Source organism: Paraburkholderia steynii, from assembly GCF_900100565.1.
Lineage (GTDB): Bacteria > Pseudomonadota > Gammaproteobacteria > Burkholderiales > Burkholderiaceae > Paraburkholderia > Paraburkholderia terrae.
The window spans coordinates 57,672-115,167 of the sequence record NZ_FNDI01000016.1 but is presented as its reverse complement, the minus strand read 5'-3'; the positions used below and the strand labels follow the sequence as shown (position 1 = coordinate 115,167).

Below are 57,496 nucleotides of genomic sequence, written 5' to 3'. Positions count from 1 at the left end.
CATCTGCGCGACGAGCTCGGGCTCGCCGCAAAAATGGCCGGCGCGCAGCGTATCCTCGAAATGCAGTTGCGGACTGTCGTCGTCGCCGACGGCCGCCTGGATTCCGCCTTCGGCCATCACGGTGTTGCTGTCGCCCAGCCGCAACTTGCCGGCGACGATCACCCGGGCGCCTTGCTTCGCTGCGGTGAGCGCAGCGGCGCATCCGGCGCCGCCGCCGCCGATGATCAGCACATCCGTGCTGACGAGCTGCGCACCGGCGATGTCGACGTCGTCGATCAGCGCATTGGCCTGCAGATGGCGCGCGAGATCGGGCTGACAGGGTTCTCCCCGATTCACGCCGACGCTCAGCGCAACCCGCGCATTGACGCCATGATCAGGGTGATAGCCCTTGAGGAGCTCATCGACAGAGCCGGGATCGCTGCGTAGCGTCGGCGCTACGCCTGGTCGGTAGCGCTGACGCGCATTGTCGTAAGTGATGCCGCCGGCCATGATCGTGTACTCCCGTCAAAGCGGCGGCCGCGCGGCCGGCGCGTTGAAATCAATCTTCATTTCGCCGCTCTCGATCTGCTGCAGCCGCCGGATCAGGTTGGCAGGACGCAGCGAGTGCGACGAGATCATCCGTCGCACGAACAGGCCAAGATGATTGGGGCGGATATGTTCCGGGCAAGCGAGCGTGCAGAGGTTGCACATCACGCATTCATCGAAGACCTGGCTCGATTCGGCGAGCTTGCCCTCCACGGCAAGGTTGACGCCGCGCTGGACGTCGAGACCCTTCGGGCAGGCGCGATCACAGCCGTTGCAGTGACGGCAATGAGAGGCCTCGGGGAATATGTCGGAAATCGTGCGCAACGCCTGCCAGCTATCGCCGAGATCTTCCATGCGATATACGTGCCGCGTCTGCGTCGTAAAGTAATCGATGAAGGCGACTTGCATGCCGTCTTCGATCAGCGTCTCGCACGCAAGCAGGGTTTTCACTTCCTGTTCGCCGCTGCGCCGGACCATGATGCGGCAGGAACCGCACACACCCTGGCCCATGCAGCCGACCCCTTCGACGAGCGTCTGGCCCGCATGCAAAAAGGCTTGCAGGATCGAGCAGTTGGCCGGCGCCTCGATCTCGCGCCCTTCGATGCTCAGGCGAACCATGCTTGGTCTCCTTGCGAGGTGTCGTCGCCAACTGGCGAACCTGCGGAAAACGACATATAAACCATAGCACAATGAAGGTTATAGCCAAGGGGATGTCACATGAAAGCCTGGTGGAAGGCCCTCGCACCTGTCATCGTGCCCGTCGTGATCGCGCTCATCCCCGCCCCGGCAGGGCTCGAGCAGCATACTTGGTACTACTTCGCGATCTTTATGGGCGTGATCGTCGGTCTGATGCTCGAACCCATTCCGGGTGCGGCAATCGGGCTCATCGCCGTGACTATCGTCGCCGTGTTCTCCGAATGGGTGTTTTTCAGCCCTGAGCAACTGGCGAAGCCGGGCTTCAATGTGGCAAACGCGAGCCTTGGCTGGGCGCTTTCCGGCTTCTCCAATGGCACCGTGTGGCTGATTTTTGGCGCCTTCATGTTCGCTTTGGGCTATGAGAAGACGGGCCTCGGTCGACGTATCGCGCTGCTGCTCGTGCGTGCGATGGGCCGCAAGACGCTGACGCTGGGCTATGCGGTGATGGTGGCCGACGCGGTGCTGGCGCCCTTTACGCCGTCCAATACCGCACGCAGCGGCGGAACCATCTTCCCGGTGATCCGGAATTTGCCGCCGCTATACGACTCGAAGCCCAACGATCCGTCGGCGCGCCGGATCGGCTCGTACATCATGTGGACGGCTATTGCCACGACCTGCGTGACGAGTTCGATGTTTCTGACCGCACTTGCGCCCAATCTGCTTGCCGCAGAACTCATCAGGAAAACCGTCAAGGTCGATCTGAGCTGGATGCAATGGTTCACGGCCATCGCCCCTGCGGGGATTGTGCTGTTGCTGGCCGTTCCGCTTCTCACTTATGTGCTTTATCCACCCGAAGTGAAGCAGGGGACGGAAGTGCCCGCCTGGGCTGCGGATGAATTGCGAAAGATGGGGCCACTCAGCAGGCGGGAATGGGTGCTAGGCGTGCTGGTTCTTGTCGCACTGGCACTGTGGATCTTTGCTGATGACTACGTCAACCCCACGACTGCAGCACTGATGGTGATTGCCCTGATGCTCGTCACGCGGGTTGTCAGTTGGGACGACATGCTCGCGAACAAGCAGGCATGGAATACGTTCGCGTGGTTCGCGACGCTCGTCTCGCTGGCTGACGGACTCAGCAAGACCGGCTTCGTCAAATGGTTCGCCGACATGATGTCGCATCACATGAGCGGTTTTTCCCCGACGTTGGCGGCGGTGATTTTGGTGCTCATTTTTTTCTTCACGCACTATATGTTCGCCAGCGTCACCGCGCATACGACGGCGATGCTCCCCGTCATGCTGACCGTGGGCTCGACTATCCCCGGTATGCCAATGGAGGCGTTCGCACTGCTGCTGGCATTGACGCTGGGCATCATGGGCATCCTCACACCGTATGGAACGGGCCCGAGCCCGGTTTATTTCGGCAGCGGCTATCTGCCAGCCGCCGATTATTGGCGACTCGGGGCGATCTTCGGGATCGTCTATATCGTCGTGTTTCTTGTGATCAGCGTGCCGCTGCTGCTGTGAGGGGACGCTGGGAAAGATCAGAGAGGGCAAGGGCAGCGTTAGTCCAGGCAGGCAGCGGACATCCACTCGCCATCCATCGCGTTGGGTCATCGGCCATTTTCGCTTGTGTTCGTCACCTCCCTGGCTAGAGTGAAAAGTACCGTAGGTGCCTGCTTGAGGGCAGTCGGCCGACGGGCGCGCAAGTTGCGCCAACCAGGAGATAACATGAACCGCTTCATTGCGAGGCTCGGAATGAGCCTTACCCCGCCGCTGACGCGGGGCACCGCGGCAGGCGCGGTTCTGCTGGTGTCCTCCGTCCTGTTCACGTCAGCGTATGCTCAGCCCGTTACCACGGGTCCACTCAGCATCACCGGGTCGGCCGTCGTCCGTGGGCCGTTGACCGTCGATGGCTCGCTGACAGTGGCCGGTGACATCTATGCTCGCGGGCCGATCACGGCCGGCTGGATTGAACGGATTCCGCCCAACGATCCCGCCGTACGCAGGCGCCACGGAGAAAACATGTTCAATGGCCCGCTCACTGTACACGGCCCGCTGATCGTACACGGCGATCTGGAAGTGGATGGCCCGATCACCGTCGGCGGCCCCGCCGGTGCTGTCGGGCGCGTGGATGCAGAGGGGCCGATTACCGAGCGCCGTTGAATGTGCGTCGGGCGAGATGTCTGGAGGTCAGGCGTGATCGCGGCGCTTGCGACGCTCAATCCGGTAAATCGATCACATAGAAGCGCAGCGGGCCACCATCGATCTCAACCTCTTTCTTTTCAGGCGCGACGTTGTCCCATCCTCTGACGGTCTCCTCGGTCTTCACGGTTGCATCTTTGGTTTTTTCGAACTTGTATACGGTCATCGGCTGGGTTCCCATCCCGGTTACTTTCTTGAAAACTCCGCTGAAATCCGGGTTGGCAGAGGCGTGAATCGTAAAGCCCCCCACTTTTGTCGCGCAGTTTGAAGCGTTGTTCGGCACTTCGGCTGAAGCAATGACGTGCAAGTCCAGATCGGCGGCTTGCATATGTTCTTTCAGCATCCCCAGGCTGTGGTCGAGGCACACCTCGAAGCCGACCTTTAGCTTGCCTATCGCCGTAAAGCCGTCTTCCCTTCCAGGCACATAGATGCCTTTCTCCGAATCCTCGAAATAGTCGCCCATGTTGGATTTCTTTCCGTAACTGAAAATCCTTTGACGGTCGAAGAACACATAGGTCCGATTGTTGATGAGGAGCGAATGCTTCATACCCCCCGACCCCGAGATGATCTTGTTCTTTTCAAAGAGGCTCAGTTCTTCCAGGCTTTGCTCGTAGTGGGCTTTCGACGCGGTCGTCGTCTTGTCCGAGGCTTCATATGTCATGTAAGGTTTGATCGGGATGTTCCTCGACTTCACCCCTGCAACGGCCGTTCGCACGGGGCTAATCGCCTGCTGCACGCTTTTGATCGCCTCGGCGACCGTTTCACTCGTGATGCGTTCCTTGAAGACAATCGTGCCGGGAATCAGGAGCATGCCGGGGCAAGTGCTTGCCATCGACTTGATTTTCTCGAGAATCCAGTCGCGCCTGAGTGTCGTCATGGCGGTCGTACCGGTGTTGTCTTTGCGAGGCTGCGTGAACAGAAACTCGGGCGCAACAAAGATGCTTGAGAGTAGGCCGTCGGCGGTTTTTGAACCTAGCGTGGCTGCCATCTCCTTCGTTGCAGAAACGGCCTTCCCCAGAGGGATCAGCGTCTCGTAAGAAAAATTCCGCTTTGCGTGCGTGTCTCGCGACCACAATCCCACCAGGACTTTGCCCATCACTTTGGCCCTAACTTAAGCGTCCGTTGTTTCCGGGATCACCGCATCCACGGAGACCCGTCGCCTGAGCATGCAACCTCAGCCCGCGCGCTGCCCGGCCAATCTGGACGGGGATGCGCCAACAAGCCCAAATACGTTATAGAGGAGCGCCTACTGCGCGGCAAGGTCCGTCGCAAACGCCTATCGTCCGTCATCAGCGGCGGTGGTATTCCCAGCCCCTGTGCCAGCCACCGCCCTGCCCATTGCCATAGCCATAGCCGACGGGTGGCGCTCTATACACGACTGGCGGAGGATTGGACCGATAGACATAGGTACCCGGCGCCCCATAGGCACCCGGTGGTGCATAGTGGGATTGGTAGACTACCGGCGGCGGTGGTGCAGGAATCGGCATGTAATAGCCACCCGCATTGGCTTGAGCCAAAGCTGAGGCGGGTGCGCAGACGGCCACCGCGATTGCCAGCAGTGAGATTGCGTGCTTCATGATGTGACTCCCCTCGGTTCGCCAATTCGCCCCGACTGTGAGATCGCCGTTTGAAGCATAGTCGCTCGACGCACCAGCAATGAAACCGTCCGCGCTCATCTGTAACGGTGGGTAACGCGCTTGTGTCCTCGTCGGCAAGCAAGGCACGGGAGGCCATCAATGACCGCGACGGTCATGGTCAGCCAAGGTCGGTCATGCGTGGCTTCGGCCAGGCACTTTGCATCGTCGTTAGCCGTTTAATGGTTCCGGATGTCAAGCGATCGTGAGCGGCGGTGAGGGTCGATTAAGCCCGTTGCAAGAATTCGGCGCTCGAAACGATTCATCAGGCCGGACCGGGCGACGCACTGCAGACGGGGTCCCAATTACTGGTCACCCCGAAAATCGAAATTCACCCTTGCGAATAATGCGCTTAATTATTAGCGACAGCGTTCCTAAACTTGTTGTCGGCTGCCACGGGCTCGGCCTCATTGGCTAGCGCATGAAGTGATTGAGGCATACAGGGCACCGTGCGTCTAAACGAAGTGCCGATCATCTGCGAGGGTCTTAGCGGACGTAGATCCTTCCGGGAACTGGCTTATACGTTTCGTTGATAGCGCTGAGCGTAGATCTGCAGTCGGCAACACGTGTGCCACTGCAAACGATCGCGTGAGATCGGTCGCCACACGCCGTGGCATACAACGAACGCCATGGAGAAATACCAATGGACCATTGCGTCTAATTTTCAGTCCCATCAGGAGGAACAGATCATGAACAAGACAAGCAGCACTTTGCTCGCGGCCGTCGCTGCACTCACGCTGTCGGGCGGCGCTTATGCGCAGAGCAACAACACGCTGGCGACCCCGAGCACCGTGTCGCCAGCCGCCAAGACAACGAGCGACTATGGCACACCTGGCGGCACCAACTCGGACAGCGGCACGGGCACCCGTTCGCCGAACTCGAGGGCGCAGAGCACGAACAGTAGTTCGACGCCCGCCACTAGCGCTTACGGGGTCAACAACACGCTAGCGACTCCGAGCACCGCTTCGCCCGTTAAATAGCAGCAATCAAGACCGACAACCCGGCGCAACCAAACGCAAAGCTGACAGACGCTTCAATTGCGCAGAGCGCGATTGTCAGTGTGGCTACGCCGTCGCTATGTGCGGTTCGTTCGCCATACGCCAGTCAGGCGAACGGCCGCTACAGCGACATGTAGGGGTGCCGCTCCGGGGTCGACACCGGTCTGTCTGCCATGGTGATGTAGCCCTCGCCGCGACAAACAGGCAGATCACTTCGAGTGCGACCAGGCATGTGGGCTCGAGCGCGCCGAGCGGTTCGGATAGTCGCGGCTGACGACTTCTACGGTTCCAGACGAGCGGCACGCTAGGGTCAGTGATCCGCTTGCCGCGCTGTATCACGGTCCTGACTTTGGCTGCGTGAGTGCAGGTTGAAGACATCAAAGTGGGAAAGTGGTTCGAGATCGCTGATGGCGTTGACCTTGTCGCGCTCGCGCTACCTGGCGATGCCGCCCCCGAGTCGTTGCTCATGATGGTCTGGCAATTCGTGAGCGACTCCTTGGACTCGCTCTCACACCGCCGAACAAAGCCAGAGCGTGCCGGCAAGATAGTCGAACACCAGCAACAGTGAGAACAAATAAAGCCATCAGAGCTCCGTGGACGAATCCGCCACAGAGGTCGAGCCGATTGGGAGCGTCGATAACGAACCCAGTACGGCTATGAACTGAGCTCTCGTCACTCCGCCTGGTCCTTGATACAAGATGTCGTCTCGCCTGATCTGTTCATCGGTTGATGCACAACCAGCCAGCGTGCATGCGAGAGCGAGCGAGAGAGTCATCGTGATTCGCTTGCCTTTCATATCCTTACTCCGCCTCACTACGCGTAGCCACCCCTGTGGGTAAATTGTGGATCGGCGGAAACAGTCCGCTGCAAATGGTCAGTTGCAACGCACCGCGCGTCGGACTAAAAGACGTAATTCGCGAAGGCACCGTACGTCGTCTGCGTTTTTTTCTCGACAATTGGGCTGTTGCCCACAGCACCCGGTAGCCTCGATGCCGTCACTCTCGCACCCAGACTCCAGTGCTTGTTCAGCAAGTAGTTGGCAGCAGCGGTGATGCGAACTGCCGCGACGCCTGACCCCGGCGCATATGCAGGCAATCCGGATCGAACGCTATCCTCAGCGTTGATACCAAAGAACGTCTGATTGTATTGGGCGCTGCCCCATGTGACGCCCGGCCCGGCTGTCAACGTCAACTTGCCGATTGGGCTGTATTTGCCCAGCACGTCCAGCGAAGCAGTCCCTCCTTCATGTTTGCCAGCAACGTCTTGAGAAACTGCGCCAACGACGGAGAGCCATTCGATGTTGTAGCTCGCGAACAGGGTTGCGTGCGCTGTACGGTCGATATCGGGTAATCCGCGCAGATGGTCGTCATCGGATGTCTCCCGTGGGTTGACCAGATCGTAGGAGAGCGCCACTCCCACGCGAACGTTTTCACCGCGGTAGAGATATGCACCTAGCCCAAAAGGCACATTTGCGTCCGGGACAGATCCGAAAAAGAAGCGACCATAGCTAACACCAACGAGTGGTGCAGGCTGGAATCGGGATGCACTTGCTCCTGGATACCTGGGTGTTACGAACGCGCCTAAGCCGAGTGAGTACCGCCAGCCGTCGTCCGTCACGTCCCTGCTCATAGAGGCTACTGCGGCGGGTGCCGTAGCGGTCTGTGCGAACACCGGCAACGCAGAAAACATAGTGGTAAAAGCGACAAGACGTCCCACGCGATCGGGACGTTTCATAAAGGGCATGTAATTCTCCTGGGCTGCGCTGAACACGTAGACGTAAAGGCGCCAATCCGGTAGTGGTTTTCGGACGTCCCTCTTGGTCGGAAGAGACGGCGTTGCTCTGCCGGGTCACGTCCGTATTTCGAAGGTCTACGGATTGAACATCGTTGCGACGCCAGGCAATTCCGATGAGAAACGACCGGTCGAGGAGCGACAGATTACGCAGGAAAATTATCGGTATGATGTGCGGTTTGTTTCGGCACAGACTCTTTGTGTCTGCGCTGAAATATTCGTGAAATGTGCTGAAATCAGGGGCCGCGCCGCTCCGGTTAGCATTGGAAAATGACTTATATGCCGCACATTCTGGTGGTTGACGACGAAGAGGACATCAGGTCCTTGCTGACGGGGTTTTTTCGCAAACATGGCCACGAGGTTAGCGTTGCGACGAATGGAGAAACCCTGTTCGCCACACTCGAGCAACACGCCATTGACCTCGTCATCCTGGACGTCATGCTGCAGGGAGAGGATGGTTTCAGTCTCTGCCGGCAGTTGCGCGCGACATCGAAAATACCGGTCATCATGCTGACCGCAGTTGACGACCATGTGGACCGGGTGGTCGGACTGGAAATCGGTGCCGATGATTATCTGGTGAAGCCGTTCGACGCAAGAGAGCTTTTGGCGCGGGTGAAAGCGGTATTGCGACGGACCACACAAATGGACGCAGTGGCAATCGGAACGCCAACAAGACCTGTACTCTCGTTTGCCGGATGGCGGCTCGACATCGCAAGGCGCGAACTCCGATCCGCAGACAACACGCTGACCATACTGTCCAGTGGAGAATTCGATCTTCTGCTTGTGTTTGCGGAGCATCCGCAACGGGTGCTGACCCGAGACCAGTTGCTCGATCTGGCTCGAGGTTCGGCGCGCGAAGTCTACGATCGAAGCATCGACGTTCAGGTGGCCCGACTTCGCCGCAAACTTGATATGGACACGGATGCCGAATCTGTCATTCGAACCGTGCGAGGAGGGGGATATATGTTCACGCCACTGGTTCGCCGCGGATGAGTATCAAGCTCCGGGTACCAGACACAATCGCATGGCGTATAGCACTCACCGTTGGTGCCGCGATTGTTAGTGTGCTTGTCTTCAGTGTGCTGTTTGACCGCTTTCTAGGTCCGTCACCGGCAGAGAATGCCGGACTGGATAGAGCCGACGATGCTATCCGGATGATCGAAGTAGCCCCGCCGAACTACCGCCAGCAATTGGCTGACACGATTACATTTGCGGACAAGACGTATTGGTATCAACCTGGCGCCCCAATTGCCCAACGGTTGGCGGCAGCAGATCCGCACCGTCGGTATCCAGACGCGATGGCCCGGTTCTGGGACAACGGACACGAGCGTCACACGATGATTTTTACCTCGACGGATCAGTTGTCCACAGGGATGGATTTTGATCGGGTTGCGCATCCCAATGCCTATTTCATGGCTGTTCAGCTACGCGACAGCAGTTGGATACTATTCATCAAGAACCGTCGTCCGTGGGAGAACCCTTTACCCACCAACCTGGCGCCAACGCTTGTGTCCGTTGCGTTGCTGATTCTCGCAGCGTCTATGCTTGCCACCTACTTTCTGGCAAGACCGATCAGGCAATTTGCAAACGAGCTTCGTCAGATAGGGGGCGACCCTCGAGCTGGCCCGATCAACGAAGCCGGTCCAAAAGAGTTGCGTTCAGCGATCGAGGCATTCAATGCACTCCAGGCGCAGCTCCGAAAATTTGTTGATGACCGCACGTTGATGCTGGCAGCGATATCACACGATCTGCGGACGCCTCTTACAAAGATCCGCCTGCGGGGAGAATTCATCGAAGACGAGGAACAGAGGGTGCGTCTCTTCCGTGACGTAGACGATTTGCAGGCAATGGCAGACTCTGCTTTGTCGTTTTTCAGGGACGACTACAAGGACGAAGAAGCGACGCTTTTTGACTTCGCTGGACTGCTACGAACCATCGCAGACGACTATAGCGATCAAGGAGCACCCGTTCGGTACGCCGGACCAGCCCGTTTCGCGTTAAACGGACGACCATTTTCGTTGCGACGCGCATGCATGAACCTCGTCGACAACGCCGTGAAATGGGGAGGAGGCGCCGATCTGGAATTGACCTGCGACCCGACAGGCGTAACGCTGCTCGTCAGTGATCGAGGCCCCGGCATTCCCGCTGAGGCGCTGGAGCAGGTGTTCAGTCCGTTCTTCCGGGTCGAGCAATCCCGAAACCGTTCAACAGGCGGGATGGGGCTTGGTCTGACTTCAGCGTTGGCCGTAATACGCGCCCATGGAGGCGATATCAAGCTTGCCAACCGGCCAGGCAATGGTCTGGAAGTGTGCGTGACACTCCCAGTAGCATCGATGATTTCGGGAATTCGTCAAACCTCAAAAACGTAGGTATGGGCGATCAGGAGATGCATTGCGTACGGTCGATTTGTCAGATAGCTCGACGTCGTGAGGTTTGTGAACGCTTTCCGTTTCCTGTCAGATCTTTTTTGCAGTGAGACAGGCACGGTCCATCAAGCTTGCCAGACGGGCTCATCGTGCCGAGAGCATGTCCGGCAGGATCGTCGCAATCTCCCCGGTCCGCGCAGATCGTGCCGCGGCCTCCGCACAGGCGAGTGCCGCGATGCCATCTTCAAGCGTGACGGGCATAGCGGAGTCGTCTTTGACTGCCTGGACAAAAGCGGCCCATTCCGCTTCGTAAGCCCGCATGTACCGCTCCAGAAAGAAGTACACCGGCTTCGCAGTTAGCGTGCCTTCGCTCGTGATTTTTTCGACGGTATTTTCGAGGACGTTCCTGGCAGACAACAGACCCTGCGAACCCAGCAGCTCAATGCGCTGATCGTATCCATATCCGGCGCGGCGAGAGTTTTTGATGACGGCAATGCGCCCGTCTTTCCAGGTCAGCGTGACCACGGCCGTGTCCACATCGCCGGCCGCGCCGATTTCTGGATCCACGAGCGATGAGCCTGCCGCTACGACTTTCGTCGGCGCTCCACCCATCATCCAGCAGGCGATATCGAAATCGTGAATCATCATGTCGCGGAATAATCCGCCTGATCCTTTGAGATAGGAAACGGGCGGCGGAGCCGGATCGAAAGATGTGATGGACAGCAGTTCGGGCTTGCCAATTTCTCCAGCGTCGAGCGCATGCTTGAGCGCCGCGAAATTCGGATCGAAACGGCGATTGAAGCCGATCATGACGCGCTTGCCTGTATTCGCGACCCTGACCTGGCATTGGAGCGCGCGCTCCAGCGAGAGGTCGACGGGTTTCTCACACAGGACCCACTTGCCCGCGGCCGTGGCTCGCTCGATGAGGTCAGAATGGGTGTCCGTCGATGTCGCGATGAGCACGGCGTCGATCGCGGAATCGCCAAGGATAGCGTCGACAGAACGCGCCTCCGCGCCATATCGACTGGCAAGCGTGTGTGCCGCATCGGCGACGACGTCGGACACCGCGACGAGCTTGCAGTCGCGATTCGCAAAGATGGACTTGGCATGCACCTGGCCGATCCGGCCGGCGCCCAGCAGGGCAACGTTTAGCATTAAAGATCGTTCCATTCAAGGAAGGTTAGCGATGGGCCGTGATGTTTCGAGAGGTCCGGTTTCACGGCTATTGACTTCGTAAGGTCAGATCGAAAAGGCGTCCCGGAACCGTTGCAATGCAAGCTCATCGTCGCCACTGGCCCATGCCTCCATCGCGACCGTGCCACGGTATCCGGCTTGTGACAGTGCCCGAGCAATTGCCGGGTAATTGATTTCTCCCGTGCCCGGCTCGCAACGTCCCGGAACATCGGCGACCTGGATTTCACCAATGAAGGGCAATGCACTTCGGACGAGTTCGATGAGATTGCCCTCGCCAATCTGCGCGTGATAAAGATCGAGGTTGAGGCGCAGATGCGGACTGTCGACTGCCTTCACGAGAGCAAGCGTGTCGGCGGCTCTGGCGAACGGTACACCCGGATGATCGACGGCCGTGTTGAGGTTCTCAAGGCAGAACACCACTTCTGCGCGGCGCCCGAGTTCCGCCATGCGAGTCAGCGTACGCGCGGCGGCGAGCCACATCGGTCCCGTCACAGATGAAGTCGGCTTCACGGGCAATCCTTGACTATCTAATCCCGTACCATGCAGATTCAAACGAGGACAGCGCAGGCGCCTCGCTGCCTCGATGGATTGCTCAGCCGTTTCGACTAGCCGCTGAGCCCCGCTTTCCGTAATCAGGTCGCTTTCGATATATCCCGTCATCGAAGAGAACCTTGCGCCTGTCTGCTGTAATTCGGCAAGATCATGTCGGGTCCAGTCCCAGATCTCCACATGGAACCCGAGTTCGGCAATCTTTCTCACGCGCTGAGCGAACGGGAGATCGCGAAAAACCATTTCCGCGCATACGGCCAGTTGAAACATGGTGACCCTCTCAATGATTGGCGCTGTGAACCGGGACCTATGCGTGACACGCCGGCCCGCACGGCAGTGGTGTATTCAACGGTACTGTCCTGCGTATTTGTCGACGAGACCGACGTTCTCTTGCGTGACGAAGCCGGGTCCCGTATCGATACCGCTCGCCTGGAAGCGCGGCGTGAGTCCATAGGTGCGGATACGTTGCTGAAATTTCGGATTGGCTTGCAGGGTGGCGATTGCCTTCTGGATATCGTGCGTGTGCTCCTGCTTCATCAGCGCGAGCAACGCAATGGGGATGTAGCCCTGAAGGTAAGGTTGCTGGTCGATCGCGAATTTCACCGCACCCGCCTTGATCCCTTTATCGACTTCCGACGTCATGTCGAACGTGGCGAACCAGATCTTGCCGGTGAGGCCAAGCTTCTGAATGGCGCGCATCGCGGGCACCGCCGATGTCGGGCCGAGTGCCAACACCGCCTGCGTGTCCGGCTGCTTGTGCAGCGCTGCAAATACCTTGTTCTCGACCTCGATGGGATCATTCCCGGAGTCGAGCGTCGAGGTCTTGAAGTCGGCGCCGATTGCTTCCGCGAAGCCACGGCAGCGCTCGAATGAATCGGGATTGGTCGCGTTGTTGTTGACGCACAGGAAGCGCTTGATACCGGCAGCTTTCGCGCGTTCCCCAGCCTCCTTTCCCGCGAGATATTCCGGCTGGCCCACGTGCAGCAGGCCGCCTAGTTGCTGGTTCTGTTTCGCGGTGCCGGAGTTGAACGTGACGACGGGTATGCCTTTCGCGACGATCGTCTTCACGGGGCCACGCACGACATCGAAGTCGGCGATCGTGGTGGCGACGCCGTCGTAGTTGCGCGCGGCCGCCTGGTCGAGCAGATGAACCATGTCAGCGAGATCGCCGTTCGGCGGGTTGCGATAGTCGACGGAAACGTCGAAATCCTTTCCGGCATCGGCAATGCCATTCTTGACCACGTTCCAGAACGGGTCCGCATCGGGCGCGTGGGACACGACGACAAACCTCGCGCCCGCCGCCAGTGCGCTAGCACTGAATGCCAACGCCGCGAACGCGGCGATCAGCTTTGCTGTTCGTTTCATGCTCGTCTCCTGTTTCGATTCGTCCATCGCCGGTTGGGTTTCGGTCTGTGATGAATCGTAGGGCAGGAGCAGCACGCGAACGCCGCAATAAAATCGCCAAAATGGTTATTGTCATGTTTATCATTGGCTTACGAACACTCTTCCGGACGGAGACACGCTATGCATGCCCATGACCGGCTCGCGGCCATCGCCGTGCTCGACCGGGCGGGAGAGATATTGCGCAGTGAACTCGGCGATGAGGCGCAGGCCGTCTGGCCCGTTCTGTCAGCGCTCTTGCAGAGCCATCTGCAAGATCAGCCGGTGAGCATCACCACACTTGCCGATCTGTCCGGACTGCCGCGGACCAGCGCGCGCCGGATCATATTTGCCTTGAAAGCGAAAGGCTGGCTCGAGTTTCGCGCGACATCGGGCCTGGGTAGCCGGGCGACCATCGTCCCGTCGGCATGGTTGCTCGATCGCGTGGACAGAATCACCGAGCAGACGGTGCGGATGATCGTTGGCGCGACGGCTGATGGCACGCTTGATCGCTTTGACGCCGTCAACCTCAGTCGCGCAGGTGATGCTGGCGTTGCATGGCCGCATCCTGCGAGTGCCGGGTTCAACGATATCGTGGAGTTGACGCTCGTCGCTTACGAAGACCCCGTATTCGACATCCTCAAGCGCAACCGGCCGGATATCGAACGCTTCGTCGGTCATAGCGTGCGGATACTGACGTTTCCGCAGGTCGACTACCGCGCCAGGCTCGATCAGGTGCTCACGGACAAATCCACGCGGGATGAAACGAAGCCCTTGCTCATCGCGATTCCGTTCCCTTGGCTCGCGGAATTGTCGAAGGACGGACATCTGCTTGAACTCGAGAACCTGCAGGCCGAAAGCAATTTTTCTGGAGCGGACTTCTACGAAGCTATTTGGGCGGCAAGCTGGTTCGACAAAAAGCTATACGCCATTCCGTTGCAGCCTACCGTGGACTTTCTATGGTACAGGCAGGACTTGCTGGAGGCGGAAGGACTCGACCCGCCTCGCAGTTTCGACGATGTGCTTCGTATCGCAGAGCGGATGCATCGGCCGCGCCTCGGGCGTGCGGGCATTACGTGGAGTGCAGCGCCGGGGTTGCCGATCGCGGAAACGTTCCTGCAAATTCTCGGCGCGCAAGGCGCAGCAGAATTCGATGATGGCGTCCTGCAGGTCGATACGGAGATGGGGCGACACGTCATTGAATACCTCCGCGCGCTGGTTCCATTTTCTCCTTCTCGTGTGAGTAGTCTGGACTGGGCGCGCAATGCGCGGTTGTTCGGTGCAGGGAAGGCGGCTATGTGCTACCACTGGTCGAACCGCTACGGCGTGCTCGATAGTCACGCGTTGCTGCAACAGGGCGGGCGCGTGGGACTGCAGCTTCATCCGACTTACGCATCGGACATGGTGCCCCTGTCGCCGCTCGGCGGTGCATTGCTCGCGATTCCAGCGAGCAATCCGGAATCTGCTGCGAGGTGGGCATGGCGGGCCATCGAGACACTGACGTCGTCCGAGCTCACGAAATACTTCGTGCTACACGGGGCTGCGGGAAGTGCGCGCCAAAGCGTTGCGGAAGACCGTTACGTCAAGCAACGCAACCGCGTCATTGCAATGATCGATCGACTCGCGAATGACCGGCAGATCCAGACAATCCCGTCGCCGGCTCTCGCGAACTATCGTGATATGACGCAAACCTTGAGTGACCATCTCGAACTTCTTTTGTTCGACGGCGTTCAGGACATACGCAAAGGACTTGGGGCGCTTCAGCGCGCGCTGGCAAGCGGACGCAGGCGGAAGCGATAGGGTGCAGGAGCGTCTTAGGGAAGCCTGTAAAGCAGGTCGGGACACTGTCACGTATGCTCAAGCTATAGTCACTATGCTCGACAAGTCGTCTGTAACAGCGTCAAATTGCACATGAAACGGCTTTCAATTCCACCCGGTCGGCAAGGACCGGCGGCCCTCATCGCGTACTCGACTCTCAACGACAACATGAAAAAGATCATCGTGAACGCCGGCCCGTTCCGCTTCGTCGGCCGGCTGGAAGAAGAAAAGGCACCGCGCACCTGCCAGCGGTTCATTGAATTGCTGCCGTTCAGGAACAAAGTGATTCATTCCCGCTGGAGCGGCGAAGCCGTATGGATCCCGTTGGGCGACTTCGATACCGGCCTCGCGTTTGAAAATCACACCAGCCACGCATCACGCGGCGATATCCTTCTGTATCCCGGCGGATTCAGCGAAACTGAATTCCTGTTCGTCTACGGCAGCTCGATCTTTGCGAGCAAAATGGGTCAGCTTGCCGGCAACCACTTCTTTACGTTGCTCGAAGGCCATGAGCATCTTGAGGCGTTCGGCAAACTCGTGCTGTGGGAAGGCGCGCAGGACATCGAGTTTTCTCTGGCGGACAAATAGCGGTTCATCGATGAAGCCGTGAGCGCCTCCCATGACGATCGACTGTGGTCCGGCAAGGAGGCTGCGTTAACAAGAAATGGCCTGATCGTCTGTCGACGATCAGGCCGGTCCATGCTGATGGCAGATCGCTCGCGGCGTGCTACAGCCGAAGAAAGCTCATAGCAGGCCGGTGTTGTTGGCTGGCTTACTGTCCGCCAAAGTAGATCTGGCGCATTTCGTCTCCGGAGGCCGGATGGGTCGTTGCCCGAGATCCGGACGAGGACGAGACAGAAGCGGTTCCTCCATATCCAGTCGTGCTGTTGGCTGCCGACACACGCGCTTCAGCAGCCTGAATATCTGCAGGGTAATTGGGGTTTTCGCCTTTCGCGGGATCATAGCCTGCCTGTTCCAATTGCTGCAGTTCTGCACGTACCTGCGCTCGCGTTGCCGTGGCATCGGTCTGCGAGAAGGCGGCGATCGGCATTGCCAACGCTGAGGCTGCCGCGATTGTGAAAACGAACGATTTCATGATCAGCTCCTTCTGGTCGTCGGCACCCTGCAAAGGAATGTGATCCCGTGAAGCCACCGACGCTCAATCTGGCAAAACTCTGAACTATGCACGCGCATACGAATGTCACCGTACGCCCCATGCACACGGCCGATGAACACATCGACACCAACAAGACGATTGATACAGCCTGCAACGCAATATCTGCGACAGGCGTGTGATGAAGAACATCTTGTACGGGGTGTCAATTCAGTGCCTTGGCCGCACGCGTAACGGCACAAGGCGACGATACTCACCGATCTGAGGCTTTCATTGCCTTTCGCCTTCGAAAGGCGCAGCGCGGATAGATGCAATACGCCAATCAGCGAAAAACGGCGTGCAACTAACCGTCAGCCGCTTCTCCATTTTCGCTTAGCTTTCGCCAGAAAGCGGCTTATAGAAGCGGGGCGCAGGTCCGCACGCGTCATCCAGAAGTCGACGCGCTTTCCACGATAAACTTCCGCTCACGACACCGTCGCGTGAACCTCGTAGTTGCTTTCTACCTCATACCTGCGTTAGGGTGACGCCAGCCCGCATTCAGCGGAAGTTTTTTTAGGGAGAACACATATGAACAAACAGGAACTCATCGACGCCGTCGCCGCGAGCACGGGTGAAAGCAAGGCTAGTACGGGCGGCGCGATTGATGCCATCCTCGAGGTCGTGACGGCAGCAGTGACGCGTGGCGATACCGTCCAGCTGATTGGTTTCGGCTCGTTTTCGACGGGCGCTCGCGCCGAACGCACGGGTCGCAACCCGTCGACGGGCGAGGCCATCACGATCCCGGCAGCGAAGACCGTCAAGTTCACAGCAGGCAAGGGGTTCAAGGACGCTGTGAATGCGGGGTGAGATGCGCCGCATCTGATGACATGACGGGCGCTTAAAACTGAACATAGCACCTGTTCGTTTACGGGCGCATGGACTGCCATGTCGCCAGACTCAATGCAATATTCGATTGTTCCAGAAGTTGCAGGTTATCCCTGACTTTTGGTGCGAATTAATGCCCACCGGCCGTACCTGGCGGTGGGTATTTTTTTGTGGCAAGGAATCTGCAGAGAACGTGGATGACCCGGCAATCGCGCGGGACGTGTTTCAGGTTGATGCGCACCCACGCCGCACGCCAGTTCGATTCGTGCAATGCGGACAACGAAATCGACGCATCCGCCGTCTTACTGGATAAGAGCGCCGGGGCGGTTGACGTCTACCGAAGCGTGGCGTGGTTGGCGTCGATCACCGTCCGGTCCGTATCGCACAACAATGTCTCGCATGACGCCGAAGTTTTCGGCCGGCACCCGTTATAGGCGGACTGCGCAGTTCGGCGTGCGGCGCTCAATAACCGCCATCTGAGGAATTGGTTGTGCTGCCAGATGCGCCGTTGCCGCCTTGATTCTTGTCGCCCGCAGCCGCGGATCCCGAAACCACGATCATTCCGAGGCAAACGAGACACGCAAGAATCATTCGAAGTCGCTTCATGGTCATTTCTCTTGGCGAAGCTCGCAGGAAGTCCCGCGGAGGGATATCCAGCGAGGTATTAACCGCGCTATTAACGAAGATGCCAAGCATGCCGATGCATCGCGGACGCGTCGCGCGGTTCATCGCGAACGCAGGCATCGACATACTCGTAAACGTGGCGCGACGACGCCTTATTCCACACGCCGATTTTATCCCGGAGCCCGGATGAGGGATATTTGCCTGTCCGGCTGGTCTTACGCGTGCGCCGGTCCTTCCACGCGATGAGCTTGAGCAACCATGAACACCGGAATCGGCTCGACAGGCGCCACGAGCGTCTCGCCGAAATCCACATTCGATGAATGAACGACTACTGTATGGTTCCTCGCCTATTCTTTGATGGACTGACCGCGAAACATTATGCGCAAGTCAGCCGGAGCCATTAACCAAGAGGTGGGCCATTATGAAGACGTTAGTCCACGCAGTTTGCGCGGTTGCCGTGATTGGTGTGCCAATTGCATCATTGGCGCAGTCGGACGGGGCGCTGACCCACGCGCAAGTGCAAGCAGAGATCGCTCAGCTTCAGCAAGCCGGCTACAATCCGGCCAATGCGAATACTGTCGACTTTCCTGCAAATATGCAGGCCACCGACGCAAGTGCGGCTGGCCAGAGCAGCGGCTACGGCCCTGCGACCACCGGTTCGTCGCAGATGGGCCGTCCGGCCAGCACGAGTGGGATGAAGCCGGTGTTCTTCGGCGGGTCGTAAGCGTTTTCGGCTCACCAGGTCGGGCGATGAGGAGCGCGCCGTCTCTGCTTGGCACGGTGCTGGCGTGTCATGTTATGCGCATCTGCCGAATGGTTTCGGCTGCCTCCTGAACGCCCAGAACCATCGTGACGAAGTCACCTCGACGGTTATACGACTGGACCGGATACAGCGTCCTTGCAGGCGTTTCGCATGAGGGCGCTCTTTACGGCGTACTGATTCCCGTCAACCGATCACAATCATCAATCTTCGATGCGCAGCACGAGAAAGTCACCGGCGTGGGTAGTGAAGCGCTCGCACACGCAATCGACGGGTTTCCAGTGACGTTCGCCCGACTTAAAGCGGATCCGGTAGTGACCGGGCGATAGTCCGCTACTGATGCGCTGAATATCGTCGTCGTGAACGTCCGCGTGTCGTGGACCTGGCGCGATGCCTTCCCCAATCGCACTGCCTGATCCGAAAGCAGCACTTTCGTCCATGTCTGGCGCACTAAACGACTTGTTCTCCAGCGCCTGAATCAGGATCAGCTCACGGCTGTGCTGCGCGATGTGATGCAGCATGCGGTGCATCTCGTTCGTCGCATGGCGCGCGAGCACGCGCTCATTGTCGTGGCGCAGCAGCATTTCGTAGCGCGACTGTGCGACCGCGGCGAGTAACTCGGCGCGGAATTGCGAGCGGCGCAAGCGCTCAACCAGCGTGATAACCAGTAACGTGATCAGCGGATAAGACACCAGCAATGCAATGTCGGACTGATCGAATATATCGAGGCGGCCGTAAGGCGGAACGAACAGGTAGTCCGCGAGGCACAATCCGCTGACCATTACGACAAGCGCAGGTGTAAGGCCACAGAAGTACTCGATCAGCACTGCTGCAATCAGAAATGCCGTGCCAGGCATGATCGGGCCAAGCAGTGGATGAAGCACCAGCCGGACAACAGCGGCGACGGCCAGCGCTGCCGCAGCGACGATCCAGCGGCGCGGACCATGTGGGGCCCAACGTCGGGCATTATTGACTTGCATGTAACACTGTCGTCGGACGATCGTTGTATCAGGGTTCTGGCGCCTCCGTGTAAGAGCAAGGGCCCGCAGACATCATAACTGAACTGATATTGACGAGCGGCTCGGTCCGGCGGTCGACTGCAACCATCGGCGCTATCAACTTGTGCAGGATGGGATAGTCCGGCGGAAGGTACAGCGAATGTATAGAAACAGGTCGACGGATTCTGGGTCACGTCGGTGAATTCGTACCAGGCGGCGAAGCGGATAACGAGTTGCTTACGATGGAGACTGCTCGAAATTACGCTAGCAAAATTAGCCAGCGCTGCGCAGGCGCTAGAGGCGAATATTGCCAAATGTTAAGGCACGCTTATCTGCGACTCGATCTCAAAAAAATATAGTTCTCAAGCTGAAAGTTCAGAAGCCGATAGACCATCTGCCAATACGGCGTAATTCTTGGAGAGGAATATGTCAATCCAGTCTATCGGGCAAAGTATGGCCCAATCGACCAGTACTACCCAAAGCGCACAATCGGTAGCAGATACGAAACCGGCCGACACAAAGTCTTCATCAACTCCATCGTCACCGTCTTACACGGTGAGCATCAGCAATGCTGGACGAGCCGCAATGCTCGAGGCAAGCGAGACGTCGGTCCAGACTGCACAAGAGGCAGGTCGCGGTGACCTTCAGGCGCAGCGGCTTTTGTCGCGGGAGCAGGCAGCAAAGACACAGTAATCGTTTTGATAGAACGGGGATCTTCCATGCAGCGCCTGGAAGATCTCCGAAGTCGGATGATGGTCGTCGACAACAAACTATTTATTCTCCGATGTGCTGCGATCTCCGCACGATGCGTGCCTCTCACGCTCTAGCGCAGCAGGTGGTTTCGAGAAGCTGCAGTTGGCAATGGAAACTTTCTCGTCGTTCTCTTTAAGGTTAACTTAAGGTTCTGAATTTAAGTGACGTGAGAAGCAGGTACGAAGCCATTGAGCCAAGTGCTATCGATCCGCCGCAAAAGCGGAACAGGCGTGCTTCGCCTCAGCGCGCAACGACGAACGATGTGTGCATGCCCATTTCATAGTGTCCCGGTCTGTTGCAAATCAGCACGTAGTGTCCTGGCGCAAGCTTCAATGACAGGCGCTTGGTCGAACCGCGTGCAAGGTCCTCCACTTCGCCCATTTTCTTGAACCGGCTTTCCGTGACCTGGCCTTTGTGGACAGGCAGATGTGCGTCGTCCATGTCTGTCTTCAGCACCACGAACTCATGTTCGGTGTCGCCGCTCGCTGCATTGTTCACTTCGAACGTGACACGCCCGGCACTCGCTGTGCCGGGATCGAGCTGAATCATCTTGTCCGTGAGCTTGACATGGATCGTCTCGTCCGCATTGCTGCTCAGCGGCGCAACGCCGAGCGCAATCGCCGCCAGCACGTACACAGTATGGTTTCTGTCGATCATGATGTTTCTCCTCGAAAGGGCTACATTGCCGCAAGACCGATCGAACCACAGTGCGGGATTCACCGGCCCCGAAAGCTCGTGGATCAACTGTTCTCTTGATGACCGCCGCGCGTAAGCAGGCACGTTCACCAATATGCATGGGTAAGAACCCTCGTCATCGTCGTGGCCGCTGAAGACCATTTATCGCGGCGCTCATAGCTTCGCCTTCACGCAACGGCACGAGCAGGCTTGCACGCATTGCGCGCGTGAATTCATCGCTGATGACGGACCCGTGCTCGCCAGTGCTGGCGAACCTCGCTGATAGAACGTGAGTGGGCATCGAAATATTCCGCCCGATGTCGCATGGGAAGTCGCTTTCTGGTGCGCGCTGTGCTGGCGCGCCCAAACGATTCGAGTGGCTTAACGGTTCGCAGACATGCTATCTGGATCACCAACGCGCCACTCTCTCATCGCTCCGTACCGCCATCATTCGACGTAGCGCATCTCGCAGCGAAGAATCTTTCCCACGGTCGACTTCGGAGGCGTATTGCGGCAATTGCAACAGCATGCTCGTCAAGCGCATTTGCAGAAAAGCACCGTGCTTCCGCAACCCATCGTGATCTTGTTGAACCAGCTGCTGTGGACCCCTGTCGCGCCATACGACCGGATGACAAGTGGAGGTTTTTGAAGAACAGGGGAATATTTGCAGGACAGCGGTCGTTTAGCCACCTGCGGCACCAACTCGCGGAACAATCTCTCACCAGTCAGACTAAGGAGGGTGACCATGTCGCAGGTCTCGTGGGGTCTCAAAGCAGTGGCCGTAATCGTTCTCGCGGCCGGTTTCACAATCGGGCATGCCGCTGACGATGATGCTTACGTCGTCACACCACTCGTGTCCAACCTGGCAGGCGCTGCCCCGAAGGTCGACGGGGTATTACAGAACGCTTGGGGTATTGCCTTTAGTCCGGCAGCAAGTCCATTCTGGGTCAACGACAATGCGACAGGCTGCTCCACGCTGTATGACGGAGAAGGGGCAAAGGTGGCGTTGCAGGTCTCCATCCCGCTGCCAGGCAATGTCATACCGGCCACCTCCTGTCATCCCGTCCTTGCCAACAATTCAGCCAATGCCACGCCTGCCGCGCCGACCGGAATCGTGTGGAATCCTTCACCGGCGTTTCTCGTGCCGGGTACCACTATCCCGGCCGCATTTATATTCGCGACCGAGGACGGCACGATTTCCGCTTGGGCCGGCGGGCTGAATCCGGCGAACAACGCGGTGATCGCGGTGGATAACTCGTCCTCTCCATCCGCCGCCAACGGGGCCGTCTACAAGGGTCTCGTTTTCGGTGTGAACGAGAAAGGAGCATTCCTGTTTGCGACGAACTTTCGCTCGGGTCGGATCGATGTATTCGGGCCAAGCGGCGGTACGAAGGGCTTGTTCATGCCCGCGACGACGGACGGCAACTTCACCGATCCGAACATCCCAGCTGGCTACGCGCCGTTTGGTATTGCGAACATCGATGGGGACCTTTTCGTCACATATGCCCAGCAGAACGCTGAGAGGCATGACGATGTTGCAGGTAACGGTCATGGATTCGTCGATGTATTCGATACCGACGGCCACCTGCTGCGCCGCTTCGCCAGCCGAGGGACGCTCGACTCGCCCTGGGGAGTCACGCGCGCGTCGTTTGCATTCGGCCGCTTCAGCGGCAAGATCCTGATTGGCAACTTCGGCAACGGCCGAATCAATGTCTTCAACAATGACGGTACGTTTGTCGATCAGTTGGAGAATCCATACGGCAACCCGCTGGCTATCGACGGATTGTGGGCTCTGACACTCGGTGGCGGCCGCAACTCGAGTCCGGACACGTTGTACTTCTCGGCAGGCCCTAACAAGGAGACCAATGGACTGTTCGGTACCATCGCTCCATTGAGCGGCTCTAAGACGAGAGCGTCCGCTCATCAAGGGCAATAGCAGGAAGTGGCGAGCGTGCGCGCGATGCGGCTGTAGTTGCCCTCACAAACATCGCGAACAAGATGAGCATGGACCTCTCCTGCATTGGTCGCCGTATCCATCGGCGGCCGCGCCCTCGTCCGGGTATCACGAATGCGACGTTTGACGTCAGTGTGAGATCGCGCGCCTGGAAGCCGTAATGGTGGCTACCGGGCGCCTCTCGGACTTCACTCGTCAAATTGTTAGTGCGCCGGTACGGTCGCCAGGAGCGGCAGCACTGCCACTTGGAGACATCGGCCACACCGGCACGCGGGCTCACTTATCTTTCCGGTCCGCGTGTTTGCATTAGCACTCCATGCTACGGGAGCGAACGAAATCGGTTCAGACGGGCTTATCGAACCGATCGGGTGTGCTCGCACTCCACAGCACTTCGAACAGACTGCACTCGAACGCAAAGAACTCCGCGCTTTGAATGGACAGCGGTATTTTCACATGCATGTTTTGATATGCTACATCCGTGTCCCGCAAAATCAACGATCTCGCCGCGCGTAGTCGGCTTGTCGACGCCCACAGCGTCACGTCAAATCCCACACCGCCCCTTCAAACCACCAAAGAACTCTCCGCGCTGAGCGCATCACGCAACTCATTCACCACACTATCCCAGTCACCGAGCGCTGGTTGCCTGAACAACCGAACGCCCGGATACCACGGACTATCTGTGCGATCGAGCAGCCACCGCCAGCACGTATCGAAGCGGTTCATGATCCATACCGGTTTATTCATCGCCCCTGCGAGGTGTGCAACGGCGGTATCGACCGTGATGACGAGATCGAGGTTTTCAACTAACGCAGCCGTGTCCGCGAAGTCATCGAGTTCATCGGTGTAGTCGATGATCCGCTCGCCGAACGCCTGCTTTTCGCGCAACTGCTGTGCGGCCGGACCTTTCTGCAGGCTGTAAAAGCGCACATGCTGCACATCGAAGATGGGCCTTAGCGTGTCGAGCCTCACTGAGCGCCGCGCATCGGTCTTCCTCAGCTCGGCGACATGCGGACGATTTCCGCCCGCCCATACAAGCCCAACCTTCATCGCAGGCGCGCCGTCGCTGGTGAGCCGTTGCGCCCAGCGCTGCGCATCCGCATTGTCCGCACAGAGATAGGGCGTCCCCGACGGAATACTCGCGAGGTCCGTCCCAAACGCGAGTGGCAAACTAAGCAGTGGCGCATGGCAATCGAAGGCTGGCAACGGTTGACCCTGCTCGACCAGTTCAGCGACGCCGCCAAGCGCCGCGAGAAGCCGCATCAGTTCCTTCGGCACTTCGAGGATGACTCGTGCGCCCATCGCAGCGACGAGCGGCGCATAGCGGCAGAACTGCAGCGTGTCGCCCAGCCCTTGCTCCGCATGCAGCAGAATGGTTTTGCCTTCGAGCGGAAATTCGCCGAGCCACAGCGGCTGTGCAAAGCTGCGCTGAGACGCCTTGATGCGATGGCGCTGCCAACGCCATTCGTATTCGCGCCAGCCCTGTTCGAGCCGACCCATTTGCAGCAGACACAACGCGTAGTTCCAATGCGCCTCGGCCCAATCGGCGTCCAGCGCGAGCGCTCGCTCGTAGGACTGCAGCGCTTCGTCGTGCAGCTTCATATCGACGAGCGTGAGGCCGAGATTGTTCCAGGCATCGACGAATGCCGGGGCGAGTTCGAGCGCGCGCTGATAGCTCGCTTGCGCGTCCTGCGGACGGTTCATGTCGCTCAGCGCGTTCGCGCGATTGCTCCATGCATCGGCATAACGGGCGTGCAGCGCGATCGCCTGATCGCAGCTCGCTAGCGCATCGGCGGGACGGTCAAGGTCGCGCAACACGCAGGCGCGGTTATTCCATGCCTGCGCAAGTTCGGGCTGCAAGGCGAGCGCCTTGTCGAAGCTCGCGAGCGCTTCCGCTGGCCGGTCGAGTCCCGCCAGCGCGTTGCCACGATTGTTCAGTGCATCGGGGAAGCCGGGTTGCAGCGCCAGCGCGCGGTTCGCGCTGGCCAAACCTTCGCCGAAGCGCCGCTGCGCGTTATAGGCGTATGCGAGATTCGAGTGCAACGGTGCCTGCTTTCCGTTGATCGACACAGCCTTCTGCAATAACCCGACACCTTCGTCGATGCGCCCCGCCTGTAACGACAGCGCGCCGAGCAGCTGGATCGCGTCAAAGTGCATGGGGCGCAGGGCGAGAATCTCGCGATAGATCTCCTCGGCTTCGGGCTGCGCACCGTTTTGCTGCATCGCCACGGCTTCGCGAAGCATCGCGTCGATGCGGCGCTGCTGATTTGCTGTTTTGCTCATACTCGGCAGGGTCGCCGGCACATTCGTGGACGCTTAGGGCCGGAATAGCCGGGTTAGATTCCAGTTGACCAGATGCCGTGCATTATCGCTGATGAACCTGGGTGCGTCGGGTTCGCTGGCTGACCCCGGGCGAAGTCGTGGGCTATTGCATCCCCGACCGACGGCTAACCCTGTCACCGACCTCGCATTTAGCTGCCGAAAAAGATGCTGCAGTAGCTGATGGGACCCGCACAGTTGTCACCCGACGCGCTGCCGCCACCAAGATGCCAAAAACCCCCCGCTTTCTTCTGCGACCCGGCCTGGTCCTTTCCAGTCACGCTACCGCCGTAGCCCGATTCCGACGCATTGCTCTGCTGCGACTGAACGGGAGGACTGCTTTCCTGAGCCTGTGACAAGGCGGGGACGGCGAGCGCCGTTGCGATGACTAAGGTGCGAAACAACAATTTCATCATGCTCTCCAAGGACGACCTGCCGCAGAAGCGTGTCCACGGCTTAAGAAAATCAATAAAGGGGAAAGGCGGCGTGCGTCGTCGTCGCTGCTTCAATGGCGCACATCCCTTTGCGCATACGACGACTCCCACCCGCCACCGAGTACCTTGCATAAGGTGATGAGGTTGGCGGCGGCGTCGGCCTTGCTTTGCTCGAGATTGCGCTGTGCGTCGAGCAATTGCCTCTGCACATTGAGCACGTCGAGAAAATCGACGGCGCCGGCCTTATACCGCTGACGCGCGATAGAAAGCGCCCTCAGATTCAGGCTCACGACTTCTTCCAGTCGATCATGCCTTCGCTGTTCAGCGTCATAAACGATCAACGCGTCATCCACTTCGCGCCAGGCCTGAAGCACGGTATGTTTGTAGACGATTGCCGCCTCCTGCTGTTGGGCCTCGCGTAACTGCAGCGTTCCCTTGAGACGTCCGCCTTCGAAAATCGGAAGCGTGATCGACGGTCCAACGACAAACTGACCCGACGCCCAATCAGCGAGATTCGAGAGTTGAAGACTCTGGAATCCGGCGCTGCCAGTCAGCGAGATGCGCGGATAAAAGTCCGCTTTCGCCATACCAATAGCTGCCGTCGCCGCGTGCAACTGTGCCTCAGCCTTTCTGATGTCGGGCCTGCGCTGCACCAGCTCGGACGGAAATCCAATCGGCACCTGATTGGGAAGCCCTGGCACGTCACGTGTCTCGGCGAGCATCTGTCGCAGCGCGCCGGGCTGCTCGGCCAACAACACGCCGATCGCATTGATCGTCGTTTCGCTGCGCGATTCGAGCGTCGGAATCAGACTTTCGATCGTCGCGACTTGTGCGGACGCGTTGGCCACGTCGAGATCGGTCGTCACGCCTTCACGTACGCGCGTTTGCGTGAGCTTCGTGGCGTCACGTGCAATCTCGAGATTCTGATGAGCGATCTGAAGCAGAGCCTGTGTGTCGCGCAGTTGAATGTAGTCGCGCGCGAGCTCGGCACGCGCCGACAGCAACACCGCGTTTCGCTCTTCGTATGAGGCATCCGTCAATGCAGACGCGGCTTCGACGCTGCGTCGAACCCGACCCCAGATGTCGACTTCCCATGACGCGTCAAAACCGAACTGATACAGGTTGTAAGCCGGCGAACCTTTGCTACCCGGCAACGGCGCGACGCCAAGTGGGGCACTCCCCGAAGCCGATTGCGTCTGGGTTTCCGTCGGCGAGACGCCAAGCAACGAAAGAATGCCGTTCTCGCTACCGCGCTCGCGGTTGTACGAAGCGGCGCCCGTGAGTGTCGGATATTCCGCGGCGCCTGCAACGCGCTGCTCGGCCCGGCTTTGCCGCAGACGGGCAGAGGCCGCCGCTACGTCGAGGTTTGCATCGGCCAGTTTCTGCTCGAGCGCATTCAGCGTGGGATCGTTGAACAGCAGCCACCAATCCGGATTGAACTCGGATTCAGCCGCCTTGCTCGGCGCCTGTGCGGTCTGGGTACGATTGAAGACATCGGGCGTGGTCGAGGTAGGACGTTCGAAATTGGGGCCCACCAGACAGCCGCTCAGTGCAAAGCAAAGCAAACCTGCCAACGCGGGCGTACGAATGGAAAACTCGCGCGCGTTCATTTGTTGTCCGCTCCCGCGATCGTCGCGTCGCCGTGCTTGCTAACCGCGACTTCCGCCTCGACAGAAAGCCCCACGCTCAATGCGGATGCCGCCTGCTGGCCCGGATCGATCGTGATCTTGACGGGCACGCGCTGCACGATCTTCGTGAAGTTGCCCGTCGCGTTGTCGGGCGCGATCGGCGCGAAGCTCACGCCGGTAGCAGGAGCCAGACTGTCGATATGCCCGTGGATGACAACGCCCGGAAAGCTGTCGACCTTGATCCGCACACGCTCGCCAGGCCGCATGTTGGTGATCTGGTTCTCCTGGAAGTTCGCGACCACATAGGCATCCGAAAGCGGCACGATCGCGAGCAGCGACGCGCCGGGTGTAACGAACGCGCCGACCCGCACCGAACGCCTGCCCACCTTGCCGTCCACCGGCGCATGAATCTCCGTGTAAGACAAGTTGAGCCTGGCCTGCTCCAGCACGGCCTCAGCGTGTGCCAACGCACCGGCAGCCTTGTCGCGCTGCGTGCGCAGCACGTCGAGATTCTGTTCGGTCGCAGCGAGCGCAGCACGGTCATGCGCCTGTTGCGCGAGTTGCTCGGCGAGCGCGCTCGAGGCGTGCTGATGCTCCTGCATCGTGCCCGCGCCGGACTCCGACAGGTTCTGGTAGCGCGCTGCATTTGCGCGTGCGAAATCGATCGATGCTTCGTCGGAACGCAGCGTGGCGCGCGCCTGATCGACGAGTGAAGGGTGACGCGCGATCTCGGCGTCGTAGTTCGCGACGGATGCCTTTGCGGCCGCCACGTCGGCCTGCGCAGTCAGCAACGCAGCCTGGAAGTCGCGATCATCGATACGCACCATCAATTGCCCAGCCTTCAACTGCTGGTTGTCCTCGACGAGTACCTCCGAGACCTGGCCGGCGATACGCGGCGCGACGAGCGTGAAATCCGCGGCGACGTAGGCGTCGTTGGTGGATTCGTAGTCCGGATTGGCAAGCAGCTTCGTACAACCCCAGGCGACGACGCCCAGCACGACCACGACCGCGGCGATACGAACCACTTTGGGGGGAATTCGGGTGAGGAATGACATATGAATCAATGGTTAGCGATTGGACGGCGGTGTCGTACACCACGGCGGATAGATGCGCACCGGAAGCACAGGTACGAGAAGCAGAACGGCAACGGCGATCACCGCCATCACGCGATAGAGGTCGGCGGAAGTGAGCACCACGGCCTGCTCGTGAATCCGATGCGCGAGTTCGCCGAGACCATGAGCAGCGTCGATGCTCTGACTGGCGATCAATGCGTTATTGCCCAGATGGTCGACCAGCATGCTCGAATGAAAATGCTCACGGGCCGTGCCCAGGCCTTCGATCAGCGCCGTTGCCGCAACGCCAGTGAATGCCTTGAGCGAGTTGAACATGGCGGAAGCGAAAGGGCCTTCCGTCGGCGGCAAGCCCGTTGTTACACCCATCAGGATGGCGACGATCACCATCGGCTGCGCCACGATCTGCAACGACTGGAGCCAGTAGAAGTTCTCGCGAACCCACTCGGAAGTCATGAAGCTTCCGAGAATGCACGTGGTCGCGACCAGTGACAGTCCCAAGGCCATGATCCACCGCGAATCGATCCGGCGCATGTTCAGCAGTGCGGCTGTCAAAGGAAGCGTAATCAGCAGCGGAATGGCAACCAGCAACGCCAGCGGTGCCGTTTGAAGCGGTCTATAGGTGTGGACCATCGCAAGGAATTGGGCGGGAATCACAGCGACACCGACCAGCAACATCACGGCGCCCACGAGCGTCGACAGACCATGCGAGAAGTTTCTGCGGTATAGCAACTGCAGCTTGAAGAACGGAACCGGCTGATACCACTCGTTGACGAGAAACGCGATGAAAAGAAGCGTTCCTCCGAACAGCATCACGCAGACAAACGTCGAATTCAGCCAGTCCAGCCGGTCGCCCTGCAACAGGCCCATGACGAGCATGGCAACACCCGGGCCGCCCGTGAACAATCCGACCCAGTTGAACGACCGGAACCTTTCGAGCTTGACGGCATCTTGCGGCAGGCCGTACTGGATCGCCACGCAGCTCAACAGTCCGAACGGCACGGTCTGCCAGAACGCCATCTTCCAGCTGACATACTCCGTCCACAACGCGGCGAGCGGCGTGCCAATCGTAGGTCCAAAGGTTGCTGTGAGCGCGTATCCCGCAAGCCCATACAGCTTGATTTTGGGCGGCAGATAGCGCAACGCCACGATGATCAGCATGGGCGGCAGACAGCCCCCAGCGACGCCCTGAAGCACGCGCAGCACGTAAAACGTGGACAGGTTCGGCGAAAACGGACAAAGGAAGGCAAACAACATCGAGGCCACCACCGCACCTATCGTGAACCGCTTCAAGGTGAAGGTGATGCCGAACCACGGTGCAAAGATCATCGTGGACACGTTGGCGGCTTCGAACAGGACCGTCAGCCAGCTCCCGTCGTCGTGTCCGATGGAGAGCGCGCCACGCACGTCGGTCATGGCAAGCGCGGTGACCTGTTCGTTGACGATTGCCAGTAGCGACGCGAGCAGCATTCCACTCAGACCAATGGCCAGGCGCTGCGACATCTCCGCTTGCGCGGGTGCCTGAGGCGCGGGCGTCGGCGCTTGCGCTGCAGGCAACGGGGCAGGAGACGACGCAACAACCGGGCCGGCCGTTTCAGTCGTCGAGGGATTGACACTCGTCATAGGGGTGCGCTCGGCAAATAGTCCTCAACAACGCATCGCATCTGGGATGGACCTTCAGACGATGGACGCTGACGGAGACCTCAGGTGTTCCAGGAGAAGACCTTTGCAATGACCTCTTGACCATTTACGTGGTTAATTCACCCGGAATTGCCGCGGTGAATTCACCGCGCGATGACCTGACTAATTCTAGGAGTTGAGTAGGGTTTCCAAAAGTCGCCGTATGTAACGTTTTAGGCCATTTGATTTTGAAATCTGGCCATGCCCGTTCTGTAAGGATTTTTTGGCGATCAAATGGAAATTGACTTTTTCCATTTGATCAATCCGGGCATATCGTCATAGGGTTGACGGGAATTGCCGCTGTTCGTCCCAGATGAAGGGTTTCAGGGCTGAGGTCACTGCATTTGCAGTAATCCGTAAAATAGATTCTGCGTAAACCAATCTGAATCTGAAACACATAGTTGTCTTATGTGCGTCGACGGAAATGTGGGTGCCGGATAGAATCAAATCAAGTCGAATAAATCCGACAGCCTGCAATTGATTAACCGTTATTGATTGGTGAGCGAAAATGAAATTCTCAGTTAAAGAAGCAATTCAGTCTGACGATATCTCCAGAATCCAGCGCGCGATGAAGAGCGTTGACGCGGATGCGCAAGTCGACGTCAATGTCGATGCGAATACGGTGAGCGTGGATTCCTGGCTGATGCCTGAAGAATTCTTCGTTGCGTTCCAGGACGAAGACTACAACGTGGCCATTCTTGAAGCATAGCCGCCGACGTGGCCGGTGCATTTTGCGACCGGCCATAGCTATCACGCGTCATCACTACGGGTCGACTTGAGCAACACGACCAGGCCCGCTATCACGATGACGACGGCCGCCGCCACATACGGGGCTATCTCTTCATCACCGGAGAGCAGTCCCTTAAATGCTGCAAGCGGGCCGCCCACTGCGACAAACACACCGATCTTCAACAGAGTCGATCTGAGCTTCAACCGAAACATTACCGCTCCCAATGTTAGGCGACTAGATCCATTGTCGGAGATGAACCCGGTCTCTTGAAGCGCGCATGTGCCAGGTTATGGGCCATTCAGTGCGCGAATTGCGCCACGCTGAACGTGACGCGGAAAATCGCATCTACAATCGCTTCGAGAATTGAAGTCGGGAATTACGATGGACAAATTTCGCGAGATGGAGGTGTTCGTCGCCATCGTTGATCGAGGCAGTTTTACCGGCGCGTCAGAGAAGCTCGGTATGTCGGCTCCCACGGTTTCAAGGGCGCTGAATTCGCTGGAAACACGCGTGGGCGCACAGCTGATTGCGCGGACGACCCGCTCGATCCGTCCCACAGACGCGGGAATGTTCTACCTCGAAGCGTGCCGCAGAGTACTCGATACCATCGCTGACGCGGAATCGAATATCGCCGCTGAGCAAAGCAAGCCTGTGGGCACGTTGACAGTCTCCGCACCGGTCTTGTTTGGGCAACGGTTCATAGCCCCGCTCATCAACGCCTACGCGAATATCTATCCGGACGTCAGCGTGAATGTCGTCTATGTCGACCGTACGACGCGGCTGATCGAGGAAGGGGTGGATATCGCGATTCGCATCGGTCATCTTGGCGATTCTTCAGTGTTCGCCGTGCCATTGGGCGCCGTGAGCCGCCGAACCTACGCAGCGCCGGCGTATCTCGACGCGCTCGGGGAGCCCGTTCATCCCAGGCAACTGAGTGACCATCACTGCGTGTCCTTTACGGGCGTGACGCATCCGCTCGAATGGCTGTTCTACGAAAACGGTTTGAGGCTGCCCGTTCGGGTTCGTCCGCGCATGATCGTCGATCTGGCGCCCGCGGCTGTCATGGCGGCCGTCGACCGAGTGGGGATAACGCAATTGCTTTCTTACCAGGCAGCGCCCGAAGTGCTCAGTGGAAGTCTGCAACGAATCCTGGCAGCGTTTGAGCCAGAGTCGATTCCGGTGAATCTGCTGCACGTCGAGCGAAAGGGCACGAGCATGAAGATTCGCTCTTTCGTCGAATTCGTGACTGAAACGTTACGCAGAAACGTACACCTTCAATTCGTCGATGCGCCGAAGATAGTGAACGCAGGCAGTGCAATCGCCGATCTGGCCGAACCGTAAAGCGTAGTTCATCTAGTGCGAGAGGATTCAATTGCGCAATGCACTGAATCAACTGCGAGACGAAGTTCTCGATACGCGGAAACCAGCGCATCCAGACTGAACGCGCGGTTCAGGCCGCTGGGATTGGGCAATACCCAGACACCTGCGCCGCCGAATGTGACCGACTGAAGCCCCCAATCGACGTCGCGTTTGCCGATCAATTCGGAGACCGCCATCTTGCCAAGGAAGGCAACATAGCGCGGCGCGTAGTGTGTGATCTTTCGCTCGAATTCAGGCGCAGCCGCCTTGATTTCCGATCGGGACAACTGCTCCGCCCGCGCTGTGGGGCGCGATACTGCCGTCGTCGAGCCGCACGCGTATTGCAGCAATGAACGGTCGTCTTCGGGGCGTAGTTGTTCGCGCGTAAAGCCCGCCAGATGAAGAACTCGCCAGAACCGATTTCCACGGCCCTCGAAGTGGTGACCTGTCGATGCCGCACTTAGCCCTGGATTGATCCCGCAAAACACCACCGATAAGCCTGTATCGAGAATATCCGGAAGACCTTGAAGCGATTCAGGGTGAGCCATGGAGATTGCAGGCCTTTCAATGACGATTCGTTAGACCCCACGTGTGAGACACGTGTCGGGTAAGACCCGCAGGAGTATGACGCAGCCCGCGAGCTTGAAGAACCACGCCGTTCATTCGGCGACCGCGTCAAGCTCCAACGGGTGTTCGTCCACTTCGCCACGAAAGCGCTGGCGATACTGTTTCGGCGTCACATTGAGCCGTCGGGCGAACGTCGTACGCATATGCGTGGCGCTGTGGAAGCCGCATTTGAACGCAACGGTCTTGAGCGGCGCATCCGTTTCTTCGAGCAGCTTTCTCGCCGTATCCACGCGGACCTGCTCGACAAATGCCGACGGCGTCACCTTTGCATATTTGGCGAACAGGCGCGAGAAGGTGCGTCGACTGACGGAAACAGCGCTGGCAAGTTGCTCGATCGAGAGCACGTCCGTAATGTGGTCCATCACGTAACGCTGCACCTTGCCGATGATGGGATCATCATCCTTGCGCACGCCGACGTAAGGGCTGTATTGCGACTGCCCACCTTCACGCTGGATATAAACGACCAGCCGTTTCGCGACGCGCACGGCCAGTTCATGCCCCCAGTCTTCTGCCACCAGTGACAGGCACAGATCGATTCCCGCGGTAACGCCCGCTGAAGTGAACAGGCGGCCGTCGCGAATGAAAATCCTGTCGGGCTGCACGCACGTTTGAGGAAAGTCGTCGGCGAGGCGGCCGGCATCGGCCCAATGGGTCGTCACGTCGCGGCTATCGAGCAGCCCGGCATGTGCGAGCAGGAACGCGCCATTGCAAACAGAGCCATACCGGGTCGCGCCGTTCGCCTGACGCCTCAACCAGTCGAGAAACTGGACCGGCGGACGAAAGTCGGGCAGCTGCGGTCCACCCGCTATCAGCAGCAGGTCACATTGCGTGTCGAAATCCGCATAGCCGAAGGGCACGGCGAGTTGCATCCCGTTGGATGCCGTTACCATGCCCGCTTCGAATCCTACGAAAGAGACCTGATATCGCTGATGCTCAGGCAGAAACGTGTTCGCTTCGGCGAACACGTCCAGTGGGCCTGCGACATCCAGGGCTTGCACACCATCAAATATGACAACGGCGACTTTCATTTCGTGACCTTCATTGACTGTAAGCACGCCCACGGCTAACCGTGTTGGACGCTCCACTACAACGCATCACGCAATGCCATGAAGCCTGGTAACGTGCAGTCGATTAGCTTATCGTAAGAATTCACCGTCACTGTGTCGTGATTAGAAAATCTCAAATGTATTTTTTCCGGAATGCCAGGTTTGCAGGTTGGTTTGCTATTTTTGTCAGTAACTGCAGAATCAGCTTTCCTTAATTTCCTGCTGCCGTCCGCTTGAATAGTGCGCCAGAAAGCCGGCGAAGGCGATGGCCGAAAACGGTCTCAGTTTGGCCCGTGAATGCGCCTGTTGGGCAATCCCTCGCGCGCAATGCTTGTCACAATGAAAGCGAAACCCCCTCGCAATTCTTCCGGTTGCACATCACAAAAGTGCTGGATGGGTTGGCTATGCACGGAGAACCCGTCAGGTCGAACGTCCGCAAGCTGGTGCTGAACATACGCTGTTCTCGAGTTGGAAGGGAGATTGGCCTTTGAATTGGGCGGCTGAAACGATCAGCGCCCGTTCCATTCGAGACAACCATGACCCGAAACCCAAACGTCGCTTCACAAGTCTTCCAGAAAGCAGAAAACGCCGGCGAGCCGATGTCGGGCGCCGACATCATCTTGCGCGTGCTCAGCGAACAGGGCGTCGATACCGTGTTCGGATACAGCGGCGGCGCGATCCTGCCGACGTACGACGCTGTTTTTCGCTTCAACGAACTGCACGAGAAAAATCCCGAGCGTCAGATCAAGCTCGTTGTTCCTGCCAATGAACAGGCGGCAGGGTTCATGGCCGCGGGTTATGCGCGTGCAAGCGGAAAAGTCGGCGTATTCATGGTCACGTCGGGTCCAGGGGCGACGAACGCCGTGACGCCGATCGCCGACTGCAACGGCGACTCGGTTCCCGTCGTCCTTATCTGCGGACAGGTGCCGCGTGCCGTGATCGGCACCGATGCCTTTCAGGAAGCGCCCGTATTCAACATCATGTCGGCGGTTGCGAAGCAGGTCTTTCTGGTTACCGATCCGACGAAGCTGGAGCAGACGCTGCGGACGGCATTTGAGATTGCGCGCACCGGTCGTCCTGGTCCCGTTGTCGTCGATGTGCCCAAGGACATCCAGAACTGGTTGGGAACGTACCAGGGGCACGGGACACTGCAATTTCGAGGCTACTCGGACCGTCTTCGAATGGTGGCAAAAGGCGCTGATCTCGGCGAGGACAAGCGCGATGAATTCTTCGATCTTCTCGCGCAGAGCAAGCGGCCGCTGTTGTATGTCGGCGGCGGCGTGATCGCAGCGGGCGCGACGGCAGAATTACGCCAGTTTTCCGAACGCTACAAAGTCCCCATTGTGACGACGCTGATGGGACTCGGCGCGATACCGGTGAAGCACGAACTGTCGCTGGGCATGCTGGGCATGCACGGCGCCGCGTGTGCGAATTACGCGGTCGAAGATTGCGATTTTCTGATCGCCGTCGGCGCCCGGTTCGATGATCGGGTCGCGGGTGGCCGGCCCGAAGCATTTGCGCCCCGCGCACGGTATGTCGCGCATATCGACATCGACGAGGCCGAGATTGGCAAGGTCAAGCGGGCGCACTGGACTCATATCGGCGATGCGAAGGACGCGCTTCTGTCGCTGATGGGTTACGGTCGTGATGTGCAAGCGCCCTCTGAGTGGCTCGAACACGTGCAGGACCTCAAGCGGGCCTACGGCATGAACTACGACAGGCATAGTCCGATGATTCAGCCGCAGTACGTCATCGAGCGGCTCAGCGAAATCACGGGCGGGCGCGCAATCATCAGCACAGGTGTGGGCCAGCATCAGATGTGGGCTGCGCAGTTCTTCGACTTCGTCGAGCCGCGAAACTTCCTGACGTCTGGGAGCATGGGGACGATGGGTTTCGGCTTGCCCGCAGCGATTGGCGCTCAATTCGCGCAACCGGATGCCCTCGTCATCGACATCGACGGCGACGGCAGTATCCGCATGAACGTGGGCGAACTCGAGACGGCAAGCACGTACGGCGTGCCAGTCAAAGTACTGCTGCTCAACAATCTCGGCGACGGAATGATCCGGCAGTGGCAGCATCTGTATTACGAAGGCCGTTTATGCGTCAGCGACAAGACGCTTCACCGCAAGGACTTCGTGATGGCGGCACAGGCCGACGGGTTTGGTTTTGCCTGTCGCGTCGATGCGATCAGCGAACTGGACGCGAAGCTCAAGGATTTCCTCGATTTCGACGGGCCTGCTTTCCTCGAGGTCATGATCGACCAGAACGCCGATGTCTATCCAATGGTTGGGCCAGGCCAGAGCTATTCGAATATGATCACCGGGCCGTTCATCCCTTCGCGGAATCGTCAAAAAGCGGGTGGGGAAGGTGCCGGGCGTCAGCAGGTTGCAGATATGTTCTAGCAGCGTGCTTGTGGTGTTGCTATGCGGGCCGTGCTCCGGCACGGCCCGCAATCCTCGCTACCACTGGAAGGACAGGTTTGTGGGCTCGGTGTCATCGTGGGCTTGTGAACGTTCGACGCGACTCAAATCGTAGCCGAGCATGAAGAGGGCGCCTTCAACGCGTCTGAAACCCTCGGGTCCGGAGCACCACATCGCACCAGATCTGCTGACGGCAGCGGAGAGAAGCCAGTTCGCCTGGATATTCACGCGCGCCCATTCCCGCGATCCTGCCGGTCCGCCGGAAAGTCGTGCGAACCTGTATGGCCCGCACGATGGATCGCGTGTATTTCTTTCTCCCTGGCCAGGCGCCCAACGAAATGCGAGGCTTTCCGGAACCGCACCAACCCGACATTCGGCTTCGATGCTTTCGAGGTATCTTCTGACGAGATAACAAAGCGCAGCGCCGACCCGGCTGTCGTAAATCACATGCGCGGGTAAGGCAAAAGAATAGTATTTGGTCCAACCGGAATTCATCTTTGACCAGTGCGTCGATGGATTCGGGTTACGGTTAAAAACAGAAAGATCCGGAGCATCAGACAACAATGCCTCGCGGCCATTGCGCAGCACCTGGATAAGCGACTGGCCCTGGCTCATCGCCCAGGACACGTTGCTTTCATTCGCGCGCGTCCCGCGTCCGAACCCCCATTCCATGACCTTCCGGCACGCGGCACGTGTCAACTCAAGCGCGAACTCGCTGTCTTCTTCGACGATCGCGGACTGTACGCACGAACGTACCTCATCGACCTCTTTTCTGTTTTCGTCGTAGAAGCGGTGGTTCCACCAGTAAAAGCGGAATAGCTGTTCAAGCGTCTCTGCCTCGACGACATAGAGGGACCTGGCCGCTTCTCGCTCGACCCTTCCGCGACATTGCATCTCGTAGTGACAGGGCAGCCTGTTTCTCGGAAACGCCGCCGAGAAATTGATTCGGGTGTGGCCGGACAGGACACTCGATAAATAGGCTATGAAACCGTCGACATGTTCGTCGTTCAGATACTCATTCCGGTGCTGCATACATGCGGTTAGTGGAAGTTGATGAAATATCGCGCGGCACCGCTGATTAGGTCACGAATCGACGTTGAGGTTGAACATTTTCTGTCGTCGATTCAGGCCAGATTGCTTCGAAATCGAGCCTCGTACGAGCGTGAGCACGCGCTTTCGAAACTTGTCCTGTGGTCGTTGAACAATGGCCAAAGATCACCGCGCCGAAACCTTAGTATTGGAGACGGCGGGCGTTGGGAAGACCCTGATTGCCCCGTTGAACATCAGGATTGGAATGTAATGAGTTTACTTGACAGCATCGATTCGCCATCAAGACTGCGGGGTCTTGGAGAAAGCGAACTCCAGCGTGTTGCGGACGAGATTCGCGAGTTTCTGCTTGAAAGCGTATCGGCGACGGGCGGCCACTTCGCGTCGAGTCTCGGCGTGGTCGAGCTGACTGTTGCACTTCACTATGCATTCGATACACCAAACGATCGTCTGGTATGGGACGTCGGTCACCAGAGCTATCCGCACAAGATTTTGACCGGCCGCAAAGCGGGAATGGCAAGCGTGCGCAAAGTGGGCGGAATGGCAGGCTTTCCCACGCGCGAAGAATCCCCCTACGATGCGTTCGGCGTGGGGCACGCGGGGACGTCGATATCGGCGGCCGTCGGCATGGCTTTGGCACTGCGCAATCGTGGCGCGCGCGCTGTGGCAATCATCGGGGACGGTGCGCTATCGGCGGGTATGGCGTACGAGGCGCTCAATCACGCAGGTTCCTGCAAGGCATTGCCGCTGACGATCATCCTGAACGACAACGGAATGTCGATTTCACCCGCCGTCGGCAGCCTGAACGATCATCTTCAATCGCTGACCGGGAAATGGCGCGACGAGGGATCTTCGCTATTCGAAGCGCTCGGTCTCGACTATATCGGACCCGTCGACGGACATGACATTCCAACACTGCTTGCCGTACTGCGAGACGCAAAGACTCGCGTGCGTCCGCATGTCATCCATGTCGTGACCCAGAAGGGACGCGGCTATGAACGCGCGGAACTCGATCCCGTTGCGTACCACGGGCCGGGCCCTTTCGATCTGGTCGATGGAGTGATTCAATCCGCAGGTGGCAAGCGCACTTATAGCCAGGTATTCGGCCAGTGGCTTTGCGATTCGGCGGCGAAGGATGATCGAATCATCGGTATCACGCCCGCGATGCGCGAAGGCTCCTGTCTGGTCGAATTCGAGCAGCGATATCCTGATCGCTACATCGACGTGGGTATTGCTGAACAGCACGCGGTGACTGTTGCCGCCGGCCTCGCGACAGAAGGAATGCGGCCAGTCGTCGCCATCTATTCAACCTTCCTTCAGCGCGGCTACGACCAGGTGATTCATGATGTCGCGTTGCAAGAGTTACCCGTTTTGTTCGCTGTCGATCGCGCCGGTATAGCGGGAGGCGACGGCGCAACTCACCTTGGCGCGTTCGATATCGCGGCGCTGCGTTGCATTCCCAACATGGTCGTGATGACACCGTCCGATGAGAGAGAGTGTTATCTGATGCTGAACACGGCGCTCGCCTATCCGGGTCCGTGCGCCGTCCGTTATCCCCGTGCGAAGACAGGTTCCGACGTTATCGGACACACGAACGAGATTCTTCCCTTTGGAAAGGGGATCATTCGCCGCTCAGCGGGTGAACATGGTGATCAACGCGTGGCGTTCCTGGCATTCGGGCCGCTGCTGTCGGTCGCAATGGAAGCGGCACAAGAAATCGACGCGACGGTGGTGGACATGCGTTTCGCCAAGCCACTGGATGAGGACTTGTTGCTGACAGTCGCAAGATCGCACGACGTGATCGTGACGATCGAAGAAGGCACGGTGACGGGCGGCGCGGGTGCCGCATGTGCCGAACATATCGCGGCTGAAGGGCTCGCGGTGCCCGTATTGCGTCTTGGACTCCCGGATGAATTCATCCGGCACGGCGACCGCTCCAGACTGCTTGAACTGAATGGTCTTGACGCGGCAGGAGTACTTGAGACGGTGCAGGTATTCGTGGGCCGCCACTTCGACCTCTTTGACGCCGTCTGAGGCATCGCACGGGATATGTCAGCAATGAGCACGAGCGAAACGACGATTGACTTCGATGCAGCCATCCGCGCGTTGGCGCATCCATTCCGCCGAAAAGTACTGCAGTGGCTGGCCAATCCGGACGCGTACTTTACGGAAGCTGAGTATTGCGCGTTTCGAGCTGTGTCGGCGGGCATGCTGCACGCTCGAAGCGGCTTGTCGCAGTCGACGGTGTCAGGCCATCTGTCCCAGCTCGAGCGGGCCGGCTTGATCAAAACGCAAAAGGTTGGGCAGTGGGTCTTCTTCTCGCGTAACGAAGACGCGATCCGTGAATTGGCCGAATGGCTTTGTGCCGATATTGCGCGGATCAGCGAGCGGGTCTAGATCAGCAAACTTCGGCCACACGCAACATCTCGTTTCCCCGCCGCAAGCGACCCTTCCAATACACGAAATTCTGGCCTCATAGACACGATGGCCAGAAACGAGCGGTGAATGTCCCCAGACCGTCGTACCTAAAGCGACGGTACCTATCCACGCAACCTAAACTGTTCTTATCAGCGGTCAAGAGACTACTGATCCTGGCAGGCACAGGGACCTTGCGGCAGGAGCCACGAGGTAATGCACAGTTGGACTCGGAACGGATGGCGCCAGATGCGTCCTCTTTTCGCGTCGGATTTTGTCTTCGTGTACCTGTGAAAGCGTTGGCTCGGCCAAGGCAGCAGCAGGTGCTGTCTGGCTCGGATTTGTGACAGATATCGGGTGCGAGCCCGACTGAGGACAGAATCACCATGATTACGCGGAATCGGAAGACCTCCTTCCTGTTTGGAGGCAATGCTCCATACGTCGAAGAGCAATACGAAACTTATCTTGCGGACCCGACCACGGTGTCGGAGGATTGGCGCGGCTATTTCGACGCGCTGCAGGACGTGCCGGCTGTCGATGGATCGGATACAGGTGACGTCGCGCATGGACCCGTCGTCTCGCGTTTCGTCGAACTGGCGAAGCAGACGCGCACGGCAGGGCGCTCGGAGAACGACGTACTGAGTTTCGCCCGCAAGCAGGTCGCCGTACAGGCATTGATTTCAGCCTATCGTATGGTTGGAACTCGCAATGCGCATCTGGATCCGCTGCGCTGGACCGCGCCGGTGCCAGTGCCTGAACTGAATTCAAGCTATTACGATCTGTCCCACGCGGACATGAACACGAAGTTCAGCATGTCGGGCGCTCATTTTACGGAGCAGGTTCAAACGCTTGGCGACCTGATGCAGGCGCTAAAAGAAACCTATTGCGGAACGCTGGGCGCCGAGTTCATGTATCTGGCTGATCCGGAACAGCGCAACTGGTGGTCCATGCGGCTCGAGTCGTCGCGTTCGAAAGCTGCACTCGATAACGGCGACAAACTGCACATTCTCGAACGTCTGACTGCTGCCGAAGGGCTGGAAAAATATCTGCACGCCCGCTATGTCGGACAAAAGCGTTTCTCGCTCGAGGGCGGAGAGTCGCTCATCGTGCTGCTGGACGAACTGGTGGCATACGGTGCGACGAAGGGCGTCAAAAGCTCGATTCTCGGCATGGCGCATCGCGGACGCCTGAACGTTCTCGTCAATATTGTTGGAAAGCCGCCGGCTGTGCTTTTCGACGAGTTCGAGGGAAAGACGGCGCACCTTCTTCCGGCCGGAGACGTGAAATATCACAAGGGCTTTACCGGCTTGCTTCCGACGGCAACCGGGCCTGCCGAAGTGACGCTGGCGTTCAATCCGTCGCACCTTGAAGTCGTCAACCCCGTTGTGCAAGGTATTGCTCGCGCGCGCGCCGAAGTATTGGGTCTGGGCGCGAGCGCGGTTCTGCCGGTGGAGATCCACGGCGACGCCGCGATTTCAGGCCAGGGCATCGTCATGGAGACGATGAACCTGTCGAACACGCGAGGCTACGGAACGGGCGGCACGATACATGTGGTGGTGAACAACCAGGTCGGCTTCACGACTTCCGACCCGAGAGACGTGCGGTCGTCGTTCTATTGCACCGACATTGCGAAGATGATCGAGGCGCCCGTGCTGCACGTGAACGGTGACGACCCGGAGGCTGTGATCGCCGCAACGCGTCTCGCCATCGACTTTCGCGCGACGTTCAACAAGAGTGTCGTGATCGAACTGGTTTGTTTCCGCCGCCACGGCCACCAGGAACAGGACACGCCCAACATCACGCAGCCGATGATGTATCGCTCCATTGCGGGTCACCCTGGCGTTCGTACGCTCTATGCAAGGAAACTGGTGGACCAGCAGATACTGACGGCGGAAGACGTGGAGAAGTATGTTCACGACTACCGTGAGCGTCTCGACACGGCACAATCCGTCGAAGAGAAAAAGCCGGCCGCTCAAAAGAACGAAGAAGAGAACTGGCCACAACTGCTCGATGGAAACGTTAGCCGTATTTATTACGCGCCGCCCTTGCTGGACCTCGTGCAAAAGCTCGCGCTGAAGATCACCAGTATTCCGGATCAGTACTCGTTGCATCCGCTTGTTGGAAGAGTGGTGTCTGCTCGTCGTGATATGGCAGAAGGCAAACGTCCGCTCGACTGGGGTATGGCGGAGCATATGGCCTTTGCGTCACTCCTTTCCGCAGGAATCGACGTGCGCCTGAGCGGTCAGGACAGCGAACGCGGTACGTTCAGCCATCGTCACGCAGTGCTGCACGATCAGAACCGTTCGAGCCGGGCAGAGGGCACTTATGTTCCGTTGGAGCATGTGTCGGATGATCAGGGGCGGTTTTCGGTCACCAACTCGGTGTTGTCCGAGGGGGCCGTTCTGGGATTCGAGTATGGATATTCGGTGGTTCGACAAAATGCGCTCGTGCTGTGGGAAGCGCAGTTCGGCGACTTCGCAAACGGGGCGCAGGTCGTGATCGACAACTTCCTGTCGGCGGGCGCTGCCAAGTGGGGACAACGTAGTGGCGTGACGATGTTGCTGCCGCATGGACAGGAAGGCGAAGGCCCGGAGCACGCGTCTGCGCGCCTCGAGCGCTATCTGCAACTTTGTGCGCAGGACAATATGCGCGTCTGCCAGCCCACCACGCCAGCGCAGATTTTCCATCTGCTGAGGATGCAGGCGGTGCTGCACGATCGCGTTCCCCTCATTGTGATGACGCCGAAGTCGCTTCTGCGCCACCCGGAGGCTGTCAGCAGTCTCGATGATCTCGCCAAAGGACGATTCAACGAGATCCTCGCCGAATCGCCGACGAAGGAAGCGGCGTCCAGGATCGACCGGGTCATCCTGTGTTCAGGCAAGGTCTATTACGAACTTTTCGAGCGTCGGCGCAAATCCGGAAAGGACAACATCGCTTTGATTCGCGTTGAGCAGTTGTATCCGTTCCCCGCGAAGCAGATCAGTTCGGAACTGGAGCGCTATCCGAATCTGAAGAGCGTGGTGTGGTGTCAGGAAGAGTCAAAGAACCAGGGTTCGTGGAATTTCGTCATGGAGCAGTTGCTGGAAATCGTGAAGGCACCTGCAACACTGCGTTATATCGGACCTGAGGCGACCGCGTCGACCGCGCCGGGCTACAAGTCGATGCACCTCGCGCGTCAGGAGAAGTACCTGCACGCGGCGATCGACGAATAAGACGGCGAAAGGGCGAATCGGGCACGATCACACTGATTCGCCTTGCCCGATAAGTGGACACGGCACTGCGGGTCAATTGTCGAAACATAAAAGGCGATACGCAAGCGTACGATGGATAAGATCTCTGCAATCAAGGCGTACGTGAAGGTGATCGAATCGAACAGCTTCACGGGGGCCGCCGAAGTACTGCATACGTCGACGGTCTATGTCACGCGTATGGTTCAGGCTCTGGAGTCGGATTTGGGCGTGAAGCTTCTGAACCGCACGACGCGGCGAAGCAAGCCGACCGATGCGGGCATTCGCTATTACGAACGTTGCGTGGCGCTTCTGCGAGACCTCGATGAAATGGACGCGGACGCGCAGGCATCGAAGGGAAGCAATAGCGGAAAGGTCCGTGTGAGCATGCCCTCACTGGTCGCGAAGTCCGTCGTGATCCCGCAGCTGCCGGATTTCTTCGCCAATAATCCCGACATTCAACTCGACATCAGCATTGCCGATCAACACCCCGATCTGATTGAAGATGGGCTTGACTGCGCGGTGCGCGTGGGACCGGTGAGCGAACTGGGACTGATCGCCAAGACGGTTGGTATCTACAAGACGCTGACCTACGCATCGCCCGACTATATTCGGGCGCATGGCGAGCCCGTTACATTGAGTGACCTCAGCGATCATATCGGCGTCAGTTATGCGATGAAGTCAGGGCGTATCAGAGGCTGGGAGTTCATCGACGGAGACGAGGTCCGTACCGTTCCACTGAAGAGCGCGATCCTCGTGAACGACGCCGATACCTATGTGGCGTGCGGGCTGGCGGGCCTCGGGCTGATACAGGGCGGCACCTTCATACTCGATGCCCACGTACGAGCGGGTCGGCTAAATATGGTGTTGCGAGACTATCCTTCGAATCCCCGGCCGGTTTCCGTTGTGTATATGCCTAACCGGACGAGGCCAAGGCGGGTCGACATTTTTATCGAGTGGTTAATGAAGTTGTATTCGACGCAGTTGGCTGAATGAGCGGAACAGCGTCGGTGGGTGTTGCACGATACACACTCATTCTTTGCTAAGAGTCGATCCGCACAATCGTTTCTGTCGGCAACAGAATTCAAACCACGCGACAGGAGCGAATCGTGAATCGCAAGCACATTGCATCAATCGCAGTAGCGGCAACGGCACTGGCATTGTCGATCGGCACTGCAGAAGCCGCGCAGGGCTGTGGGCCGGGAGGGTGGCGTAACGTCTGGGGCCAATGCCGCTATTCGGCACCTGTTGTCGTGCAATCGCCCGTGGTCTATGCGACACCCGCCGCACCCGTTTCGACCTATGCATGCCCGCCGGGATACTGGCTGGGGCCGTGGGGGCACTGCCGCGATACGCCGTATCACGGCCGGCTGCCGAATGGGATGTATCAATGAGGAGTCCGCGCGAGCCGCCGACGTCGCCGTACCTCGAAAGCGATTGCCAGCGACGTCTGGTCGGTTTGCGGACGGCTATCAGGGATCATTCGCCTGCGCCGTTCGGGCTTGTTTCGGAACCTTTTATCGACGTTCGTCACGCGCGGCAGCACGTTGTCGCGTCGGCGTTGCAAGACTGGATCGCGAAACACCCGGTAGATCACAAATGCCATCCAGAGCGCCAGCAGGGCGAAACTCCACCACCGCAGAAATATTCCCCATCCCCAAATGAGCGTCCCAAACGCCGACAGCGTTAGTCCACGCCTGGCAGCCAGGACGTCGCTGAGAACTTTACGGGCTTTGAATCCGGCGCCCTCGTTTGTGCGAGCTACAACCAGATCAGTCACGGTGTATGCAAAATAGTGGCGTGATGCCAATAGCAGGCCGATGATTGTCACTATCGATCCGGACCGTTCAAACAGACTCCAATGTGCTGAGGTTTGCGCAAGATAGGCGCAGATGACCGACGGACTAACCGCCAGCACAACCAGTGCGATGCTGCGGGCAATGTAACCCCACGGCGTCCGCAAGATTCCATTGTTAGGGGCGTTACTCCCGGCACGGTGGATAAGCTGTTTACTCAAAATGGACCCCTTCGAGTCGGTTGTGCCAGTCATCGACATTTATCTGATATGTCAGATAAATGAGTAAACAACATGTCACTTCTACAACTGCGCTGTTTGCCGGCAGGCCCGCTCAAGGGCACAAGTCGATCTCCGGTTGGTAGCGAGTCTGCGCATTCTCTCAGCGCGAGCGACGGGGGTCCAGATCGCTTCGGTTACAACACCTGTGACGCCTGAGAACATTTCGTGAAGCTAACAACCATCTGACAGCTTTGCGGCGCTATTGCTTGTTGAGTGCAACTTGCCCAGTGAACAGATAGTGTGCGCAACCCCGTAAAGGGTAGGCACACTATCTGTACAAAGAGCCGTTGGAGCTGACACTGAATTTATTGTCCTGTGGCAACCCGCGCGCGTGTGCTGCGCCCATTCGAGACCCACGCGACCGACAGTCCAGCTCCGAGCAGTGTCAGGCAGACAACGGGCACCAGCATCGGCGCACTGGCGTTACCCGCGAGCTTCCCGACGTAAGGCATCAGATTCTGCGCGAAGAAGCCGCCGAGATTCCCGATCGAATTGATCGCCGCAATGCTTGCGGCGGCGCGCGCGCCCGTAAAGAAGCGCGGCGGAAGCGACCAGAAACACGGGTAAAGCAGCGGGATACATGCGCCGCCAAGAACGAGTGCTGCGAAGCGCAGCGGCAGACCAGGCAAGACGAGACTCAGCGCGAAGCCGATCACGCCGACACCGGCCACCATCGCCATCGCCTTGAGCACCACGTCTTCGCGCTTGAGTCTGGCTGGCAACCAGAGCAGAAGCAGCGCGGCGAGCAACCACGGAATCATGTTCAGCAAGCCATTGAGCGAGTGCGAAACCCCGCCGCTCTTGAGCAGCGTCGGCATCCAGTAGGTCACGCCGTAGAGCGAGGTCGACATCAGCATGTAGCCGCACGCGAACATCAGAACGCGTTTGTCGATGAGGGCACGCCATGGGTGCTCGGATACAGCCTCGGTCGGTGCCTCGCGCCTGATTGCGGCGGTGATGAGGTTTTTCTCTTCGCTGGAGAGAAACCGCGCGCGCTCGATGGATTCCGGCAGGAAACGCAAGGCGATCAACGCGACGACGATGGCGGGTGCGCCCGTTGCGACGAATACCCATTGCCAGCCTGCAAGGCCGAGGCTGCCGTCGAACGACAGAAGCAGGCCGCCCGCGAGTGAGCCGAGCATGTTGGCCAGTGCGCTGCCAAGCGTGAAGAAGCCCAGCATGCGCGTGCGATGGCTCTGCGGGAACCACAACGTCAGATAAAAGATGACGCCAGGATAGAAGCCAGCCTCCGCCACACCCAACGCAAAGCGAAAGACATAGAACACGCCCATCGAATGCGTGAAAGCCATCGCGACCGTGATAGCGCCCCACGTCGCCATGATGCGTGCGAGCCACAAACGCGCGCCGAAGCGATGAAGCGCGAGCGTGCTCGGCACTTCGAACAGGAGGTAGCCGATGAAGAACAGTGACGCTCCCAATCCGTACGAGGCTTCGGACATTCCCAGCGCGCCGACCATCTGCAGCTTGGCGAAACCGACGTTTTGCCTGTCGATGAAGGCGATCAGGAACATGACAATCAACAGTGGCATCAACCGCCACGCGATCTTCTTCACGACGATCTGCTCGTCTGTCAGGGTTTGGGCCACAACCAGTCTCCAGTGAAAAATTCATATATATGTTTAGTTGAATTCTGCACGCCAACAATGGGTATAAACCCGCCGTGTCAACAAATTACCGGGTGATTAGGGTAATTCCGGATCGGTCAAAGCAAGGAACTCATGCAAACATATATATGAATTTGACGGAGGAAAGCATGCACGCCGATGATCGACTGCCCCGCTACCAGCGTTTGCGCGACGAAATGGTCGCGCTGGTCGCTGCCCGCCACTGGCGGCCCGGCGAAGCCATTCCGACCGAGCAGGCGCTCGCGAAAAGCTACGACGTCGCCGTCGGCACCGTTCGTAAAGCCGTCGATCTGCTGGTCGCAGAAGGGCTGCTGGAGCGGTTCCAGGGGCGCGGAACGTTTGTGCGCCGCGCGAGCTTCGACAGTTCTCTCTTCCGGTTCTTCAGATTCCAGACCCGGCAGGGCGAGCGTCGCATTCCCGAGAGCCGCATCCTGCGCCGCGAGGTCGTGGAGGCACCGTCGGCCGTCGCCGCGACCTTGCAAATCCCGAATGGCGCCAAGGTCATTCAGATGTCGCGTCTTCGGCTGATCGACGGCGTGCCGATGCTCGCGGAAGAAATCTGGCTTCCGTTCGACCGCTTCGCCGCGTTCGCACAACTCGAACTGACGGAGATCGGCGATCTGCTCTATCCCGTGTATGAGTCGCAGTGCAACCAGGTCATCGCGTCGGCAACCGAAACGCTGACTGTCGAGGCGATCGGTCCGCTTCACGCGCGGCTCCTGCGCATCGAGCCGGGTACGCCCGCCGTCGTGATCGAACGGCTCGCTTATGGATATGACAGGCAACCGCTGGAATGGCGGCGCTCGCGCGGGCCCGCAAGCGAATTCATTTACCAGGCCGAGATCCGCTAGACACCGAAAGACCTGGCAACCCATAACGATTCGATCCCCACGATGGGATACACGACGCAGGAGACGGCAATGTTCAAGTGGTTCAAGGAGGTGTCCGGCAACGAGCGTCGGACATTCTGGGCGTGTTTCGGCGGATGGGCACTCGACTCGCTCGATGTGCAGATGTTCAGTCTCGTGATTCCAGCCATCATCGCGGAATGGTCGATCAGCCGGACGCAAGCGGGGATGGTCAGCGGTGTGACGCTGGTGGCTTCGGCGCTGGGCGGCTGGGTGGCCGGCATGCTCTCGGACCGGCTGGGCCGCGTGAAGACGCTGCAATGGACCGTCGCGTTCTTCTCTATATTCACTTTTCTTTGCGCGTTCGCGCAGAACTATCCGCAGTTCCTGATTCTGAAGACGCTTCAGGGCTTTGGCTTCGGCGGAGAGTGGGCGGCGGGCGCGGTCCTGATGGCCGAAACGATTCGTGCCGAACATCGCGGCAAGGCGATGGGCAGCGTGCAGAGCGCATGGGCCGTCGGCTGGGGCGCCGCTGTGCTGCTCTACGCGTTGATGTTCTCGTGGCTACCTGGCGAGACGGCATGGCGCGTGATGTTCGGGATCGGCCTCGTTCCCGCGCTGCTGATCCTCTACGTTCGACGCGGCGTGCAGGAGCCCGTGCAGCCCGCGCGGGCTGCGCGCGACGTTCGGGCAAGCGACGATGGTTCGACGTTCGGCGTGTTCTTTGGCATCTTCTCGCCGCAAGTGCTGCGCATGACGCTAATCGGCGCATTGCTCGGGGTCGGCGCGCATGGTGGGTATTACGCATTGATGACGTGGCTCCCCACTTTTCTGAAAACGGAGCGCCACTTGTCGGTGTTGGGCACGGGCGCTTACCTTGCTGTCGTCATCGTCGCGTTCTTTTGCGGATGCATCGTCAGCGCGCATTTGCTCGACCGGATCGGCCGACGCAGGACCATCCTCATCTTTGCGATCTGCTGCGTGCTGACGGTTGTCGCGTATCTGTTTCTGCCGCTCAGCAATCTCGCCATGCTGTTCTTCGGCTTTCCGCTGGGGTTCTTCGCAGCGGGTATCCCGGCCAGCATGGGCGCGCTTTTCAACGAGCTTTATCCCCGTGGCATGCGGGGTACGGGTGTCGGCTTTTGCTATAACTTCGGCCGCGTGGTGTCGGCGGGTTTTCCTGTGCTCGTGGGCCATATGTCCGCCAATATGTCGCTTGGAACGGCGATCGGCATTGACGCCGGACTGGCTTACTCGATTGTGGTCCTGTCCGTGCTGATGCTGCCCGAGACGCGCGGCCGCGCACTCGGCGAAGCGGCATTCGAGGCCGGACCTACGGGAACGCTGACGCAGGCGCAACGGCACTGATGCGCGGCCGTTCTGACGACAGCCGGGCAAGTTTTGTCGGAGAATAATGCCAATGATCGAAACAACGGGTTCGGACGCACTTGAGCAACAGGCAGCGCAGCGTCTTTCCCAAATCGCCTTGATCGATGCACATGCGCATGTGTTCGAGCGTGGCCTGCCGCTTGCCCGGCAGCGCCGATATGCGCCCGACTACGACGCGCCGCTCGATGTCTATCTCGAACAACTCGATACGTACAATGTGTCGCGCGGCGTGCTGGTGCAGCCCAGCTTTCTCGGCACGGATTGCGACTATCTGCTGGCCGCTTTGCGACGCGCGCCTGAACGGCTTCGCGGTGTCGCGGTCGTCGAACCGGATTGCGGGCTCGACGCGCTAACGATGATGGCGCGGGCGGGTGTCGTCGGTGTTCGATTGAACCTCATCGGGCTTCCCGATCTCCCGATCGAAACGAGTCTGACACTGGAAACGCTCGCACATGTTCGTCAGCTTGGATGGCATGTCGAAGTCCACGCCGAAGCGGCGCGTCTTGAGCGTATCGTCCTGCCGCTGCTGGATAAAGGCCTGAATGTGGTCGTCGATCATTTCGGCAGGCCGGACCCTGCACTCGGCGTCGATGACGAGGGCTTTCGTCGACTCCTCGATCTGGCGAGCACAGGCCAGGTGTGGGTCAAGATATCGGCAGCCTATCGAAACTGGAGCTTCGCGGAGGGTGGGCACTCAACACCTCGCTTTGCACATGATGCTGTTCGGCTTCTGACTGAAGCATTCGGCGTGGATCGCCTGATGTGGGGGAGTGATTGGCCGCATACGCAGTTCGAGGCAACTCAGGATTTTGGCCGCACGCTCGACGCCCTGCGGTCACTGCTGCCCAATGAGGCGGAGCGAAGGGCCGTCGCGTGTGGCACATCGGCGAAGTTCTACGGGTTTGATGAACCGACGATCGAGTCACGCTCGATCGGTGGGTGAGCAGTCCACGGCGCTCCGTTTAGAAAGAGAAGGGGCGAAGGCCACCTTCAGCCCCGCCAACGTGAGCCTTCATTCGACGGCAGCACAAGCCGCATTCACTCTCGCCGGCCGCGCGATAATCGCGACAGTCAGCAACACCGCCGCCAACTCACACGTTGCCGCCACCCACCCGAGGCTTCCCACACTGGCATGAGCCAACGTGAGCGCGCCGAGCGCGGCGCCTATCGAGAAGCCGATATACATGAACGAAGCGTTGAGCGACAGCACAATCGACGCGACCTTCACACCAGCAATGTCGATCAGTCTTGCCTGCTGTGCCGGATAAAACGCCCAGTGCGCGACGCCCCACAGCGCGATAGCGGCGATCACCGGCACGAGTGCAGCGCCCGGCGACAGAAAGCGCGCGCTGATCGACAGTGTGGCGAACGCGAGGCCTGACAGCGCGATCGTGGGAACGATCACGGCCAGAGGTCCAAACCGGTCATTTGCTGTGCCACCCGACACGACGCCAATCGCAGCGGCAAGCCCCCACATGAACATCACCATGCCGACCTGTGCGCCGGCCAACCCTGTGATTTCAGCGAGAAACGGCGAGAGATAGGTATAAACCGTGTACGCGCCGGTGGCCCAGAGCGTGGTCGTGAGCAGCGTCGCGAGCACGACAGGTTTGCGCGCGATCGCGATGCGCTCGCGCAGCGTCGCAACCGGAATGCCGGCGCCGATATCGCGCGGCAAGCCGATGAACAACCCAGCCACCGCGAGTGCCGCCAGTCCCGCGACACCCGCGAAAGTCATGCGCCAGCCGAGCGCATGGCCAATGACGGCGCCAAGGGGAACGCCGAGCGCGATCGCAATCGTAATGCCGCCGTTCACCACCGCGATTGCGCGGCCGCGCATTTCGGGCGGCACGATGACGCTCGCCAGCGCGTTCGCGCCCGGCACATAGAGACCGGCGGAGAGCGCCAGCAATACCCGGGCGCCCATCAAGGCCCAGAAGGATGGCGCTGCGAACGCGAGCAGATTGGAAAGCGCGAACGCGATCATGCTGGCGAGCAGCAACGTCCGCCGGTTCATGCTGCCGCTCAACGCCGTCAGGACGGGGGAGCTGAGGCCGTAGGCGAGCGCGAATACTGTCACCAACTGTCCTGCTGTTTCGATCGTCACCGACAGATCGGTCGCGAGTCCGGGTAGAAGCGGAGAAATCATGAAGCCTTCCGTTCCGATCGCGAAAGCGCCGAGCGCCAGCCAGTACACGGGCGCGGGAAGGGATGAAGTTGTGTAGGTGGGTGTCATGTGAGGCCTGGAATCGAGAGTCAAGCGTTGCTTGATTCTGGATCGGCCGACACTGGACATCAATGGACCGGCGTTCCGGACATATCGGACATAGGTGTCCGCAATTCCGCCGCTGATTACACTTACCGATGAAAGGCACCCGCTGCCGGTTCGTCACGCCGCATAGACAGAACCCAGCGCTGAAGTCAGTATGTTTCCCACAGGCGGAGTCTTGACATGGACGTCGACCGCAAACTGCTCATGCGCGAGATCGATCATCGCGGTGAGTGCCGGCGTGACGATAGTGTCCTTGTTACGGATAAACACCGTCTTCACATGCGCGAACTGCGACGGAAGCGCGTGACAATGCACGGCATGCCGCGCGCCATGACTCTCCACCACCGATCGCGGCAACAACGTAATCCCCATTCCCGCCGCGACGCACGACATGATTCCATCCAGCGTGCCTAGCTCCATTACCTGGCCCGGAATGATGCCGGCGTGATAGAACCAGTTTTCGAGTGTCGAACGATAGAAGCAGCCCGTCCTGAACGCGAGCACGGTTTGCCCGGACATCTGCTTCGCGAGCGCAGCAAGCGACTCGAACTCGATGCCGCTCACGAGGACCAACTCTTCTTCGAAGACTTCTTCTTGATGCAGCGACGAACTCTGATGAAAGCCGCCGACGAACGCACCATCCAGCCGATGACATTCGACCGCCTTGATCAACTCGTTCGTCGTGCCCGTCATCAGCGACAGTTGAACTTGCGGAAACTGCACGTGATACTTCGCCAGCACTTTCGGCAAACGGATCGCGGCCGTCGTTTCCATCGACCCGAGACGCAGCAGCCCGCGCGGCGATGCGTTGTCCAGTAGCGCGTTGCGGCTTTCGTCCGTCAACTGAAGGATACGTTGCGCGTAGCCCAGAAAAATCTGTCCCGCCGACGTGAGCACCACGCCGTTCTTTTGCCGGATGAACAACTGCTGGTTCAATTCCGCTTCGAGTTCCTTGATGCGCATCGTCACGTTCGACTGAACGTTATGGATTTTTTCAGCCGCTGCCGTGAAGCTGCCGCAATCGGCCACTGCGCAAAACATTCTCAGATGCCTCAGTTCCATCGTGCGCCTCGCCGGATCACCTCGGATGATGAAGATTCAGGCTAGCACATCGAGCCTGATGATTGACTTGCACACGCGGACACAAACGCGCGCATCGTTGACGCGTTGGAAAAGCCACGGATTTCGGATCGACAGGTTTTCGCTGCGCCACGGAATTTCGTGCGCCGCAAGCACGTCGAGCACGGGTGACCGAAACGCTGCACAATTCCTTGGCGAAGGGAGAATGTAATCGGCCTGATTCTTCACTGCCGCATGTCATGCGAACGTGGCCGAGACAGAAGCGCGCAGGAAACGTCATGACCTGGCTGGCCGACGCAGTGCTCGTGTTGCATGCGCTGATCGTCCTGTTTATCGTCGGCGGACTGATGGCGATCTGGGCGGGCGCAGCGTTGCAATACGCCTGGGTGCGCAATCGCGCTTTTCGCGTGCTGCATCTCGCGGCCATTGGCGTCGTCGCGATTCTCGCAGCGCTCGACGTGCCGTGCCCGCTCACCGTGCTCGAAGACCGGTTGCGCACGGGCGGCACGGTCGAGCAAGGTTTCGTGCAGCGTTGGGTGAGCCACTGGCTCTACTACGATTTCCCCGTCTGGATGTTCGCGGTTGCGTATGTCGTGTTTCTGCTAATCGTGGCAATCACATGGCGGTGCATACCACCGCGCCGTTGAGAGCGGGTGCGCCGCACGCGATCATTCCCGCTGCGCCGCACCCGCCATCTGCGGCCGCACCTGAATCATCACCGACACGCACCCGAGCGCGAGTCCAACCGTACACACGCCGGGCCATTGCCATACGCTCCACGCCCAGATGCCCAACGACGACCCGAGCGCGCCGCCCGCAAAGCGGATCGTCATGTAGAGCGTGTTGATGCGGCTCATCGCATCGCTCTTGATGCTCATGTTGCGCGCCATGTTCGCGACATGCCCGCTCTGCAATCCCAGGTCGAGAACGATCACACCGGCGACGAGGCCTGCAATCGTGTTGCCCGTCGCCGCGAGAATCGCAAAGGCCACGACGAAGATGGCACCGCTAGCCAGCACGACGTGACGCGGGTTGCGCGTGTCGATCAGCCTGCCCGCCCCCGTCGATGCCGACGCGCCAACCACGCCGACCAGGCCGAACAGGCCCGCGACCTCGCTGCCGTAATGCGCGTCCATCGCGTGCAGATGAAACGCCAGCGTGGCCCAGAACGCGCTGAACGCGGCGAACTGAAGCGCGGCGATCGCCGAGGTCTGGCGAATCAGCGGTTCCTCGCGAATTAGCGTCCACAGCGAACCCATCAGCCGCCGATACGTGCCCGTGTACGTGGGCTGCGCGCTCGGCAGCATGCGCGACAGCACAGCCGCCGTGACGAGCATCGCCGCCGCCGCGACCCAATAGACGGCCCGCCAGCCGAAATGCTGCGCGATCGATCCGGAAATCGTGCGCGACACGAGGATGCCGCACAGCAAGCCGAACATCACGATGCCGACCGCCTGGCCGCGTTGCTGCGGCCCGGCAAGTTGTGCCGCGAACGGCGTGAGCAACTGCGGCGCGACACTGACGAGTCCCGTCAGGAAACTGGCCGCGACGAGCCAGTTCAACGTCGGCGCCAGCGCGATCGCCGCGAGCGCCGCGCTGGCGATGCACAACAGCGTGCGCAGCAGCGAACGGCGTTCGAGCTTGTCGCCGAGCGGCACGAACAGCAGCAGTCCGAGCGCATAACCCGTTTGCGCGGCGACGGATACGGTTCCCGCCTGCCTTTCGCTGGTGTGAAACGCCAGCGCGAACTCGGCCAGCAACGGCTGGTTGTAGTAGTTGTTCGCGACCACGACACCCGCCGCGCCTGCCATGAGCCAGAAGATCGAACGTTTCATCTGTGAGTGTTCCCGTGGCTTCGCCGCCAGTCGATCAGGCGGCATTATCGTCCCGTTCACAACGAATGTAGACTATTCCGGAAATTGCCGGTATCTATCTAAAACGGCAAGCAGCCTTGCTAAATCCGGAAGAGTCGAATCATGGACCGCTTTGAAGCAATGAGTGTCTACGTGCGGGTCGTGGACGCGGGAAGCCTGTCGGCGGCTGCGCGCGCGATTCCGATGTCGTTGACGTCGGTCAGCAGGCACATTTCGGCGCTCGAAGCGCAGTTCGGCGCGCAATTGCTTCGGCGCACCACGCGCAATCTCGCGATGACGGACGAAGGGCGCATTCTCTACGACCGCGCGAAGGCGATTCTGGGCGAAGTGGACGAGCTTGGCAGCGCGTTGTCGGCGGGACGCGGGAAGTTGTCCGGACGGTTGCGGATCGCCGCACCGAATCTGCTTGGGCGGCTCGTGGTCGCGCCGCTATTGCCGCGCTTTCTCGCGATGCATCCCGAGGTGGCCGTCGATCTGATGCTCGTCGACCGCGCCGTCAATCTGGTGGAAGAGGGGTTGCATGTCGCCGTGCGCGTCGGCAGGCTGCCGGATTCGAGCCTCGTCGCGCGCAAGCTCGATGACATCCAGATGGTGGTGTGCGCGGCGCCTTCGTATCTCGCGCAGCGCGGCACGCCTCGCAAGCTCGACGATTTGCGTAAGCACGATTGCCTCGTTTTCTCGGATGCGCCGGGACCGGTCGAGTGGCGCTTCCAGTCGGGCGCGACGCGCACGCGTATCGGCGTGACGGGCCGTCTGTGGATGAATAGCCTCGATGCGCTGGTGTCGGCGGCGATCGAGGGCGCGGGCGTCGTGCGTGCGCCCGCGTGGCAGGTGGCGGCGCATATCGAGCGAGGCCGCTTGCAGCCCGTGCTCGACAAGTTTGCGCCGCCCGCTACGCCCGTGCACGTGGTGTTCGAGCGCGCGAAGCTGTCGTCGCCGAAAATCAGGACATTCGTCGACTATCTCGTCGATCAATGGGGCCGCGTGTGAATTGAGCCGGCGTATGCCGGCCGCGTTCAGACGGCGATGGCGAGTTCCGCGCGCACAGTGCGCAGCGTTTCGTGCGCGTGCGCGAGCTGCGCGACGAGCACCGCCGATGCCGCCGTGATCGGCATGCGTACCTCATCCGAGATACGGCCTTCGATCGACAGCATGGCCTTGATGGCCGACGGATTGGGCGCGGAGAACAGCAGCTTGAGCACGGGCTTGAGCCGCTCGAAGATCCGGCGTGCTGTCTCAGCGTCGCCTGCTTGCATGAGCGACTGAATCTCGATCAGCAGATCCGCGCAGACATGCGCGCTCGCGAGAATGCCGCCGTGCCCGCCCGACGCGAGGCAATCGACGAAAGCCTCGTCGGTGCCGCACAGCACGTTGATGGGCAGCTTGCCCAGCGCGTCGAACTGCTGCGGTACACATGCCTTGATCGCGACGATGTTCTCGTGTTCCGCGAGCCGCGCAACGGTTGCGGGTTCGATCGATACACCCGTGCGATGCGGCACGTCATAGAGCACGATGGGCCGTTCGGTTTCGCGCGCGATCTGTTCGAAATGCCACACGATGCCCGCCTGATCGGGACAGACATAGGCGGGCGGCGAGACGAGAAAGCCTGCCACGTCCCATCGCTCGAAGCGCCTGATTTCGCGCACGAACTCGCGCGTGTCGAAGCCGCCGATGCCGACGAGCACCGGCAAGCGGCCATCGACGACGTCGCTGATCGCCTGCAAGACGGTCACGCGCTCGATATCGGAGAGCAGCGCGGCCTCGCCTGTCGTGCCGAGCGCGACGATGCCCGCGATGCCGGTGCGCGCGTAATGATCGGTCAGCGCTTGCAGCGCTTCGATATCGACTTCACCGGAACGAAACGGCGTGACGAGCGGAATCCAGATTCCCGAGTACATGTGTTCGCTCCTTCACCTGACGATGCGCGTGATGGTGCCGATGGTTGCTTCGGACATCGTCGCGATCAGTGTGTGAAGCGTGAAATCCAGATCTTCGGGAGCGATGTTGAAATGCACGCGCACCTTGTCGTGCAGCATATGCGTGTGCGAAATGTAGACGCCGAGCGGCGAGTGGAGGAGCGTCGCGAGATGGTTGCGAAACGCGTCCGGCGAGGTGCCGGTGAGAAAGATTTCGAGTTGAACGCGCTGAGCGTGCAGAGGAATGACGTTGGAGCGGGTTTGCGTCGACGGGATATCGGGGACGAAGTCTTGCGGCGCGCGAAGTTGTGCGGAGCCCATGTTCTTGGTTGCCACCATCGGCAGTTGTCGAGATGGACCTAGCGTACTGCGAAGCGCGTAAACGTCGTGTAAAAAGCGCGTGCGTTTGTGCAAACGCGAGGGATCGAGATAGCGCGTTTATTGCGTAGACCGTTGTCTTTACACCGATTTTAGAAGGGGCCAGATACGATCTTCGGGATTGGCGTCGCAGCGCCGCTGCGTGACGTCATGTCCTGGAGTCAACCATGTTCGAAATCGGAAAAGAATATTCTCGTGAAGACATTCATCAGGTGACGGGTGGCAGCAAGCACGCGTTTCTGCCCGTTAAGGGCGGCAAGGTTGTTGCCGCGCGATTGCGGCCTGATCTGAATCCGCATGCGCCTGAGGTGATTCTTTGCGACGGGAGCGCTTCTTCGCGCGCGGCGGGGCGCACCTTGGCGCGGCAGACTGCGCCGGTTCCTGTTTTTGTGCGGACGTCGTCGGATCGGTTTCGGTATGTGGGGGAGTATGTTGTTGCGGAGTCGATGACGGCGCCGTCCGATTATGCCGAGTATGTTAAGGATAGTAGTTTTACGCTTGCGCAGATTTCAAGGGTTATCAGGTTGAAGCGGCGGTGAGGTTTTTGCCGTCCGGCGGGGTGGTTTGCTAGTGCTTTTGCTGGCGTCCGCGATTTGCTTTCGTGGCGCGGCCGGTTTGGTTTTTATGGGTTTGCGCTGGCATCCGCGTTTTGTTATCTAGCTTCACGCGTCGCCCCTGTGCGGGGCGGCACCTACTTTTCTTTGCCGCCGCAAAGAAAAGTAGGCAAAAGAAAGCGGCTAACACCGCCAGTTCTTGTGTTTGCCTGAGGGCCCTCAACCGGTCTTACGCTTCACACGGCAATCACGTGACCCCTGTCCGTTGCCAACGCTCTTGCGCTGCGCCTCACCCGCTTCACGCCCCCGCAATTCCGCATGCCGTGTCAGATAGTCCACCGCCGCCCAGGTGGCAAACTGTGTGTAGGTTGTCGCGGCGTACATGTTAGCGCTCTTACAAGGTGGAACGCGTGCGCTATCGTGTCCGAAGTGAGGCGCGTGCAGTACCACGGCCTACACACAGTTTGCCACCTGGGCGGCGCAAACCATTCGCTGCCGCTAGCCCTTGTGCGGGTGTTTGAAGTGGGTGAGGCGGTCATTCGAAGCGTTGGCAACGAACGCGAACAGAAATGCTGCCGTGTGAAGCGTAAGACCGGTTGAGGGCCCTCAGGCAAACACAAGAACTGGC

51 protein-coding genes (1 of these 51 running past the window's edge) are annotated in these 57,496 nt (G+C 59.3%); 24 read left to right on the top strand and 27 right to left on the bottom strand.

The annotated features are described in order from the left end of the window. Positions 1-489, bottom strand: partial view of an FAD-dependent oxidoreductase gene (locus BLT65_RS26755; RefSeq protein ID WP_091782987.1) — the start only. Its footprint begins 1,161 nt before the window's first position; 489 of the gene's 1,650 nt are visible here — the first part of the coding sequence; it begins with the start codon at positions 487-489; the stop codon falls past the left edge of the window. A 15-nt stretch (positions 490-504) separates the two neighbouring features. Further along, positions 505-1,143: a 4Fe-4S dicluster domain-containing protein gene (locus BLT65_RS26750; protein ID WP_091782984.1), complete on the bottom strand. Its 639-nt coding sequence runs from the start codon at positions 1,141-1,143 to the stop codon at positions 505-507. A 99-nt stretch (positions 1,144-1,242) separates the two neighbouring features. Between BLT65_RS26750 and BLT65_RS26745 the strand changes: the two genes are divergently transcribed. Next, on the top strand, positions 1,243-2,685 hold the full coding sequence (locus BLT65_RS26745) for an anion permease (protein WP_091782981.1): 1,443 nt from the start codon (positions 1,243-1,245) through the stop codon (positions 2,683-2,685). A 231-nt stretch (positions 2,686-2,916) separates the two neighbouring features. Continuing rightward, entirely contained in the window at positions 2,917-3,324 is a 408-nt protein-coding gene (locus BLT65_RS26740; RefSeq protein WP_229515457.1) for a hypothetical protein, read from the top strand. 55 nt (positions 3,325-3,379) lie between these two features. Here BLT65_RS26740 and BLT65_RS26735 read toward each other — a convergent pair whose 3' ends face one another. Beyond that, a complete protein-coding gene (locus tag BLT65_RS26735) occupies positions 3,380-4,459 on the bottom strand; it encodes a hypothetical protein (protein ID WP_091782975.1) in 1,080 nt (359 codons plus the stop codon). A 1,227-nt stretch (positions 4,460-5,686) separates the two neighbouring features. Here BLT65_RS26735 and BLT65_RS26730 point away from each other — a divergent pair. Then, positions 5,687-5,977, top strand: coding sequence for a hypothetical protein (locus BLT65_RS26730; protein WP_091782972.1), 291 nt, complete (start codon positions 5,687-5,689; stop codon positions 5,975-5,977). A gap of 918 nt (positions 5,978-6,895) precedes the next feature. Here the strand turns inward: BLT65_RS26730 and BLT65_RS26720 are convergent. Further along, the gene (locus tag BLT65_RS26720; RefSeq protein WP_091782966.1) at positions 6,896-7,738 is read right to left on the bottom strand and encodes a MipA/OmpV family protein; all 843 of its coding nucleotides are present in this window, start codon (positions 7,736-7,738) and stop codon (positions 6,896-6,898) included. A gap of 327 nt (positions 7,739-8,065) precedes the next feature. Here BLT65_RS26720 and BLT65_RS26715 point away from each other — a divergent pair, with 327 nt between their 5' ends. Both BLT65_RS26715 and BLT65_RS26710 read left to right on the top strand, forming a co-directional pair. Beyond that, positions 8,066-8,779, top strand: coding sequence for a response regulator (locus BLT65_RS26715; protein WP_091782963.1), 714 nt, complete (start codon positions 8,066-8,068; stop codon positions 8,777-8,779). After that, complete coding sequence (locus tag BLT65_RS26710; protein WP_091782960.1) at positions 8,776-10,155, top strand: sensor histidine kinase; 1,380 nt, start codon at positions 8,776-8,778, stop codon at positions 10,153-10,155. Before BLT65_RS26715 ends, BLT65_RS26710 begins: the two co-directional genes overlap by 4 nt. A gap of 141 nt (positions 10,156-10,296) precedes the next feature. Here BLT65_RS26710 and iolG read toward each other — a convergent pair whose 3' ends face one another. From iolG to BLT65_RS26695, 3 genes are all read right to left on the bottom strand, one after another. Beyond that, positions 10,297-11,307, bottom strand: a complete 1,011-nt coding sequence (gene iolG / locus BLT65_RS26705; protein WP_091782957.1) for an inositol 2-dehydrogenase — start codon at positions 11,305-11,307, stop codon at positions 10,297-10,299. A gap of 84 nt (positions 11,308-11,391) precedes the next feature. Beyond that, positions 11,392-12,165 (bottom strand): TIM barrel protein, encoded by a 774-nt coding sequence (locus BLT65_RS26700; protein ID WP_091782954.1) that lies wholly within the window; start codon positions 12,163-12,165, stop codon positions 11,392-11,394. Between the two features lie 75 nt (positions 12,166-12,240). After that, entirely contained in the window at positions 12,241-13,260 is a 1,020-nt protein-coding gene (locus BLT65_RS26695; RefSeq protein ID WP_042309580.1) for a sugar ABC transporter substrate-binding protein, read from the bottom strand. Between the two features lie 159 nt (positions 13,261-13,419). Between BLT65_RS26695 and BLT65_RS26690 the strand changes: the two genes are divergently transcribed. Both BLT65_RS26690 and BLT65_RS26685 read left to right on the top strand, forming a co-directional pair. Then, on the top strand, positions 13,420-15,075 hold the full coding sequence (locus tag BLT65_RS26690) for an extracellular solute-binding protein (protein ID WP_091782948.1): 1,656 nt from the start codon (positions 13,420-13,422) through the stop codon (positions 15,073-15,075). A gap of 186 nt (positions 15,076-15,261) precedes the next feature. Continuing rightward, positions 15,262-15,681, top strand: coding sequence for a DUF3830 family protein (locus BLT65_RS26685; protein WP_091782944.1), 420 nt, complete (start codon positions 15,262-15,264; stop codon positions 15,679-15,681). Between the two features lie 184 nt (positions 15,682-15,865). On the opposite strand, the gene BLT65_RS26680 is transcribed toward BLT65_RS26685, so the two are convergent. Continuing rightward, a complete protein-coding gene (locus BLT65_RS26680) occupies positions 15,866-16,189 on the bottom strand; it encodes a DUF4148 domain-containing protein (RefSeq protein ID WP_091783196.1) in 324 nt (107 codons plus the stop codon). Positions 16,190-16,774: 585 nt separating this feature from the next. Here BLT65_RS26680 and BLT65_RS26675 point away from each other — a divergent pair. Continuing rightward, the gene (locus BLT65_RS26675) at positions 16,775-17,053 is read left to right on the top strand and encodes an HU family DNA-binding protein (protein ID WP_042309450.1); all 279 of its coding nucleotides are present in this window, start codon (positions 16,775-16,777) and stop codon (positions 17,051-17,053) included. Positions 17,054-17,533: 480 nt separating this feature from the next. Here BLT65_RS26675 and BLT65_RS26665 read toward each other — a convergent pair whose 3' ends face one another. Continuing rightward, positions 17,534-17,815 carry a hypothetical protein gene (locus BLT65_RS26665; protein ID WP_143036558.1) on the bottom strand — a complete coding sequence of 94 codons (282 nt, stop codon included), beginning with the start codon at positions 17,813-17,815 and terminating at the stop codon, positions 17,534-17,536. 301 nt (positions 17,816-18,116) lie between these two features. Between BLT65_RS26665 and BLT65_RS26660 the strand changes: the two genes are divergently transcribed. After that, a complete protein-coding gene (locus BLT65_RS26660; RefSeq protein ID WP_042309443.1) occupies positions 18,117-18,419 on the top strand; it encodes a DUF4148 domain-containing protein in 303 nt (100 codons plus the stop codon). A 239-nt stretch (positions 18,420-18,658) separates the two neighbouring features. Here the strand turns inward: BLT65_RS26660 and BLT65_RS26655 are convergent, their stop codons facing one another. Next, a complete protein-coding gene (locus BLT65_RS26655; RefSeq protein ID WP_042309442.1) occupies positions 18,659-19,435 on the bottom strand; it encodes a DUF4118 domain-containing protein in 777 nt (258 codons plus the stop codon). A 1,011-nt stretch (positions 19,436-20,446) separates the two neighbouring features. Further along, on the bottom strand, positions 20,447-20,863 hold the full coding sequence (locus BLT65_RS26650) for a cupredoxin domain-containing protein (RefSeq protein WP_007732384.1): 417 nt from the start codon (positions 20,861-20,863) through the stop codon (positions 20,447-20,449). A gap of 763 nt (positions 20,864-21,626) precedes the next feature. On the opposite strand from BLT65_RS26650, the gene BLT65_RS26645 reads away from it, so the two are divergent. Then, positions 21,627-22,817 carry a TIGR03118 family protein gene (locus BLT65_RS26645; RefSeq protein WP_091782934.1) on the top strand — a complete coding sequence of 397 codons (1,191 nt, stop codon included), beginning with the start codon at positions 21,627-21,629 and terminating at the stop codon, positions 22,815-22,817. Positions 22,818-23,396: 579 nt separating this feature from the next. Here BLT65_RS26645 and BLT65_RS26635 read toward each other — a convergent pair. The 5 genes from BLT65_RS26635 to BLT65_RS26615 form a co-directional block, all read right to left on the bottom strand. After that, a complete protein-coding gene (locus tag BLT65_RS26635) occupies positions 23,397-25,115 on the bottom strand; it encodes a tetratricopeptide repeat protein (protein WP_091782929.1) in 1,719 nt (572 codons plus the stop codon). Between the two features lie 188 nt (positions 25,116-25,303). Further along, positions 25,304-25,567: a hypothetical protein gene (locus tag BLT65_RS26630; protein ID WP_091782926.1), complete on the bottom strand. Its 264-nt coding sequence runs from the start codon at positions 25,565-25,567 to the stop codon at positions 25,304-25,306. A gap of 89 nt (positions 25,568-25,656) precedes the next feature. Continuing rightward, complete coding sequence (locus BLT65_RS26625; protein ID WP_091782923.1) at positions 25,657-27,195, bottom strand: efflux transporter outer membrane subunit; 1,539 nt, start codon at positions 27,193-27,195, stop codon at positions 25,657-25,659. Then, a complete protein-coding gene (locus tag BLT65_RS26620) occupies positions 27,192-28,268 on the bottom strand; it encodes an HlyD family secretion protein (RefSeq protein ID WP_091782920.1) in 1,077 nt (358 codons plus the stop codon). The genes BLT65_RS26625 and BLT65_RS26620 overlap by 4 nt, the downstream gene beginning before the upstream one ends. A 12-nt stretch (positions 28,269-28,280) precedes the next feature. Beyond that, a complete protein-coding gene (locus BLT65_RS26615; protein ID WP_091782918.1) occupies positions 28,281-29,906 on the bottom strand; it encodes an MFS transporter in 1,626 nt (541 codons plus the stop codon). A 625-nt stretch (positions 29,907-30,531) separates the two neighbouring features. Here BLT65_RS26615 and BLT65_RS26610 point away from each other — a divergent pair. Continuing rightward, positions 30,532-30,672: a hypothetical protein gene (locus tag BLT65_RS26610; protein WP_341865837.1), complete on the top strand. Its 141-nt coding sequence runs from the start codon at positions 30,532-30,534 to the stop codon at positions 30,670-30,672. 41 nt (positions 30,673-30,713) lie between these two features. Here the strand turns inward: BLT65_RS26610 and BLT65_RS26605 are convergent, their stop codons facing one another. Beyond that, positions 30,714-30,905 carry a DUF2964 family protein gene (locus BLT65_RS26605; RefSeq protein WP_042309426.1) on the bottom strand — a complete coding sequence of 64 codons (192 nt, stop codon included), beginning with the start codon at positions 30,903-30,905 and terminating at the stop codon, positions 30,714-30,716. A 169-nt stretch (positions 30,906-31,074) separates the two neighbouring features. On the opposite strand from BLT65_RS26605, the gene BLT65_RS26600 reads away from it, so the two are divergent. Then, complete coding sequence (locus BLT65_RS26600) at positions 31,075-32,034, top strand: LysR family transcriptional regulator (protein WP_091782915.1); 960 nt, start codon at positions 31,075-31,077, stop codon at positions 32,032-32,034. An 8-nt stretch (positions 32,035-32,042) separates the two neighbouring features. Here the strand turns inward: BLT65_RS26600 and mug are convergent, their stop codons facing one another. Then, positions 32,043-32,600 carry a G/U mismatch-specific DNA glycosylase gene (mug, locus tag BLT65_RS26595; protein WP_091782912.1) on the bottom strand — a complete coding sequence of 186 codons (558 nt, stop codon included), beginning with the start codon at positions 32,598-32,600 and terminating at the stop codon, positions 32,043-32,045. Between the two features lie 111 nt (positions 32,601-32,711). Beyond that, entirely contained in the window at positions 32,712-33,707 is a 996-nt protein-coding gene (locus tag BLT65_RS26590) for a GlxA family transcriptional regulator (RefSeq protein ID WP_042309422.1), read from the bottom strand. 554 nt (positions 33,708-34,261) lie between these two features. Between BLT65_RS26590 and ilvB the strand changes: the two genes are divergently transcribed. Beyond that, positions 34,262-36,127, top strand: coding sequence for a biosynthetic-type acetolactate synthase large subunit (gene ilvB / locus BLT65_RS26585; protein WP_208545805.1), 1,866 nt, complete (start codon positions 34,262-34,264; stop codon positions 36,125-36,127). Positions 36,128-36,184: 57 nt separating this feature from the next. On the opposite strand, the gene BLT65_RS26580 is transcribed toward ilvB, so the two are convergent. Continuing rightward, positions 36,185-37,177 (bottom strand): hypothetical protein, encoded by a 993-nt coding sequence (locus BLT65_RS26580; RefSeq protein WP_091782909.1) that lies wholly within the window; start codon positions 37,175-37,177, stop codon positions 36,185-36,187. 267 nt (positions 37,178-37,444) lie between these two features. Here BLT65_RS26580 and dxs point away from each other — a divergent pair, with 267 nt between their 5' ends. From dxs to BLT65_RS26555, 5 genes are all read left to right on the top strand, one after another. Continuing rightward, positions 37,445-39,226, top strand: coding sequence for a 1-deoxy-D-xylulose-5-phosphate synthase (dxs, locus tag BLT65_RS26575; protein WP_091782906.1), 1,782 nt, complete (start codon positions 37,445-37,447; stop codon positions 39,224-39,226). A gap of 24 nt (positions 39,227-39,250) precedes the next feature. Beyond that, the gene (locus BLT65_RS26570; protein ID WP_091782903.1) at positions 39,251-39,589 is read left to right on the top strand and encodes an ArsR/SmtB family transcription factor; all 339 of its coding nucleotides are present in this window, start codon (positions 39,251-39,253) and stop codon (positions 39,587-39,589) included. A gap of 404 nt (positions 39,590-39,993) precedes the next feature. After that, positions 39,994-42,819, top strand: a complete 2,826-nt coding sequence (locus BLT65_RS26565; protein ID WP_091782901.1) for a 2-oxoglutarate dehydrogenase E1 component — start codon at positions 39,994-39,996, stop codon at positions 42,817-42,819. 111 nt (positions 42,820-42,930) lie between these two features. Beyond that, the gene (locus BLT65_RS26560) at positions 42,931-43,830 is read left to right on the top strand and encodes a LysR family transcriptional regulator (RefSeq protein ID WP_091782898.1); all 900 of its coding nucleotides are present in this window, start codon (positions 42,931-42,933) and stop codon (positions 43,828-43,830) included. A gap of 113 nt (positions 43,831-43,943) precedes the next feature. After that, on the top strand, positions 43,944-44,228 hold the full coding sequence (locus BLT65_RS26555) for a GCG_CRPN prefix-to-repeats domain-containing protein (protein WP_081921056.1): 285 nt from the start codon (positions 43,944-43,946) through the stop codon (positions 44,226-44,228). Here the strand turns inward: BLT65_RS26555 and BLT65_RS26550 are convergent. Both BLT65_RS26550 and BLT65_RS26545 read right to left on the bottom strand, forming a co-directional pair. Further along, positions 44,222-44,884, bottom strand: coding sequence for a hypothetical protein (locus BLT65_RS26550; protein ID WP_143036557.1), 663 nt, complete (start codon positions 44,882-44,884; stop codon positions 44,222-44,224). The genes BLT65_RS26555 and BLT65_RS26550 overlap by 7 nt on opposite strands. Before the next feature lie 332 nt (positions 44,885-45,216). After that, complete coding sequence (locus BLT65_RS26545; protein WP_174485064.1) at positions 45,217-46,461, bottom strand: MFS transporter; 1,245 nt, start codon at positions 46,459-46,461, stop codon at positions 45,217-45,219. 224 nt (positions 46,462-46,685) lie between these two features. On the opposite strand from BLT65_RS26545, the gene BLT65_RS26540 reads away from it, so the two are divergent. The 3 genes from BLT65_RS26540 (at position 46,686) to BLT65_RS26530 (ending at position 49,737) form a co-directional block, all read left to right on the top strand. Further along, positions 46,686-47,408 carry a GntR family transcriptional regulator gene (locus BLT65_RS26540; protein WP_042309576.1) on the top strand — a complete coding sequence of 241 codons (723 nt, stop codon included), beginning with the start codon at positions 46,686-46,688 and terminating at the stop codon, positions 47,406-47,408. Positions 47,409-47,477: 69 nt separating this feature from the next. After that, positions 47,478-48,773, top strand: coding sequence for an MFS transporter (locus BLT65_RS26535; protein ID WP_091782892.1), 1,296 nt, complete (start codon positions 47,478-47,480; stop codon positions 48,771-48,773). A gap of 52 nt (positions 48,774-48,825) precedes the next feature. Then, positions 48,826-49,737 carry an amidohydrolase family protein gene (locus BLT65_RS26530; RefSeq protein ID WP_091782890.1) on the top strand — a complete coding sequence of 304 codons (912 nt, stop codon included), beginning with the start codon at positions 48,826-48,828 and terminating at the stop codon, positions 49,735-49,737. Positions 49,738-49,806: 69 nt separating this feature from the next. On the opposite strand, the gene BLT65_RS26525 is transcribed toward BLT65_RS26530, so the two are convergent. Together BLT65_RS26525 and BLT65_RS26520 are read right to left on the bottom strand one after the other, a co-directional pair. Further along, positions 49,807-51,030, bottom strand: a complete 1,224-nt coding sequence (locus tag BLT65_RS26525) for an MFS transporter (RefSeq protein WP_091782886.1) — start codon at positions 51,028-51,030, stop codon at positions 49,807-49,809. 153 nt (positions 51,031-51,183) lie between these two features. After that, on the bottom strand, positions 51,184-52,128 hold the full coding sequence (locus tag BLT65_RS26520) for a LysR family transcriptional regulator (RefSeq protein ID WP_091782883.1): 945 nt from the start codon (positions 52,126-52,128) through the stop codon (positions 51,184-51,186). A gap of 296 nt (positions 52,129-52,424) precedes the next feature. On the opposite strand from BLT65_RS26520, the gene BLT65_RS26515 reads away from it, so the two are divergent. After that, positions 52,425-52,793, top strand: a complete 369-nt coding sequence (locus BLT65_RS26515; protein WP_091782880.1) for a DUF2784 domain-containing protein — start codon at positions 52,425-52,427, stop codon at positions 52,791-52,793. Positions 52,794-52,814: 21 nt separating this feature from the next. Here the strand turns inward: BLT65_RS26515 and BLT65_RS26510 are convergent, their stop codons facing one another. Further along, on the bottom strand, positions 52,815-53,981 hold the full coding sequence (locus tag BLT65_RS26510) for an MFS transporter (protein ID WP_091782877.1): 1,167 nt from the start codon (positions 53,979-53,981) through the stop codon (positions 52,815-52,817). A gap of 141 nt (positions 53,982-54,122) precedes the next feature. On the opposite strand from BLT65_RS26510, the gene BLT65_RS26505 reads away from it, so the two are divergent. Further along, the gene (locus BLT65_RS26505; protein WP_091782874.1) at positions 54,123-55,010 is read left to right on the top strand and encodes a LysR family transcriptional regulator; all 888 of its coding nucleotides are present in this window, start codon (positions 54,123-54,125) and stop codon (positions 55,008-55,010) included. A gap of 26 nt (positions 55,011-55,036) precedes the next feature. Here BLT65_RS26505 and dapA read toward each other — a convergent pair whose 3' ends face one another. Together dapA and BLT65_RS26495 are read right to left on the bottom strand one after the other, a co-directional pair. Further along, complete coding sequence (gene dapA, locus BLT65_RS26500; protein WP_091782871.1) at positions 55,037-55,918, bottom strand: 4-hydroxy-tetrahydrodipicolinate synthase; 882 nt, start codon at positions 55,916-55,918, stop codon at positions 55,037-55,039. A 12-nt stretch (positions 55,919-55,930) separates the two neighbouring features. Beyond that, positions 55,931-56,275, bottom strand: coding sequence for a hypothetical protein (locus BLT65_RS26495; protein WP_244186621.1), 345 nt, complete (start codon positions 56,273-56,275; stop codon positions 55,931-55,933). A gap of 206 nt (positions 56,276-56,481) precedes the next feature. Here BLT65_RS26495 and BLT65_RS26490 point away from each other — a divergent pair, with 206 nt between their 5' ends. Further along, on the top strand, positions 56,482-56,853 hold the full coding sequence (locus BLT65_RS26490) for a DUF6697 family protein (protein WP_091782867.1): 372 nt from the start codon (positions 56,482-56,484) through the stop codon (positions 56,851-56,853). The last annotated feature ends 643 nt before the right edge of the window (positions 56,854-57,496 follow it).

Bases quoted from the DNA above. Each gene is read 5' to 3' on its own strand.
- BLT65_RS26750 (WP_091782984.1), bottom strand. From the start codon at position 1,143: ATGGTTCGCCTGAGCATCGAAGGGCGCGAGATCGAGGCGCCGGCCAAC.
- BLT65_RS26745 (WP_091782981.1), top strand. From the start codon at position 1,243: ATGAAAGCCTGGTGGAAGGCCCTCGCACCTGTCATCGTGCCCGTCGTG.
- BLT65_RS26740 (WP_229515457.1), top strand. From the start codon at position 2,917: ATGAGCCTTACCCCGCCGCTGACGCGGGGCACCGCGGCAGGCGCGGTT.
- BLT65_RS26735 (WP_091782975.1), bottom strand. From the start codon at position 4,459: ATGGGCAAAGTCCTGGTGGGATTGTGGTCGCGAGACACGCACGCAAAG.
- BLT65_RS26730 (WP_091782972.1), top strand. From the start codon at position 5,687: ATGAACAAGACAAGCAGCACTTTGCTCGCGGCCGTCGCTGCACTCACG.
- BLT65_RS26720 (WP_091782966.1), bottom strand. From the start codon at position 7,738: ATGCCCTTTATGAAACGTCCCGATCGCGTGGGACGTCTTGTCGCTTTT.
- BLT65_RS26715 (WP_091782963.1), top strand. From the start codon at position 8,066: ATGCCGCACATTCTGGTGGTTGACGACGAAGAGGACATCAGGTCCTTG.
- BLT65_RS26710 (WP_091782960.1), top strand. From the start codon at position 8,776: ATGAGTATCAAGCTCCGGGTACCAGACACAATCGCATGGCGTATAGCA.
- iolG (WP_091782957.1), bottom strand. From the start codon at position 11,307: ATGCTAAACGTTGCCCTGCTGGGCGCCGGCCGGATCGGCCAGGTGCAT.
- BLT65_RS26700 (WP_091782954.1), bottom strand. From the start codon at position 12,165: ATGTTTCAACTGGCCGTATGCGCGGAAATGGTTTTTCGCGATCTCCCG.
- BLT65_RS26695 (WP_042309580.1), bottom strand. From the start codon at position 13,260: ATGAAACGAACAGCAAAGCTGATCGCCGCGTTCGCGGCGTTGGCATTC.
- BLT65_RS26690 (WP_091782948.1), top strand. From the start codon at position 13,420: ATGCATGCCCATGACCGGCTCGCGGCCATCGCCGTGCTCGACCGGGCG.
- BLT65_RS26685 (WP_091782944.1), top strand. From the start codon at position 15,262: ATGAAAAAGATCATCGTGAACGCCGGCCCGTTCCGCTTCGTCGGCCGG.
- BLT65_RS26680 (WP_091783196.1), bottom strand. From the start codon at position 16,189: ATGAAATCGTTCGTTTTCACAATCGCGGCAGCCTCAGCGTTGGCAATG.
- BLT65_RS26675 (WP_042309450.1), top strand. From the start codon at position 16,775: ATGAACAAACAGGAACTCATCGACGCCGTCGCCGCGAGCACGGGTGAA.
- BLT65_RS26665 (WP_143036558.1), bottom strand. From the start codon at position 17,815: ATGCCTGCGTTCGCGATGAACCGCGCGACGCGTCCGCGATGCATCGGC.
- BLT65_RS26660 (WP_042309443.1), top strand. From the start codon at position 18,117: ATGAAGACGTTAGTCCACGCAGTTTGCGCGGTTGCCGTGATTGGTGTG.
- BLT65_RS26655 (WP_042309442.1), bottom strand. From the start codon at position 19,435: ATGCAAGTCAATAATGCCCGACGTTGGGCCCCACATGGTCCGCGCCGC.
- BLT65_RS26650 (WP_007732384.1), bottom strand. From the start codon at position 20,863: ATGATCGACAGAAACCATACTGTGTACGTGCTGGCGGCGATTGCGCTC.
- BLT65_RS26645 (WP_091782934.1), top strand. From the start codon at position 21,627: ATGTCGCAGGTCTCGTGGGGTCTCAAAGCAGTGGCCGTAATCGTTCTC.
- BLT65_RS26635 (WP_091782929.1), bottom strand. From the start codon at position 25,115: ATGAGCAAAACAGCAAATCAGCAGCGCCGCATCGACGCGATGCTTCGC.
- BLT65_RS26630 (WP_091782926.1), bottom strand. From the start codon at position 25,567: ATGATGAAATTGTTGTTTCGCACCTTAGTCATCGCAACGGCGCTCGCC.
- BLT65_RS26625 (WP_091782923.1), bottom strand. From the start codon at position 27,195: ATGAACGCGCGCGAGTTTTCCATTCGTACGCCCGCGTTGGCAGGTTTG.
- BLT65_RS26620 (WP_091782920.1), bottom strand. From the start codon at position 28,268: ATGTCATTCCTCACCCGAATTCCCCCCAAAGTGGTTCGTATCGCCGCG.
- BLT65_RS26615 (WP_091782918.1), bottom strand. From the start codon at position 29,906: ATGACGAGTGTCAATCCCTCGACGACTGAAACGGCCGGCCCGGTTGTT.
- BLT65_RS26610 (WP_341865837.1), top strand. From the start codon at position 30,532: ATGAAGAGCGTTGACGCGGATGCGCAAGTCGACGTCAATGTCGATGCG.
- BLT65_RS26605 (WP_042309426.1), bottom strand. From the start codon at position 30,905: ATGTTTCGGTTGAAGCTCAGATCGACTCTGTTGAAGATCGGTGTGTTT.
- BLT65_RS26600 (WP_091782915.1), top strand. From the start codon at position 31,075: ATGGACAAATTTCGCGAGATGGAGGTGTTCGTCGCCATCGTTGATCGA.
- mug (WP_091782912.1), bottom strand. From the start codon at position 32,600: ATGGCTCACCCTGAATCGCTTCAAGGTCTTCCGGATATTCTCGATACA.
- BLT65_RS26590 (WP_042309422.1), bottom strand. From the start codon at position 33,707: ATGAAAGTCGCCGTTGTCATATTTGATGGTGTGCAAGCCCTGGATGTC.
- ilvB (WP_208545805.1), top strand. From the start codon at position 34,262: ATGACCCGAAACCCAAACGTCGCTTCACAAGTCTTCCAGAAAGCAGAA.
- BLT65_RS26580 (WP_091782909.1), bottom strand. From the start codon at position 37,177: ATGCAGCACCGGAATGAGTATCTGAACGACGAACATGTCGACGGTTTC.
- dxs (WP_091782906.1), top strand. From the start codon at position 37,445: ATGAGTTTACTTGACAGCATCGATTCGCCATCAAGACTGCGGGGTCTT.
- BLT65_RS26570 (WP_091782903.1), top strand. From the start codon at position 39,251: ATGAGCACGAGCGAAACGACGATTGACTTCGATGCAGCCATCCGCGCG.
- BLT65_RS26565 (WP_091782901.1), top strand. From the start codon at position 39,994: ATGATTACGCGGAATCGGAAGACCTCCTTCCTGTTTGGAGGCAATGCT.
- BLT65_RS26560 (WP_091782898.1), top strand. From the start codon at position 42,931: ATGGATAAGATCTCTGCAATCAAGGCGTACGTGAAGGTGATCGAATCG.
- BLT65_RS26550 (WP_143036557.1), bottom strand. From the start codon at position 44,884: ATGACTGGCACAACCGACTCGAAGGGGTCCATTTTGAGTAAACAGCTT.
- BLT65_RS26545 (WP_174485064.1), bottom strand. From the start codon at position 46,461: ATGCCACTGTTGATTGTCATGTTCCTGATCGCCTTCATCGACAGGCAA.
- BLT65_RS26540 (WP_042309576.1), top strand. From the start codon at position 46,686: ATGCACGCCGATGATCGACTGCCCCGCTACCAGCGTTTGCGCGACGAA.
- BLT65_RS26535 (WP_091782892.1), top strand. From the start codon at position 47,478: ATGTTCAAGTGGTTCAAGGAGGTGTCCGGCAACGAGCGTCGGACATTC.
- BLT65_RS26530 (WP_091782890.1), top strand. From the start codon at position 48,826: ATGATCGAAACAACGGGTTCGGACGCACTTGAGCAACAGGCAGCGCAG.
- BLT65_RS26525 (WP_091782886.1), bottom strand. From the start codon at position 51,030: ATGACACCCACCTACACAACTTCATCCCTTCCCGCGCCCGTGTACTGG.
- BLT65_RS26520 (WP_091782883.1), bottom strand. From the start codon at position 52,128: ATGGAACTGAGGCATCTGAGAATGTTTTGCGCAGTGGCCGATTGCGGC.
- BLT65_RS26515 (WP_091782880.1), top strand. From the start codon at position 52,425: ATGACCTGGCTGGCCGACGCAGTGCTCGTGTTGCATGCGCTGATCGTC.
- BLT65_RS26510 (WP_091782877.1), bottom strand. From the start codon at position 53,981: ATGAAACGTTCGATCTTCTGGCTCATGGCAGGCGCGGCGGGTGTCGTG.
- BLT65_RS26505 (WP_091782874.1), top strand. From the start codon at position 54,123: ATGGACCGCTTTGAAGCAATGAGTGTCTACGTGCGGGTCGTGGACGCG.
- dapA (WP_091782871.1), bottom strand. From the start codon at position 55,918: ATGTACTCGGGAATCTGGATTCCGCTCGTCACGCCGTTTCGTTCCGGT.
- BLT65_RS26495 (WP_244186621.1), bottom strand. From the start codon at position 56,275: ATGGTGGCAACCAAGAACATGGGCTCCGCACAACTTCGCGCGCCGCAA.
- BLT65_RS26490 (WP_091782867.1), top strand. From the start codon at position 56,482: ATGTTCGAAATCGGAAAAGAATATTCTCGTGAAGACATTCATCAGGTG.